We start from the raw sequence: 57,671 nt of genomic DNA, 5'->3' as shown, positions 1-57,671 counted from the left end.
ACACTGTCTCCACTAAAGTATCTCCACAATAATGCATGTTCAAAGTAAACGACATCGTAGAGCATAACACTACAAAAGCCATTGCAAAAGACATTATTTTATGGAAAGCTTGTTGCATACGTACTGCAAAGATAACAATTCAAAAAATCTTTTTAATAATTTATTGTTAATTTACGGATGGTAATTGTAATGTGGGATAATGTAAAAACGACATTTAATAAACGGACTTCTAATAATTTAAGTTTGGTTTTTATAATGTATTCTTCTGAACTTAAAATTCACATTCTAATTCCTATTTTTGTAAAAACACAACGGATCTCTAATGTTTAAATTCATTCAAAAACACTCCATTTTATCCTTTTCAATAGCCATCATTTTCACCTGCACTGTATTGGTATTTTTTGCTACTGAAGCAAGTTACAACGCCATAGATATTGCATCCTTATGGGTACGGAATTATTTTGGATATTTCTACCTCTACTTAGGTTTTGCTTGTGTTTTAGCTTTGTTAGCAATAGCCTGCTCGCGTTACGGAAACCTAAAATTAGGTCAACCTACAGCCCAACCTGAATATTCGCTTTGGGCATGGACGGCCATGTTATACAGTGCGGGCATGGGGTCTGGTATTTTATTGCGAGCCGTACAAGAGCCTGTTTATATGCAACAAAACTCACCTTACAGTTCTAATTTACCCGCAGATACGTTAGCACTAGAGTTTACGTTTTACCAATGGGGATTAACTGCGTGGGCCTTTTATGGTCTTTTTGCCTTAATTATTGGTTACGGCTTGTATATTAAAAAAAGAAAAGTAAGCATCAGTGCCACAATAGAAGATCATGTTAAAAGTAATACTGTTAAACATACCGTCGATGTCATCACTATTATAACAACCGTTTTTGGCCTAATTGCCGCCATAGGCTTGGGAACAACGCAAATAAAAGGAGGTATTAATCATATAACTGATGCCAACTTTGGCTTAACAACAACTATTTTACTTTGTCTACTTATTTCTGCTGTGGCTTGTTATTCTGCTTGGCAAGGGGTTAACAAAGGGATTCAAATATTTTCTAAATTAAATATTATAATCACGCTTGCCATCCTCATATTTATTTTTGCTACCAGCGATATGAGCGCTATCTTAACGTCTTTTGCTACTGCTACTTTTTATTACATCATAGATTTTATCCCTATGAGTTTGGCGATCGGCGATTATAATCCCGGAACAGAGTTTTTAACAAGTTGGACGTTCTATTATTGGGCATTCTGGTTATCTTGGGCACCTTTTACAGGTATTTTTATTGCTCGCATTTCTAAAGGACGCACCATACGGCAGTTGCTATTAGGGGTTTTAATTATCCCTTGTTTAGGCACCTTTTTCTGGTTTTCTGTTTTTGGGACTGCTGCTTTTAATTTAATTGAAGGATGGGGAGCCTATAACAATGAATTCGGTAACGTATTTTCTTCCATATTTGTCTTTTTTGAACACTACCCGTATGCGACCTTTTTAAACATAACATCGGTTTTCTTATTAATCAGTTTTTTAATCACCTCAGTAGATTCTGCCGTATTTGTATTAAGTATGTTTACGGATAAGGGAGCTAAAAACCCGAGTAAAACACATCGTGTCATTTGGTCTATTTTCATTTTATTAGCTACCATAGCTTTAGTATTATTAGGAAATGTAAAAGCTAATATTAATGTTTTAGAAGCTGTACAGCGCCTCTTAATTATAACCTCATTACCTTTTGCCTTTTTTATCATTATTATGTTTGCCTTTTTTATTAAAGATCTTAGGACACATAACGTTCAAGAAAGAAAATAACACCTCTTTTCTGTTAGGTTTTGACTTTTTATGCGATTAACAGACCAACTATTTGGAGGGTATTAACATGGATCTATTGCATCAAACCGATTTATTTTCTACTGATGAAATTCGTAAAACAACATTTGATTTACCAGGTGCTGATGTAACGTTATTTGAAAACTTTTTCACTAAAGCAGAAAGCAATGCGCTATATACAGCTCTCTTAAACCAAACCGCTTGGGAGCAAGATGCCATGACCATTTATGGCAAACAAGTCAATTTACCAAGACTTACGGCATGGTATGGCGATACGGATTTAGAAGTCGCTTATGTTGGAAAAAAAGCAAAGCTACGTCCTTGGACTGCGGAGTTAATAAAAATTAAGGAACGCATAGAGCAGGAGGTCGATGTTAAATTTACACGCTGCTTACTTAATTACTACAGAGACGGAAAGGATAGTGTCGATTGGCATCAAGATTATGAAGAAAGTCAACGGAAAAATACCGTTATTGGTTCGGTGACTTTTGGAGCCACAAGACCGTTTCAATTAAAACACGCCACACGTCATGATTTAAAACGGATTTCTATTCCGTTAGCGCATGGAAGCCTACTACTTATGCAAGGTGCAACGCAAGATAATTGGAAACACAAAATACCAAAAACCTCAAAACAAATTCAGCCTAGAATTAATCTCACTTTTAGATGGATAAAGTAAATTTATAATTGTAATAATAAAGATTCACATGATTTTAAATCGTATACATAAGGATGACTTCACTTAAATTAAGAGAATTTCATACTTAAAAAAGCATCAAAACCTTCTCTTGTACTTAAAGAAAGAAGAAGGATACCTCTAAATTTGTATCACATTAATCAACCACTTTATAAAACCATATAATATGACAGTACCAAACATCGCTAAAGCAGACATCTTAAACGCTTTTAATTTCAGACTTGCGACTAATTTCAAATCAATTATAGCAGCATTAGGCATAGCAACATTGTTTGTTAGCCATACTGCAAATGCACAAATAACAACTAAAGATTCTATAGCAACCTCAAAAGTGCAACATTTCAATTTTGATGACATGGAATCTGAAACAATTGGCGAAGGAATCAAACGTAAATGGTTTCATGGCGAAAAAGGACAAATGACCATTTTTAATTTAGAAAAAGGAGCTCATATTCCTTGGCACCAGCACCCAAACGAACAGATTACATACATTATGTCTGGAAAAGTTAAAATCAAAACAATGATTGATGGTATAGAAACGTTTGTCGAAGTTAAAGCAGGAGAAGTCATTGTGTTTCCAGAAAATGTACCACACGAGTTTTGGGCTTTAGAAGAAACCGTAGATTTAGATGTGCATGTTCCTGTACGTGAAGATTGGTTAAGTAAAGAGTTACCTGAGTATTTAAAAAAAAGCAAGTAAAAAAATGAATTGAGCCTTCGCTTTATAACCTCAATAGTGTGTTAGATTAATTATTCTTCTTCCATTTGAGAGGCTATAAAGGGACGTCTTGGTGCTAAAAAATAGCCTGTTAAACTCGCAAATAATATAGGGATAAGGTGTCCGAATCCTGTTAAAGTAGCTAATAAAATAGTGGTACTCATTGGGGTACGTGTAACACAAGCATTAATTGCAGCCATACAACTTACTATGGCCAAAGTAACATTGACCGAAGGAAATAGGTGATTTATAATTAAACCTAAAACAGAACCTACAAAAAATAAGGGAATAATAAATCCACCGCGCCAGCCTGATGTCACTGTTATTGAAATGGCAACAATCTTAAAGAACAAAATGGAAAATAATAAGGTCAAAGAAAACTCTCCCTTAAGTAAAGTATTAATTTCATGATGCCCAAAGTACCTCGTTATTGGAAAATAAAAGGCTATAACGCCTAGTAAAACCCCACCTATAAGTGTTTTAATGTAAATAGGAATAGGACGTTTCTCAAAAAGTGTTTTAAAAAACTTAGTGCAAAAAATAAAGGCCCATCCAAAAGCAGCGCCTACACTACCAAAAAGAACAGCATAACCAAAATCAAAAAGGCCCGAATATTCATAGGCAGACAAATCCCATATGGGCCCAAGTCCTAAATGAACAATTAAAGCAAAGACCAAATAACTAAAAGAACTGGCAACAAATGCAGGCATAATAGCCTTATAATATTCTACAGCGTGCTTATGATGAAGTATTTCTAAAGAAAATAAACTCCCCCCTAAAGGCGCGCCAAATAATGCCGTAAAACCTGAGGCCATACCAGCAATACTTAAAGATCGTAAAGCCTCTCCTTTAAGTCGAAACAGTTTTCCTATCCACGTACCTGTAGAACCTGTAACTTGTATTAGTGGGGCTTCTGGACCTAAACTACCTCCGGAAGCAATACATAGTAACGATGATAGCACCATCGACGGATTATTCTTGGGATCTAATTTTCCTTTATTAAATTTAATATTGTTGACGATTAAATGTATTTCTCCTGGATCACCAATAAAGTGAATGATTAAACCTGCCATAAGGCCACAAGTAGCCATTAATGGAATGACCTGCCAACCCGTAAAAAAAGTTAATTGATGGGTTAAAAATTCAATTCCAATCCAATATACTCCTGCTATAACACCTCCTAATAAGCCCGTTAAAGCCCATAATAAAAACGTTCTACTAAAAACAAAAGGATTAAAACGGACTGGTTGGTCTAAAATATTTAAATAAGTGACTAATTTTCTACGTTGTTTTAACTTCATTTTCCCATCTTGCTTTAATAACAATAGTTCTAAATTACAGTTCTATTTAAAATAGCGTTTCGTCTATTAATCTATCGATTGGTTAGAGCTACTATTTTAAAAAATTAGCGCTATTTTTTAGATCGGCAAAACTAGTTTATTCTATAGTGTTAGAGTAGCGATTCAAATTATTTAACTCTTTTTTCAGTAAATATGACATACGCTCTAAAACAATGAAATTGTTTACAAAACAAAGCGTTTAAACGAGTACACGCATAAAACGTCCAATAGTACTTCCAAAATTCCCAAAACCAACTAATATCATTTTTTGTGATTTAGCGATGTGATCCATGGGCGTAAAAGAGAGTCTAAAACGAATTATAATCCACAACGAAAAGATGATTATATTTTTAAGGCGAAGAAAGAATTAGAACAACAAGAAAGATTCTTAAACGAAGATTTTAAACGTGGTATTGTAGACTTTGATAACCATTGGGATAGTGAACACATTAGAAAGACCTTAGAGAACACTAATACCTAAGAATAGGACAGACACCAGAGTAGGGATTACATCAAAAAACAGATCACTTATATATCGTTGTGATCTAAATCACATAAATTAAGACGACATATCGGTTGCCACAAGACTCTCTAAAGCATAAAACAAACGGTTCTTAGCATTGTCTTGAGACCCAAATACAGAACGAAACAATTCACCTTTCTCAGAAATCAAAACCCATTGTGGTGTGCCTTCAGACGCCAACTGATCATAAACTTGGTGATTAGGATCAATATAAATAGGAAACGGAAGCTCACCACTTGTAAAAATGGCTTTAATATTAGCTTTATTTCCTGTTCTACCTACAAAATCCGCATGAATCCCAACCACCTGTATACTAGGAAAATCCTGCTGAAACTCATAGGCCAAAGGAATCGCGCGGCCCGTACAACCTAAGCAATCATTGTTATAGATAATAAGTAATAACGTCTTGTTACTATAGAGTTGCATTAAATCTACTGCAACACCATCTAAATCTAAAACGGTAATGGAGGGTATAAGAGGATTCATAATTAGGGTAATAGCGTCGTGATGGTTAATTTTAATACAAATCTAAATATTAAATACTAATTAAATAATTTTTTTGAAATACCGTATCATAAACCTCTTTGCTAAACATATAAAGTTGCGCCGGTTTTTTAGAAACACCAACTTGTTTTTCATCTAGTGCAATAATGTATTTTTTGTTAATTAGCTTTCGTCTAAAATTTCTATTATCGATTTCTATGCCTAAAATAGATTGATATAAATCTTGCACCTCATTAATCGTAAACTTATAAGGAAGTAGTTTAAAGATAATGGGTTCAGATAAGCATTTCACTTTCAAATCCTCGTATGCTTCTACTATTATTTGTTTATGATCAAACCCTAACTCTGGTAAAGCGTTTACAGGAAACCACTGTGCTTTGTTTTTATTGTTTTTTAAATCTACATCCTCAGTTTTTAGTAAAAAATAATAAGCTATCGTAGTGGTTCTTTTATGAAATTCTGCATTTTTTATCCAAATAAGATCTTTCGGATTCATTAATCGATCTGGATCACCAAAGGCTTTAAATTGTTTTTTGTATTGCCCTGTTAAACCGGTTAACTCTTTTAAGACTCTTGTCGCTGTTTCATCTAAGGTCTCTGTTTTATAAACATGATATCCTGTTAGTACATAATCGTCAACCAATATGTCTTTAGTTGTTTCAGATTCTAAATAGCGTTTTATTAATAAAACATTTAAAGATTTAGTACTTGTGTCATATCCAAAAACAACACAATCTACAGATATATTTAATATTTTTTCGGGCTCCATAACTTCATTCTATGACAAAAATAAGGCTTTGTTTTGTTTGTAACCAATATATTAAAAAAAATATTAAACGTCATATACGGTTTAATAATTGAAGATTAAGGCATGGTTAAAAAAGACTTTAAGTATCAATATAGCACACATAATAAATAATATAACACACATTTTATTTAAAATAGTTGGATTGTATTGTTTTTTTATAATACATTTGAATAGCAAACGTATTTTTGACGTTTATAAATAGAGCCCTATTTTGGATTATTAAGATTTAAAAGTTGATCATTTTATAAAAGTTGATTTAAAATATAATAAAACAAAAAACTTTTATTGTAATAAAAGCTAATTTCAAAAAAAAACCATGGGAGCAAGCAATGAATTCCAGCAGTTCGAAAACTTAGACGAAGAACAATTACCAATTGCAAAACAGCGATTACACAATTGGACACATTTTGCAGGGATATATGCCGCTGAGCATGTTGCTGCAACCGAGTTTGTTATCGGAGCAACCTTTGTTGCTTTGGGAGCCACAACTAAAGATATCTTACTCGGATTATTAATTGGTAACATACTTGCTGTTTTAAGCTGGACGTTGATTACATCACCTATTGCAGTAGAGACAAGATTAAGTCTATATACCTACCTTAATAAAATAGCAGGTGACACCATGACTAAACTTTATAATTGGGCTAATGTCATTATTTTCACAGTCATTTCTGCGGCTATGATAACCGTTTCTGCAACTGCGGTTCGGTTTGCCTTTAACATCCCTCCACAACTTAATTGGTACCCTACCAATTCATGGTTTGTACTCATTGTATTAATTGTAGGCTCTGTTGTTGTATCTATTGCTATTTACGGTTTTAAAGCCGTCTCAGAGTTTGCTGGTATTTGTGCACCATGGTTATTTGTGATGTTTACTTGTGGGGCCTTTGTTATGCTACCGGCATTATCTTTAGAGGTCTTAGACAAAACCATACCTAGCAGTTGGAACGATTTCATTGCCTTAGGTAACCAATCGATATGGACAGGCGTAAACAGTGATGGACAGCCTGGTATTGGTTTAACAGAAGTGATTGGCTTTGCTTGGGCTGCTAATACCATTACGCATTTTGGACTTATTGACATGGCGCTATTGCGTTTTGCTAAAAAGAAATCTTACGGACTAGCAACAAGTACCGGAATGATGTTTGGGCATTATGTTGCTTGGATTTCTGCAGGAATTATGGGCGCTGGTGCTGCGGTTATTATCGGTAAAACTATCGTAGAACTAGATCCAGGTGATGTGGCTTTTTATGCCCTAGGTTGGTCTGGTTTTGTGATTGTAATTGTTGCCGGGTGGACCACTGCGGTAGCGAACCTCTACAGAGCGGGTTTAGCAGCACAGGCGATATTTAAAAACCATTCGCGTAAAAAAACAACAATAATTGTAGGCTTAATAACAATGATAGTGGCTTGTTTTCCTTTTGTGTTTTCGCAAATATTACCTTTATTAACCTATGCGGGTTTATTAGTGGTTCCTGTAGGCGCTATTGTATTTGCAGAACATCAAATATTTCCTAAAATTGGCTACACAAGATATTGGTTGCATTACCGCCAATTAACCTTTAGTACACCTGCAATTGCTGCTTGGGCACTTGGGCTTGTGTTTGGTTTTGGGCTCAATGCCTTAAATGTGATGTCTTTCTTTTACTTATTTATACCCACTTGGATATTCACTATAATAATTTATACCCTTATAGCTGGACGGTATGGCGCTAAAAACAAATACCCCGAAGCTGAAGAAAAAGAAAGATTACGTAACATAAACATCTCTAAATTTCAAGAACAAAAAGCAGAAGGGCAGCATATACATGTTAAAGACACAACGCTTTTCACAAAAATATTAAGAACTATTTCGTTATTCGTTTTACTTATCACTGTAATCTTAGCTTGTAATGTTTTATTTGGAAGCTCAGATGAAAACATGTACATACAAAATCGTGAATTATTTTATCAATACGCATTTATTTGTACGCTACTTTATTTTGTAACTGCCTATTGGGCACTTAAACGAGGGAAAATTAAAAACATCTAAATATCATGAAAAATACAATCAAACTTAATCAAAAGAATTTGGCTGAAATTGCAAACCAAATTCCTTGCCCAACATACAACAGAAGTCTCCTTAAAACAGGGATTGTACACGTGGGGATTGGTGGTTTTCACAGAGCACATGAAGCGTTTTATACCGATCAATTATTGCAGGACCAATCTGTAACAGAATGGGGCATTTGTGGTGTGGCTTTATTAGATTATGATACCAAAATCTATAACACCTTAAAAGCACAAGATGGTTTATACACGTTAATTATTAAAGAACTCGATGGTACACACACCAAACGTGTTATTGGGGCTATTACAGAGTTTTTGTTTGCGCCAGAAAACCCCAATAAGGTGATCGAAAAAATGGCAAGTCCTGATGTTAAAATTATATCATTAACCATAACTGAAGGCGGTTATAATTACAACGAAGCGACTAAAGCATTTGATTTTGAAAACCCCTTAATTCAACATGATTTAGAGCATCCTAATACACCAAAAACCATTTTTGGTTATTTAACACAAGCCCTAAAACTCCGACAAGAACGCGGATTAAAAGGCCTTACCATTCAATCTTGCGATAACATCCAAGGTAACGGACACATGGCTAAACGTATGTTAGAGAGTTATGTTGCTAAAGCTGCACCAGAATTATTAGCTTGGATAGAAACCAACGTATCGTTTCCTAATGCTATGGTAGACCGTATAACACCGGCAACATCTGCATTAGATATAGAAACTTTAAAAACCACTTCGAATATTGATGATGCATGGCCTGTGGTATGCGAACCTTTTAAACAATGGGTCATTGAAGACCATTTTATAGCGGGAAGACCTGCTTGGGAAACCGTAGGCGCACAATTTGTAGACGATGTTGTTCCGTATGAAAAAATGAAATTAAGTTTACTTAATGCCGGACATTCTGTATTAGGAATTCTTGGTGCATTATACGGCTATTCTACTATAGATGAAGCGGCTAGTAATGCCGATATCAGTTCTTTTTTAAGAATCTATATGGGTAATGAAGTAACACCAACTTTAGGGCATTTAGAAGGCATTAACTTAAAAAATTATAAATTCTCCTTAATACAACGTTTTGGAAACACCTATATCAAAGACCAAATAGACAGAATCTGTTCACAGAGTTCTGCTAAAATTCCCATCTTTATTTTACCAACGGTGTATGCACAATTAGAGCAAAAAGGAGCCATAGACCATGCGGCTTTTATCATTGCTGCTTTTGCAATTTATAGTTTAGGACAAAACGAATTTGGTACGCAACTTATTGTTAAAGATGCGATGGAAACCGAATTAAACGAAAAAGCGATTATAGCCAGAAATACTCCTGAAGCATTTTTAGAAATAGAATCTATTTTTGGTACCCTTAAAAACAATAAAACCTTTGTAGATACCTACATTAGTGCTTATCAGAACATTGTTAAAAATGGTATTGAAAAAGCAGTGAAGGATATTAACAGTAACGTTTTAAACGAGATTTAAATGAAAAATATAGTTTGTTTTGGCGAAGTATTATGGGATGTTTTCCCTACACACAAAAAAATAGGAGGGGCGCCTTTAAATGTAGCATTACGCTTGCAATCTTTAGGTAATAACGTGTCTATAATTAGCCGTATAGGCAAGGATAAAAAAGGAAATAAAATTAAAAACCATATTATAGATCAGGGCGTCAACCTCGACAACCTACAAGTTGACGAAACCTTAAAAACAGGAAAAGTAAAAGTAACGCTTAACGAAAAAGGATCGGCGTCATACAGCATTAAATTTCCTCGTGCTTGGGATAACATACAATTAAACCCAAGCATAAAAAAAGGAGTTGAAGAGGCAGATGCTTTTATATACGGAAGTTTAATAACTAGAGGAAGAACCTCTAGACAAACGTTATATGCACTTTTAAAATTAGCCCAATATAAAATATTTGATATCAATTTAAGAGCTCCATATTATAGCTTAAAGATCTTAAATCATTTAATGATAGAAGCCGACTTTATTAAATTTAATGATGATGAAATTTTAGAAATAGGCAAACAATTAAATACAAACACAAATAGCTTAGAACAAAATATAAAAGTTATTGCTACGCAAACCCATACTAAAACGATTTGTGTTACCAAAGGACAACATGGAGCTATTTTATATTATAACGATGCGTTTTATTACAATAGCGGTTACCATATTGATGTTGTAGATACCGTTGGTGCTGGCGATTCCTTTTTAGCATCTTTAATTAATAAGCTTCTTAAAAAAGATAATCCACAAGAAGCCTTAGATTTTGCTTGTGCTATGGGTGCTTTAGTAGCAGGTTGTGAAGGGGCAAACCCAGAAATTAAATCTGAAGACGTGTATAAGTTTATGGAAGTGAGTTAAATAATTCACCTATCGGATGACGCATTTTTTTCTTAATAAAATATTACGTCATCCGATTCAACTAAAGTTAGACTCCCTTCTATAAATTTACGAGTAAAAACATATGTTTTATAAAATCACTTAAACCGTACTATTTAAGGATTGTAAATGAAAACTCAGCACCTTCATTTGGTTTAGATTTTACATAAATATCACCACCCAAACGGGTCACTAATTTTTTCACAATAGCTAAACCTAAGCCAGACCCTTCATTTCCATGTTTGTCTATTTTAGATAATTTTACAAATATGACAAAAATCTTGTCTTGGTAGGCTTCATCAATTCCTGGGCCATTATCACTAACGCTAAATTTATAGTGCGTTGGTGTTTCCGTTACAGCGACATCAACTTTTACAATGGCTTTATCACTATATTTTTCAGCATTATTTATGAGATTGGTTAATATCTGACTCACAATAATAGGATTCATTTGCAAACATTCTAATGCCGTTGTATATGTCAATTTTAATGTGGTATTACTCCCATAATAAACATTTAGACTGTCTTTGAATTCTGCTATGGTGATGTTTTTTTTAGAATGCTCTAATTGATCTAGTTTTGTACTATATTCCATTAGGCGATCTAAAAAAAGATATAAATACTCCGTTGATTTTAAGATCAGCTCAATAAGTCCCACACCTTCCTTGTCTAACTTACTTCTGTAATCCGCTAAAAACATACCTGCGAGATTTGAAATATTTGAAAGCGGGGATTTAATATCGTGTGAGGCAACATATGCAAATTGCTCTAAATCTAAATTTTTTTCCTCTAATTTTCCAACCAAGTCATTTAACTCAAGGTTACGTTTTCTAAGGGTTAATAAATTTATGACTTGTCGCGATAACGCATCAAGAGCCTCTTTCTGGCTAGCACTTAAAACTCTAGGTTTAGAATCTATAACGCAAAGTGTACCTAGCGGTAAACCACTATCTGTTTTTAGAGTGACACCTCCGTAAAATATAACATTTGGTGCATTAACAACTAAAGGATTATCAAAAAAGCGTTTGTCTTTTCTTGCATCTTCAACCATCAGCGCATTATGCTCTTCATTTATAGCATGTCCACAAAAAGATACATCACGTGGAGTTTCTTGCGCATCAAGTCCATAACTCGACTTAAACCATTGTCGATCTTTATCTACAAGACTTATCAGAGCTATAGGTGCATCACATATTTGTGCTGCAATTTTAGTGATACCGTCATAATCTGCGTGAGGCAAGGTATCTAATATATTGTAAGATTGTAAAGCGGCTAAGCGTTCGTTTTCTTTAATATGTTTTGTTGGGGCAATCATATTATTCTAATATTTAAGTCTGTAATATACTGATTTTTTTTAATTTACAGGTTTACCCACAAGAATCTCCGAGCCTCTGTGATTTTTGAGCCTTTGATTTTTTTAAAACTCCAAAACTCTGACATCAAAGCCCTTATTCTGCCACAATTTTTTTCATAATAAAATGTTATTTATGGGTGGCGGCTAATTTTAAGCTCCTATTATTACAGCATTAAACCCCTTGTTCATCAACTAATCATCAATCATGAAATCAAAACCGCTATTACTTTTGTTATGTCTTATAATGTCATTTGCAAAAGCACAGAACAATCAAACAAACACTATTACCTCACAAGAAACCATTAAAGGAACCATCGTTGATCAAACCGATGGTATTCCCTTACCATACGCCTATCTCAAAATAGATAAAACAGCTTTGGGAACTGTAACCGAGGGCGATGGTAAATTTCAAATCACCATCCCTAAAAAATACGATACTTATACCATTACCATCAGTTACTTAGGGTTTGAGGATCTTATCCTCAATATAGCCGAATTCAGAGCACTGAACGGCACTACCATTAAAATGACCTCCGAATCTGTCTCTTTAGATGAAGTCCTAGTCGAAGAAACAAAAGAAAAACTCCCAAGCGCCAAGTCGGTACTAAGAAAAGTAATCAAAAACATACCCTCAAATTACTCCAATGCGCCAAGCCTAATTACAGGTTACTATCGTGAAACTATAACCGAAAATGGCGAATACACTAAGTATACCGATGCAGCTTGCGAGTATTACGAAGCGCCGTACAGTAAAAAGAAATACAAATGGAGAGACTATCAAAGTCCTTACGATTTTTCTATGAGTAGTGGCACATTTAATTTCGAAGCCAGTTCGTTGCATCGCATTCATTTTCACCATCAAACTTTAAAAGAAGAACAGGTAAACGTTATCAATTCCAGATCTAGCGCTAGTTTAAGCAAGCGCGAATTTCATGGTAATATAGAAGGCGGACCTTTAGGTCTATTCTCTAGAAATAGAGTCAAATACCAACAGAGTTTTCTGGGTAATAAAGCCACGCGCGATTTTGATTATATCATCTCAGAAGAACTAGACGACTCAGGTAATTGGGTTTATGTTTTAGCCTTTCATACCAAAACCACCAAAAAAGATCTCGATGCCGTAGCCTCTCCTAATTCTAGAAATAGAAAACAATGGCGTAAAGCTAACAACCGCAAATTACTAAAAGGTAAAATCTACATTAACCCAGATAATTATGCGGTATTACGTTACGAATGTAGTGTACCTAACCAACTTAAAGAATATTTTTGCGGTTACAAATACAACCAAGTCAAACATTTTGATTATAAACTAGATGTCCGCTTTAAGAAAAACGGTGAGCACTATGTTATAGATAACATGCGCCACGAAGACGAATTTATCTATAAAGACAGTATAACGCAAACCACGACCTATTATTCGGCTATTTCAGAATTTAAAACTTCCAAAATCAACACCACCAACGTCAAGAAATTCCCTAAAGAAGATAATTTTGCTAATACCATGTCTAATCATTTATACGAGTATCCGCTCGACTATGATAGCAAATTCTGGCAAAACTACACCCTCAAAAACCCGATAGCCACCATAGACCCGACTATTAGAAAGGATATGGAATTCAAAAAAACACTAGAGCAGCAATTTAAAGACAAACACATTCGTAACGATTCTATGCCGCAACCCAAAGCGCCAATCATAGCTTCTAGTTTTAAAATTCATGGTGAAACTTATACGGACAATTACGCTTGGCTTAAAGATACCAAAGCGCCAAAAAACAATCAACCTGTAATGGCGTATCTACGCCAAGAAAATAAATACACCGATAATTACAATATTCCTCTAAAAAAAGCACAGCGTAGCATTTATAAACAATTGGTAAAAACAGTCGAAAAAAACACCAGCTCATTACCAATCCAAAAGAATGGCTACAGCTATTACAGCAGCTACACCGAAGATGATGAACACCCTATCTATTACAGAAAAGGCATCACCAAAGATACCCTTACAGAAGTCTTACTAGACGTTAACCAATTAGCAAAAGAAAAAGACTACTACACCGCAAGCCCTGGTGCTGTTAGTCCTAACAACCAATTCATCATGGTTTACGAAAACACCACAGGCACTGATGCTTATACATTAAAAATTAAAGACCTCACCAACCGTACTTTTTTAACCGATTCTATCCATAGCGTCGGTGGAACGGTTTGGTTAGACAACAACACTTTTTTATATGTTAATGTTGAAAAAGGGACCTATAGAGCTTCTAAAGTGATGCGTCATATTATAGGGACAGATGCCCATACGGATGCCACTATCTACGAAGAAAAAGAGCCTAGTTTTAGCGTTTCCATTCATAAGTCAAAATCTAAAGACTATATTTTTTTAACGGCATCGAGCAGTACTACATCAGAACATTGGTATCTAAAGACCAACAACCCAACGGGCGACTTTAAAATCATCAAACCACGCGAAAAAGATCATATCTACGACGTGGCACATCATAAAGACCTGTTCTATATCCTCACCAATAAAAACGCCATCAACTATAAAGTAGCAACCGTACCAGTGAATAGCATAGACACCGAAACATGGACGGATATCATTCCGCATCAAAAAGGCGTATTGATTCAAGACTTTCAGGTGTTCGATAACTATTTCGTGATTAATGAAAAAGAAAATGCACAGTCAAGACTTAAAATTATCGATCAAACCACACAAGAAAGCCACATCTTAAAATTAAAAGAAGACTTTTACAATATTGGTATCGGTTACAATCCAGAATTTGCTACAGACAGTTTACAGTTCAGTTACAGTTCGTTTGAGACACCATCGACCACGTATAACTACAACATGGCAACCCAAAAAAAGCGCCTAGTTAAACAACACAGCAAACCCATTACGCATCCCTTTTACAAATATGTCGTAGAGCGCAAATGGGTTACTGCTAAAGACGGAAAATTAATTCCCTTAACCCTTATTAGTCACAAATGGCGTGCGAAACAAAAAAACAACCATAAAGTCTACCTAACATCTTATGGCTCTTATGGGGCTGGCCAAGGCATTCCTGGTGGCGCCACCGTGCATCATTTGGTCAACTCGGGCTACGTTTATGCCATTGCGCATATTAGAGGTGGTAACGATAAGGGTAACGAATGGTACGAAGATGGTAAACTTTTTAACAAGAAAAATACCTTTACCGATTTTATAGCGTGTGCAGAATACCTCATTTCAGAAAACTACGCCAAAGAAGGCAGTATTGTAGCTGAAGGCGGAAGCGCAGGTGGTTTACTTATGGGGGCCGTAATTAATGAGCGACCAGAACTATTCAATACCGTTATCTTAGACGTGCCTTTTGTAGATGTTATTAATACCATGTTAGATGAAAACCTACCGTTAACCGTGGGAGAATTTGACGAATGGGGAAACCCAAAAAACAGAAAAGATTACCAATACATTAAGTCTTACAGTCCTTACGATAACGTCAAAGCGCAAGACTATCCCAATCTGCTGTTCTTTACAGGTCTTAATGATACTAGGGTAGGGTACTGGGAACCCGCTAAAATGGTAGCCAAACTAAGAGCAACTAAAACCGACGCTAACGTTTTGTTACTAAAAACCGACTTTTCAAATGGCCATGGTGGCGGATCCGGACGCTTTGCAGGCTTTAGAGATAGTGCTTATAAACTAGCCTTGATTTTTGAATTGGATCGCTTACGAAAAGTTGAGGAATTAAAGACACTTAAGCCTTAAGACCATATAAACACCAAACATCAGTTCGAGTATCCCGACTTTTGTGTGTAGGTATGTATCGAGAACCTTCACGTCAGTTCGAGTGTCCCTACTTTTTTGTCAGGATGTATCGAGAACCTTCACGTCAGTTCGAGTGTCCCTACTTTTTTGTCGGGATGTATCGAGAACCTTCGCGTCAGTTCGAGTATCCCGACCTTTTTGTCGGGATGTATCGAGAACCTTCGCGTCAGTTCGAGTGTCCCTACTTTTTTGTCAGGATGTATCGAGAACCTTCACGTCAGTTCGAGTGTCCCGACTTTTTTGTCGGGATGTATCGAGAACCTTCGCGTCAGTTCGAGTGTCCCGACTTTTTTGTCGGGATGTATCGTGAAACACAGCAATTTAAGCCTCTAAACCGATCTTCGAGCAGTCCTCTAGAGTAGCGTAAAAAGTAGCGTTTAAAAAGCATTTTAAGCACTAAAAAAACAAGAACACATTTACAGGACATTTATAGACAAAGCAGCTCTTTTTTAGCGGTGTTATAAGGGATAGTGTATTGGAAAATATAAAGACATTAATTACCATTCTCACAAAATTAAAAATCTTTAGTTTTGTTATTCCTGCGAAGGCAAAAACCCATGATAAAAAAACCAAAGTTAAGAGATACAAAACACCAACTTAAATACTTAAATACTTAAATACTTAAAACTACAAATTCATTAACTTTATTAAAGGAAAAACAAACACAATCAATGGAGAAAATATATTATGATAATTAAAACAAAATCACCTCTAGGTGTTATTAAAAAGAGCCTAGAGATCGCTGTATTACAAAATAAACCTCAAGTTTTTTTAGATTATTTATTGTCAAATACTATTAAAACGTCTTTCCCTAATAAATTAAGCTTTTATAATTTCTTTAAAGAAGAACTTGTTGCAGCTTATAAAACGTCAACAGGTCATTTGCATTTAAAAATTGAAACGCCTAAGTATGAGAATCAAGGCTATTCTCATTATTGTTTTTATGATAAGGTTCACAAAAACAGCCGCATATACATAAAAGTGAAGGTCTTAGAACAGATTCTTTATTTAGATATGTTACCATTCTAAAAAAAGACGAGACATCAGTCGCAATGAGAATCTATAAAACGATGCTATTTTTTAGATATATGTTGTGCTTTGTATTTATCTATATCATTGTCAGTTTTCTTGAGTTTGTCAAAAGTCCATTCTCCAATTCGGTGCTGTTTTAAGATTAATTGAGAATCCTTGTCTTTAATTTCTAATTTTAAGTAAGGGTTGTTTTTTCCACTTGGAACTATTTCTGTGGTAATTTGCGCATTATTAAATTTCTGGTATTTATATTTTCCGTTTTTTTGCCATTTTAGTTCTGTTGTTGTTTCTGATATTCTTATTGAATACAGATATATTGTTGGACTAAAAATAAATTGCGTTACTAAAATTAGGATAAATAAAACTCCAATAATCTTTAAAGGCAGAGTGTAATTGCCATTTAAATTTGGGGTTATAATCGCAAAGAGTATAAATGCTAAAAAGAGAATCAATAAAATTGATAAAATTGATTTTAGAATAAATGTGCTAAAATTTTGAGGCTTAATTTCTAATTTTAATTCTTTTGGCATAATCCTTTAGTGCGCTTTGAAATGTAATAAAAGCATAATTTTAAGTCGTAAAATTGTTCTTAAATCGTGGTTTTTATATCATGCACAACGTATTTCTATATGGTTTGTTCTGTGGTTAAAGCACCTAATTTAGAAAATAAAACACAGATAGAAAATCTGCAAGTATTTTTGTAAGTAGGCGAGTACTAGCAATAAATTAGATATGGTATTGTAAATAGTACTTTATTCCGTTTTAGTTAGCCTTAACTTAATCTCTGTATTCATGTCCTAAGCATTAGCAAGCTACTACATTAACCCCCCAAAAAAGGCATGACAACTGATAAAAGCGATGACTGATAAAATAATACCAATCAGAAAGATATGAAACGATTTACGTAATAATTTAAATTTACGGTCTATCGTTTTTCCTAAATGATAGGTGTCTTTTGCTATGGTTTTATAAAGTTCATCACCTTCATTCATTAAGTTAGTAATGCTGTCTACATAATCAGCTTCTTCCATCTCCTGAAAGTTGCCATAAAACATTAAGTTTTTAGCGTCACTTTTTCCATGTACCAATTCTGGACGTGTAGCAAAAATAGCATAGGTAATAGAGGCCAAATTGGTAAATAAGATCATGATTATCGGATAAATAAGATGCGGGTCGTTATGCAATTGCCCCATAACGGTTCCTAATATCAACGATAATATTAAGGCATTAATAGATATCAAAATATTAGATTTTGTATCGATCATCGTATTCAACGTATACTGGTTTTTAGACAACAATTTAAATAAGGTTTCTACACCTCTTTCAGACCTTGGTGCTACTTTAGCCAATTTCTTTTTTAATTGCTTTAAGGCGTCTTTATCAATATTTAATTCTTCCATTAAATATTTGTCTTCTGCTTTTTCTTTTAATTTATTGCTCATTGTAACGTTTTATAAATTTGATGTTGCGAAGATTCACCTAAGGCATCTTTAGCAACATAATAGTTGTTTTGATTAGCATCTATAACTCTTGATTTTACGTTATCGTTGAGTTGTAATTCTAATATTTCTTTTAATTTTAAATGAATATCCCGATCTAAAATAGGGGTTATAACTTCTATTCTATGGTCTAGATTACGAGTCATCCAATCTGCTGAGCCAAGATACATTTTTTCCTTTCCATTATTTCCAAAAACATAAAGTCTGCCGTGTTCTAAAAACCGATCTACAATACTGGTTACAATAATGTTTTCACTTTGATTTTTAATGCCCGGAACCAAACAGCAAATCCCACGGATCAGCAACCTTATTTTTACACCTGCACAACTTGCTTTATAGAGGTGCTTAATCATTTTGGCATCTTGAAGGCTATTTAACTTTAAAATGATATAGGCCGTTTTCCCTGCTAAGGCATTTTCAATTTCTAAATCTATGAGTGCTGTAAATTGACGTCGTGTTGTAAATGGAGATATTAAAAGTTGCTTAGATTTTGGAATTATAATTTGTCGTTCTAGGATCTGAAATACTTGACAGAGTTCTTCTGTTATTTTGGGGTTTGCTGTCATTAACCCAAAATCAGTATAGATTCTTGACGTTTTTTCATTAAAGTTACCCGTACTGATATAACCATAAGCACGCGGTGCGTTTGCTTCAATGCGTTCTATATATAAAATTTTAGAATGCACTTTTATACCAGGGTAGCTGTAAATAACATGGGCGCCGTTTGCTTCTAAAACTTTACCCCATTTCATATTATTTTCTTCATCAAAACGTGCTTTGGTTTCAATAAATACAAATACGTCTTTTCCGTTTTTAGCTGCATTAATAAGCGCTTTGGCCACCTGAGAATCGTTTGATATGCGATATAAAGTAATTTTAATTTTTAAAACATTAGCAGCATTAGAGGCTTCTTCTAACAATTGTAGCACCGGACGGTAAGATTGGTACGGAAAATACAAAAGCCGATCTTTAGATTTAATAGCTTCAAAAGTATTTGAATACCCCACAAATTCGTTATCTAATAAAGGCGGTAAATCTAAAAACGACAAGTTTTTAGAGGTCGGATTAGGGAAGCCAAATAGGTCTTTAAAATTATGATAAGTCCCTCCATTGACAATATCTGTTTCATTAATATCTAAGACCTTATTTATTTTTTGTTGTAACTTTTTTGGTGTTAATTCATCAATTAAAGCTCTTGTAACTTGTCCATAAACTCTATTTGGGAGGGCTTTTTTTATTTTATCTAACAAATTACCAGAATATTCATTGTCGATATACAATTCAGCATCTCTAGATATTTTTACACTGTAAAAGTCTTGCTTATAAATCGCTTTTAGATTGTGTTTTAAAATATCATCAACAAAGGTGATACAATGCTTGTCATCTGATGAGGGAAGCGTTACAAATCGAGGAGTGGCTTCATTAATTTTTACCCAAATAAGCGCTTCATTTTCCATTTGAGCAACTAAATATAAGGCCTCGTTTTCTAAAAATGGTTGGTCTTCTCTTATGCTTAATGATTGTGTAAGCGCAAGGGTGTCTTTGTAATATTTTTTACTAAAAGCCTGCTGCGCTTCATTAAATGCTTTATAAGATAACAACTGAATACCTTCATTTGCTAACGCAGGAATAATTTCAGTAAAAAAGAGGCGTCCAAATTCTTTTTGTTGCAACTCAACTTGTTTCTTAATTTTCCGTAATAATTTATTAGGCTTTGTTATTAAGCGTTTTCTAAGCGGCTTATCTAATTGTTTTATTTGCCTAATATCTGAAACTCTAACTTTAAAAAACTCATCTAAATTTGAAGAAAATATAGCTAAAAACTTAATACGCTCATACAATGGATTTCTTTCATCTGCCGCTTCTTGAAGCACCCGATGATTAAACCTTAGCCAAGATAAATCTCTATTATAATAGTCCTTTGTATTCAGCATTGTTCTTAAATTTTAAATCTAATTCCTGTTCTTAAGTATAAGGCATTAGAGCTATCTAGTTTTAAAATATCATCTTTGTTTTTGGCTCTTAAATTTACAGAATTATTTAAAAGATACGAGCCTCTTGCATAAAACTGTATGTGTTTAGAAATATGATATTCATATTGCAATCCACCTAAAACTGTAGACATATTAATACTTTCGGCCTCTAAAGTATTATTTATAGTAACACCTTGTTGTAGATTCGCTGTAAAACCATCAAGTTCCGCATACAATTTAAACCGATGCTGACTCGAGGCATGGTACTGTAAATTGGTTTTTGGAATCCCAATATTATAGGACCATTTGGAATGAAACTTCCTGTAATAACTAATAAAAGGCAAGGGGAAAGGGTAACCACGATTTCCAGAGTAGGAAGCTCCCAAAATAAGTCTCCAAGGTTTTTTAATAGTCTTATCCTTGGTCTTATCTTTAATAAAAACAACATCTCCAGAAATGATAACATCTTCCAAACTTAAATCATCAGCCGTTAAATTAGAACTAAAACCAGGGGTTAATCGCACACCTAAACGCCAATCATTTTTTAAAGGTGCGGTATATCCAATATTAAGATCTAGCAATTGAAAATCACTAAGCGCTTCTTTATTAAATGATGGATGCACATCCATAACAAGTTTAATGTTAGAATAATCGAGTCCTAATAATAAATAAGAGCCTTCTTTTTTGAGTTGAATGGGGTAGTTAAATAAGCCGCGTATGCGACTATATTCAATTTCCGAGTTTCCTCTTGGAAGTATGGTGTAATCTATTTTTACCAAATCGCTTAATTGGGCAAAACTAAAATTTGTAATAAATACAGCGCTTATAAAGCTTATTATTGTTCTAATTTTCATTCTTTTTCCCTGCTGAATTTATGAGGTGATTTTGGTGCAAAATGTTCCATACGAAGTTTTTGTATTATAATAAAAACACCGTACAATGTTTGCAATAAGTAATTTTATACACCTATACACTCTTAAAAAACAGGGTTTTGCAGCGTTAATTGAGGGATTCTAATTTAAAACTGAGATTGAAGAACAATAACCTTTCCTTTTCTTAAAACTTCAATAAGAACTTGATCACCTGGACTAAGCAAGTCCAGCTGCTTTTTTATATTTCCTAAATCGTGAGGTGCATTACAACTTAACCCCTGAATACTTAAAATAATATCACCACCTAACCATAGATTCTGACCTAATATTTCAGCTTGAAAAAGTCCAGGTTGTAATCCAATTTTATCTGCAAATGATTTAGGGGTGACCCGTTGAATTAGAACACCTGATTTTTGAGGTGTATTAAAAACACCTGCTAAGGCTTCGTTTAAAAAAACACCATCAAAGCCGGTCCAAAAATTATTAACATCAAATAAAACCTTTTTTGCAGTGTCAATATCCACAGCAAAGCCAAGGCCTTCAAAACCTCCACTATGCGACAAAATAAAGCTTACAATACCAATTACTTCCCCCTTTAAATTAAACATGGGACCGCCTGAATTCCCTTGATTAATAGAAGCATCTGTTTGTATAAAACCTGCCATCTCTCCATTAGAAATCATGTTTCTATCCATTTTACGACTCACATGTCCTACGGATAAAGAATGTTCTAAACCCCGTGGCGCACCAATAATAAGTATTTGCTCGCCTATTTTTGAGTCATTAGAACGTCCTAATGTTGCTGGTTGTAATCCTGGCGGTACAATTCTTAATTTAAGAAGCGCCACATCGGCAGCTGTAGAACTAGATATAACATCTGCCGGAAATGTAGTTCCGTTTTGAAGCTTTACATTGATTTCATTTGCAGACTCAACCACATGTGCTGCAGTAAGTATTAATCCTTCCTGGTCTATAATAACACCAGATCCTAAACCTCCAGAACTTGTTAATTGTTGGTTTTTCACTTTATATTCTACCACTTCTATAGTTACCACGGAAGCATCTAACTGTTCAAACAATAGAGAGAGATCTTGAGCATTTACACTTGTAGTAAGGCAGAGCAATAGGAAATACCCAATACATCTTATTTTATTTATCATCATTTTTATAGGGCTTTAAAGGGCTTTAAAAGCCCTTTTTATTTAGGTATTAACAAGCATTTCTAAAATGCACCATCAAAACAACAGTAGAGTGGTATAGAGGTGCATTTTAGAGGCTCCAATTACTTTTTTAATAATAGCTTCAGTTTATATATCGAAAATCCAAAAAGTACGAGGGCAATAATCACAAGTGGCACCTCTGGCTTTGGTCTTGCAAAGAATTCCATAATTAAACTATCAATCATAAAAGACAACAATAAAAAATAAGCCAACTTTCCTAAATTATTAATGTTTCTAATGGCATAGGCTAAAATAAGAAGCGCAATTATAAGCTCTACAGTACCTGTAACGATTCTAAAGACAGTCGGGTTGAGTGGTAATAGCGTTCTAAACTCTTCAAATCCTTGTACACTTTTTTCAACGCCTACTAACTTTGAAATTCCAAAGAAAAACATAAGTCCAGAAGCAACTAAATTGCTTATTTTATTAAATAAAGTCATTTTTATTGGGTTTTTATTTTTAAGTATTTTTTATTTAAAATACTGTCTTATACCATAACTCGCTAAAACACCCTCACCAGTTGCAGCTGCAACTTGTGCAATAGCACCTTCTCTACAATCACCTGCAGCAAAAATACCTTTAATATTTGTTTCTCCTAATACCGTGGTTGTAATAAAGCCTTGTGAATTCAATGCAATCAAATCTTTAACATTATCCGTATTAGGAATTAACCCTATAAAAATAAAGCTGCCATCGGCGTACAACTCTTCTTCTTTATTGGTGGTTTTATCTTTAACTTTCAAGCCCTTAAACTGGCCTTTATCATCTTTAAGAAACGCTAAGGATTCTTTATTCATGTGGGTTTCAATATTGGTCATAGAGGGTAACTTTTCAATGTAAGTTTCTGAAGCTGAAAACTCAGAACCACGATTTACAATAGTGACCTTTTTACAAAAAGAAGCTAGAAAAATACCTTCTTCTAAAGCACTGTTTCCTCCACCGATAACAATAATCTCTTTGTCTCTATAAAAAGCACCATCACAAGTGGCACAAAAGTGAATGCCTGCACCAATTAAATCGACTTCATTTGGTATTCCTAATTTTCGGTAGGTAGATCCTAATGCCAATACCACTGTTTTAGATTGGTATGCTCCCATATTAGACGTCACAGAAAAAAAGGCGCCCTTTTTCTCAATAGACTGTACCTCAACACCCGTTTCAATTTTAGCACCGTAAGTCTTGGCTTGTTCCGACATGCGTTGCATTAGTTTTGGTCCTGAAATATTAGTAAAACCTGGGTAATTCTCAATCTTTTCAGTTAAAAAGGCATTACCGCCAATGTTCTTTTTCTCAAGAATGATAGAACTAAATCGGTCGCGTTGTATGTATATCGAAGCGGTTAAACCTGCCGCTCCTGCGCCCACTATAATAGTATCATAAATGTGCTTTTCGGCTTCATGACCGATATTTAAAACCGTTTTTAAAACCGAGTTGTCGGGATTGGTATAAGATTTATCATTAACAAATATGGTAGGGATAATGCGTTTGCCGTTATTGGTTGCTTCTACAAGTTCTGCTGCCCATGGGTATTTATCAACTTCTATATATTGAAAATTGATACCGTTATCTTGAAGATAAGATTTAGCACGTTGACAATCCGGACACCAATCAGCGCCATAGAGTTTAACAAGTCCTTGTTCGTTAATCCCAAAAACGTTGGCTAATGTGGCATTATCGGGGTTGGTATAAGGTTTATCATTAACTATAACCGTAGGGATAATACGCTTTCCATTATTAATTTCTTCAACTTTAGCGGTCGCACTTTTGTCAATATCAACATCTATAAAATTAAAATCTATATTGTTGTCTTTTAAATAAGCTTTTGCTCTTTGACAGTCCGGACACCAATCGGCGCCATAAAGATCTATTGTATTCATTATAAGTTGTTTTTTAATTGCTTTATGGTCGCTTCAAAAAAGGCAACACCTTCTTGTACGGTTAACGCCTCTGCATTTAATACGGCGCCTACAAAATCACCAGATTTCCACGTCCCCAATGCTAATGCAGGAAATGCAGACGTTGCTATTTTTTCTCCATTTTTGTAACCTGCGCTGTATAAATAATATTTGTCACATACCGTATCAGGAATGGCTAAACCTAAGCCAACAGTAACATCGGAATCGGGTAGTGCACTATAAATCCCAGAATCAAAGTGATGTGGCCAAACTCTAATCGATGCTTTAAGGTTATAGTGTTCATCTATGTTTTGAAGCACCAATTGCGCCATAACTCGTAACGCTTTTAACGCGCCTAATTGGTCAGAATCAGACAAACTAAACGTAAAGTTGTCATCTATAGCGTAAGGTAAATCGTAGTGAAACTCATAGTGATACGTTTTGTTTAATTGCGCTTTAGAAGTCTCTGTTAACCAGCTTAATACTTCAGAATGCATAGCGCCATCCAATTCAAAAGTGGTCGTCCCTTTGTTCGATGTCCATTCTAAAGCAAACCGTTCGTAACTTAAACACAATTGATCGCCTTGATCTGAAAGTACATGAGTACTCAGACAGCCGTTTTTAATATCGAAGCCTAAATTTGTATGACTATCGTCTGCTTTTTTATCTAAAAAACTAATTCCCGCTGCAGCTAAATACTGAGCCGCTAAATGCATTTGTTTTATCATGGTCTATTGTTTTATCTTAATCCTGCGTAATTGATTCCTGTTAAATAATGCATATCTCTATCGTATGTAGATAAATCTTCTTGGTTAAATTTTGTCACATCATCATAACCACAAGCACGTGCCACAACGCGAATTAAGTCGTTAGTGGCTTCAAAGTAATTTTGTAATTGTTTTGCTGAAGCCTCTATAATTAGTCGGCTACGTAACGATTCTTTTTGTGTTGCAATCCCCACCGGACAGTTGTTAGAACCACAAGCACGCATCCCTAAACAACCAATCGCTTGCAATGCCGAGTTAGATACCGCAATAGCATCGGCGCCCAACATCAGGGCTTTTGCAAAGTCTTCGGCAACACGTAATCCTCCTGTTATAACAAGCGTAACGTCTGTAGCACCCACCTTATCCATATAAGCTCTTGCTCTTGCCAATGCCGGAATTGTGGGCACGTTAATATGATCTCTTAAAATAGTAGGAGCAGAACCTGTTCCGCCACCACGACCATCTAGAATAATATAATCGACACCAACATCGAGGGCAAACTGAATGTCTTTTTCTATATGACTGGCAGCAATTTTAAAGCCTATAGGAATACCTCCTGTACGTGCTCTTACTTTATCGGCAAAAACTTTAAAGTCTTCTACCGTATGAAAGTTTGGATTTGCTGCTGGCGAAATAGCCGTTTCGCCTTCTTTTAGTCCTCTAACCTCAGCAATTTCTTTACTGACTTTGCTGCCTGGTAAATGCCCACCAGTTCCTGTTTTTGCACCTTGACCGCCTTTAAAATGAAAGGCTTGTACGTGGTCTAATTTATCCCAAGAAAATCCAAACTGTGCAGAGGCTAATTCGTAAAAATATTTTGAATTACTCGCTTGTTCCTCGGGTAACATACCACCTTCACCAGAGCATATACCTGTTCCTGCTAATTCAGCGCCTTTAGATAAGGCTATTTTAGCTTCACGAGATAAGGCTCCGAAGCTCATATCACTGACAAAAAGCGGCATATCTAATGTTAATGGCTTTTTGGCTTTAGGGCCTATAATCACCTTAGTGGCAACGGCCTCTTCATCTAACAAAGGTCTTGAGGCCAATTGTGCGGGTAAAAACTGAATGTCGTTCCACTTAGGAAGCGTATCTCTATCGACTCCCATAGAGGCCGAAAACCCATGATGCCCAATATTTTTTAACCCATTTGTAGCCAGTTCTTTAATATAACCGGTGTAAGGTTCTGTTTCTTCAGGATGTGTGTCTGCATAAGCGCCTAAATACGCATCACGATTAAAAGGTTGTGGGTAGTTTTGTAAATAAGCATCTATTTCAAAAGCATCTACAAACAAATCATCACCTTCTACTTTAGTCGAAAATTTATGAAGGACTTCCTTATTGTTATATTCTGATACGCCTGAATCTACACGGTAATCCCATCCGTGAACACCACATATTAAATTCTCGCCATCAACATGACCGTCAGACATTAAAGCACCTCTATGCAAACATCGTCCATAAAGTACAGAGATGTCTTCATCAAATTTTACAATGACCAAATCTAAGCCGTTAACGAGAGCATGTTTGGGTTCCTTGTTTTCTAACGTACTGACTTGAGCAATAATTACTGGTTTTTTCATAGGATTATAGTATTTGTTAATATCTCATTTAAAAGGCAAAGCCTAACACAAAAGCAATTCTGCCACCATCACTACTGCCATAATAGCCTACGTTAGCGGTAAAAGATTCTAAGCCACTGACCCAAAAAGAACCTCCAACACTATTATGCCATTTATCTGAAGCATCATCTTCTATCCAAACACGCCCATAATCAAAGCCTCCTGTAATTCCGTACTTCAATGGGATAAAGCTGGTTTTAAACTTTCCTAATAGTAATCTTAAATCGGTATTGTGGTACATGCTATACTGCCCAGAAAAGCGTTCTTTTCTAAAACCACGTAAATTATCACCACCACCTAATTGTGCGGCGTGGTACAGTTCAAAATCATCACCGAGAATTGCTTCACCTCCTAATTTTGTGGCTAAAACTAAGCTTGCGCTCTTATTTAAGCGGTGATTGATTGCTAAATGCGGTTTAAGATACCCAAATTTATTTTCTGTTGCACCACCATCGACATTGGCTTTATACCCTGCGGTAAGTCCCACATCTAATCCCATGGTAGGAAAAGAAGCATCATCTCTATTTTTAAAACTGTAGTTAACTTCTGCACCCGCGTAGGTTTGTCTATCAAATAGGGTAGCGCTTGCAGGTAAACTATTAATAAACCTATCGGCAACATTTTTAACTTCAAAAGATTCTATTAACGGTTTAAAGTAGAAAGACCCACCGTCTCTACCATACCATAATAATGCGATAGCCGCATGCCATTCTTTAATACTTACACGGTTAAAATCAATATCCACATCATCTTTATCATAAGTGGTTTCATTACCAAAGCCAAAAAAGTTTTGTGCAAAGTTAGGACTGGTATGTTTGGCTTCTACGGCAAAATTCCAATCGTGAAAAATATTAGAAAACTCGCCTCTATAAGACACATCATAACCCGAGTTCCCCGTGTAATACGACGCGCTTAAACTGTGTTTTGTAGTAAACGGATTGCGTTGTAAACCGTAAGTTGTAAAATTATCTACAAACCCAATACGGAACCCATCATCTGGATTGGCACCTAAGATGGGTAAAAACTGGTTCATGCTATACTTACGTTTTTTATAATCGTAATTATTTATACCATAATCATTTACTAACCACTTCTTAGAGCGTTTGTTTACAATGGTATTGTTCTTATCTTTATAATCGTAAAGCTTTACTTTTTTGGTATTCTCAAAATTATAGGTATCATTTTTCTTTCCTCCAATAATTTTAAGTGTAATAAAATCATCGCCTTCTCCAGTGACATTAAACGTATCATTTCCATCCAATCCATAAATCCATATTTCTTTGGTTTCGGCTTTGGTAAATGTTCTTTTAAAGATGTCTAGATCTTTTCGTTGCACTTCTACAGTGGTCTTTCCATTAGGATGTCTTATAATTTCAAAGCGATCATCTTTTTGAGTTCCTGTAATGACTTCGTGTTTATTAACATAGTTGTAATACGTACGGGCTATAGACACAATGTTTCCACGTCGGCCTTTTAGCTTTTGCTTAATCTCTTCTATGGTAGCCCCTTTAACTTCTTCTGGTAAATGCTTAAAGGCGTCTTCTATGACTTGGTCTGTAATACCTGTTTGTAGTGCTTTAGCTTCTCTTTCCCAATCGGCCCAATTCGATTGATTAATAAAGGTCATATCTAAGGGGTAAGGCTCAAAACTGAACCATTTAGGACTTGGTAATTCGGCATCAAACGATTGCATCATACGGATGCTTGGTATTGCACAGCGTAGAAAAGTGAGTAGACTTCCATCAAAAACAGAAAAGGCTTGGTCGCGATCCCTAGGGATAGGTTTACAGATTTCGGAACCGTCTTCTTTTTCAAAAAGGGCCCATCGCCATTGGTCTTCATGACGATCCCAATCGCCAATAAGCATATCAAAAAGTCGGGCTCTAATGTAAGACGGTTCATCTACAATAGATTTCCCCGATTTATTAATTTCTTGCAACACATCAGTGGTGCTTAAAATGGCTTTAGGTTTTCCGAAACTCTCTAAATCCCGATGTCCAGATTCTACACGTTCTTCAATAATATAAAGTTCATCACCATATTCATCATTATAAGCCCCTAAAGTGCTTTGTTTAGGGATGTAGTACAACTCAGGATTGGTATGAAAAATAGACACTGCATCGGCAAGTGTTCCTATCGTTGTTGGGGTGTAGGGGTGTGCTGTGGTATAAAAGTCGAGTAGAAAACGATCTGCAAAACTACCTTCTAAGTCTTCCTCTACATACTTGTCTTGAAAAGCGGTAGATTGCAAAAACTTAATGGCACTTTTACGTAAAGCACGCATTACGTATTGTTTACCGTCTTTATCCTCTAAGCGTAACGATTTAGATTGATGACCTCCACCACGTCTAATAGGGGTTAAGCCCCCTTTTAAGGTATCTATAAAAGCCACTGGTGCATTTACGGCTTTACTGTAAAATGTTCTGTAATGTTGTCCCCAAAGCCCTTTGTAAGTCTTGCTTTTTTCAGTTTCTTCTGAGGTATATACCGAAGCACTATACGTCTTATCAAAACTTGTTTTAGGTTTAAAAGTATAAGTCGCTTCATTATTTAAGGGCGCAATAACGGTGGTGGTATACGGTGTGGTAATCCCTTGAAACGTTACACTAACAGCACCGTCTTTAAAAAGATCGATACGGGCATACCCATTTTCGTTAGCACTAAAATCGTTTTCATGTCTTGGACTTGCTTTCTCTATTTTCCCTGCGGCTCCACTTATAATTTGAGGCACACCATAGGTGTTAATGTACTGTAGATTTTTATCGTGACCTGAAACAAAGAAGATATTTTCCGTTTGCCTAGCCAGGGTTATTAATCGGTTTCTAAATTTTGTGTTTTGCTTATTCTGAAAATCATGTAAAGCCGTACCACCTGTTCTTGCTAATAAGTCTTCTTTAGTATTCGAAAAAAGCGCGTGGTGCATAGCGACCATTATGGTTTTGCCTTGCGATTTTTTTAGCATACTCTCAAACTCTAAGAAAAACTGAGTACGGTTTTTAATATCACAATCTTCGTTCAGATAGGTGTGTGTATTCCAATCTTCTAAATACCATTGCGAATCAATAGTGATTAAAACCACAGCATCCGTCAATTCTGTTTTTTTAATAGGGCAACCTTCATCGGGATAGAATTTTGCCTTACTGTTTTTTTGAATAAAGTCTTCTATAGCCTTTACATCTCTATGACCATTCTTAGCCCATTCATGATGCCCAGGTGTAAAAATCACCTTACCATCAAAAGCTTCTAAAACCGCTAATGGCGAAGTGATATGTGCTTTTGAAGCTTTGTTATAACCTGTTTTAGGTACCACATTACCTAAGATGAGTAATTTTGAATCGTCTAAGGTTTTGGCTTCTTCAGTGATTTGTTTTAGCACCGAAGTATCGGTGGTGGTCCCCGTATTTCCTGTCACAAAAACAGAGGTCTCTAATTCTTGTGCTCCTGAAAAATAACTGACGAACAACAGCATTAAAAGCATGCTGATTTTGATGGGTAAATTTGTTTTCATATTATTTTAGATTGTTGTTTTTTAAATGATAAATTTTTAGAAGTATTAAACTGCTAAAAAGCACTAACGAATAGTAGCACATAGGGGTTCCAGATGCTGTTTTGGGACATTCTGCATGTCCCATAAATTGCATAACGGAAGCCACAAGTGCAATGCTACCTGCTAAGCCTGTAAATATAAAATACAGCGCATTTCCTTTTTTTAATAGGTGTGCTGCAAGCGGAACACTAAAACAGATGAAGACCACTAAACATATAGGGATATGTAACAGTTTAGGGCAACCTTCACCCGTTTTAAATTCTTCAACAACTAATGCTCCAGCACCAAATACTCCAATAATGAGGAGTATGAGAATGCTGAAATAGGGGGTTTTTTTTAACATTAGTTTATAATTCTGTTGCTGGGGGTAGAAACATTCTGTTCCATTTACAGCAGTGACATTTTTAAGCGCCCTTACAATTTAGGCAAAATAAGGTAAGCATCACCATTTAAATTTAAGGTTGTGATTTCATTATCAGTCGTTTACCAAACCAACTACGGTCTTATAAATTGGTAGGAGACTTTAGTTATAAATAGGGTTTACTGGTCTTCAGTAGTGAGCTGACTAACGGTTTCTGTAGCGCCTTCTAAAGTTGCTTCTTCTGTTGCTTCTGTAGTGGCTTCATCAATTAAAGCCTTTTCAACTTCCGCTTTTAAATCTAAAATGCTATTAATTTCAGGATGGTCTATAGAAATCTCTTTAGCATCAGCCAACAGTACTTTTACATTTAAAACGCGCGCTGTAGTTCCTAATCCAAATTGAAGCAATGCGGTTTGGTCACTGGCTAAACCTTCACCTGTTACTAACCATTCCGTAAGTGTTTTATTTGGGGTCGTTACCGTTACTTTGGCACCTTGAACATTAATAGACTCGCCTAAATCGACTTGTAGGTAATTGTTAGTACCGCCTTGGTTGATATACGCTAAGGCTGGGGTATCTATATTCACCCAAATCATATCTAAGTAGCCATCGTTATTAAAGTCGCTTACTAACGAGGTAATTGCAAAATAAGGATTGCTAAGACCGCTTTCTGCTTCGGTAGGCGCAAAGGTGCCATCTTCTTTTTGGATCAGCACACGACTTGGTAATTTAAACAACTTGCTAGGAGGGAAGTCCACATAATTTTCGCCCACCATTAAATCTTGTAAGCCGTCGTTATTAAGATCTGCAAAGGTACAGCCCCAAGCAAATTCGTAATCGGCTATTTTAGCCGTTTCAGCTACATCAGTAAATTTAAAATCCCCTTGGTTTTCAAACAACATCCATTTGTCTGTAAATAAAGACGTGTCTTTTATATCGCCATGCGCTATTTTGTTTGGCAATGTGCTCCCGGTGTTAGAGAACATAAAGTCTGGTAAACCATCATTATTATAATCTCCAACAGCAAGTCCCATTGGGTAAGCAAATCGCTTGGTCATTGGGTTGGCAATCATTGTAAAGGTTAAGTCGCCATTATTTTTATAGGTACGCACTTCGCCGGTATCATGCACCACCACTAAATCTTGCCAAGTATCATTATCCATATCCACAAAAACACCTTGAAATGTATTGTGTACATAATCTAACCCAGCAGCTTTGGTGATACTCTTAAAGGTATTATCGCCATTATTAAGCAACAATTCGCTTGTTGCACCATAGTCGTAATCTTCAAAAATATTCTGTCCTTCCATCAATTCCTTTTTAAGGTAAGTGGCTAAAAAGATATCTAAATCGCCATCTTTATCAATATCGGCTACCGTAATTCCGGCAGGATTTGATTTGGCATTCACAGGGGTATCTATAAGCACGTCTGTAAACGTACCGTTGGTATTGTAATACAAATGAAGTCCGTCTTCACGACTCAATATAAGATCTGTAAAGCCGTTGTTATCAAAATCAGCTGATACCGCACCAACCGTTGTGGTAGTGTTTCCTTTTTTAGGCAAATTAACCTCTTTAGAAATGTCTACAAATTCATTATTACGATACGCAAAAATAGCATCCTCTTGTAGCATACCGCCACCAAAAAAGACTTCATCAACGTTGTCATTATTAATATCTATTAAAGCCGAAGGGGCAATAGGCAATGATTTTTCACCATGATATTGATGTACAAAATCTAAAGTAATAGGCGAAAATTTAGGAATGTCTTTATCGGCAATACTAATATCGTATTTATCGGAAACCGAGTCGCGCCAGAAAAAGCCCATTATAAATAAAAGGAACAAGACTACGGCAATGCCGACAAGTTTTAAAAGGTTTTTAACGAATTTCATAAGATTTGGTTTTTAGTTGGTATAATGATAATGCGAATACTATAAAGTGAGTGACATTCATAAGTATGGGTAGCATATGCTTCCCTATAGAAGGGATGAGCTGGCCTATAACGACCAATAGAATAAGAATAACAATAGGGTTAAAAAAGGCCATCCATTTTTTATAATACGTGCCGCCTTTTAAAATAGCAACAGCAAAGACTACCGAAAGGGTGGCGATAATAACCCGTAGGGCTTGTACCAATATTTCCATATGATTGGTGTAATGGTCTAATAGATCTTGGTAAACAGTGGGGTTCATAGCTTCCTTTAAGTGCACAATGTAACCAATTGAGGCTCTAGACCCTATCCAAACACCGCCCACCGTAAAAGCCATAAAGCCAATAGCCAAAACAAGTTGCGCTAAGGTTTTATTCCCAGGTTTTAACATGCGGTAGATATGAATATAGCCCGCAAAATAAAAAGGGATCCCAATCACCGCTAAAAAATGACCTATAGTCAGATGCTCTAAGGGCACCTCTTTAAAAAAGGCATAAGCTTCAGAATGTTCTAAAATAGAAGGGGAGTAGTGTAAAAAGTATTCGCCTAATCCTACAAGGATAGAAGCAAAAAGACCGAGATAGCCTAAAATTTTGGTACGTTTCATTAATTTTTTAAAAGGTTGGTTTTGAGTCTGTCGATAACTATTTAAATTCCTTTCAAGAAAAACAAAAATGCCTTATCTTATTGTAATATTGAGGGTTATAAACATGAGCGTTATCTTTACATGAAGCTTATGTTATAAGGGGTGTAGGGGTATTTTAACCATTACGCCCCCAACAAATACACCAGGTCTAAAATGTCGCAAAAACGAATGAGGTATAAAGGTTTTAAATGGATTGTTTATAACATTACAACCTGCTTAAAAAACAAACCGTACTAATTTATGACTAAAAGTTAAGGGAGAGTCCGTTGTTTTTTATACCTTATTAAAAGTTTACTAGGGCCTTGCTTTATACACGCACAAAACAGCACAAAACAGGAGTTCTAGGGCTAAAACCTTTATTTATAAAACGCAAACACCATCTATTACATGAACATTATCACCTTAACCATAAACCCCGCACTCGATAAAAGTGCCACTATTAATCACCTCGTCCCAGAGCAAAAACTAAAATGCCACGCCATTGAATTTCAAGCCGGTGGCGGTGGGGTTAACATCTCTAGAGTGCTACACACTTTAGGCGTTAAAAACAACTGTATGTTTACTTATGGTGGTGATACTGGCAAAACCTTAAAAGGCTTATTAGAAGCCGAACACCTAGAGTGCACTCCCATATCTGTAGCAGCATGGACCCGCGAAAACCTAGCCGTTGTAGATGCTAAAACCGAATTACAATACCGTTTTGGTATGCCAGGAAAAGGGTTAAGTCCTACAGAAATAGAAACCCTCAAATCTACTATAAACCAAAGTGTTACCGAAGACACCATCTTTGTAATGAGTGGTAGTATACCAGACGCTATGGCCGCCGATTTTTACATTCAACTTAGAGACAGCCTGACGGCTAAAAACGTTAAAATTATTATAGATACTTCTGGCGAAGCCTTAAAAGCGAGCCTTAAAAAACCGGTGTTTTTAATGAAACCCAACCAAGGAGAACTTGCCCAATTAGCAGGCAAGGACTTTTTAACCAAACCCGAGCAAGAGGACTTTGCCATGCAACTCATCCATAACCAGCAAGCCGAATATGTGGTGGTTTCCTTAGGCGCTCGTGGTGCCTTTTTAGCCTCGGCAGACGGTATATACTACCAAAATACGCCTTCGGTAAAAGTAAAGAGTACCATTGGCGCAGGCGACAGTATGGTAGCAGGCTTAATTTATGCCATTGCTCAAGGTTTACCCTCTAAAGCCATTTTAAAATGGGGCGTTATCTGCGGCGTGGCAACGACCATGACAGGCGGTACCAATTTAGCATCCAAAGAAAATATACAAAAGGTGATAGACTTGTTAGAGGATTGATATAAGATATAGATCTCATCTGCATGCCTTAGAACTCTAACCGTCAATTGACGCGTCTTAACTTTTCCGTCGGGATGTATGGCGAACCTTATCATCCGTTGAGGTTTTTAATTTGAAGCACTAACCTTAAATATAACTGGGATCATGCACCATTTAAAACCCTACGTTTAACCCATCGCATTTTTTTAATAGATACTTAATGAGTATATTAGACCACGGTAAGTGTTAACTAAAAGTGTTTAAACCTCATAAACTGCATGATTAAAAAAGACCCTAAACCCAGTACGTGCTCTGATACAGAAAAGCAAACGCAATTAGAAAAAGATAAAATTATTGAAAGGCAGCTGCGCTTTCAAGACTTACTTATAAGCATTTCTACCACCTATATTAATGCCGATTTATCAGATATTGATACACTTATTAACACCTCATTGCAACAAATTGGAGAATTTGTAGCCTCGGATAGAAGCTATATTTTTTCATATAATTTTAAAGACAACACCACCTCTAATACCTACGAATGGTGCCCTACAGGTATAGCGCCCGAAATTGAGAACCTTCAAAACGTTCCTATCGATTATATACCGCAATGGATTGAAGCCCACCAAAAAGGCGAAGCTTTTTATGTTGAAGATGTCAGTCAGTTACCCAAGGATGGCAAACAAGGTTTAAGAGCCGTACTAGAGCCACAAGGCATTAAAAGCCTTATTACCATTCCTAAAATTAAAAACGGAGAACTTATTGGTTTTATTGGTTTTGATGCCGTAAAAAAACTAAACAAGTACACCGAAAACGAAAAAGACATTCTTTTTGTATATGCCAATATGCTTGTTAATATTATAAAGCGTAAAGAGAATGAAGAGCGCATAAAAGCACAGAAAAAGAAAAAGGAAGAGCTTCTACAAAGCTTATCCTTACAAAACGAAGAGCTTAGCGAATACGCCCATGTGGTGTCTCACGATCTTAAAGCGCCACTTATCAATATCCATACTCTAATCAGCTGGTTTATGGACGATCATAAAGCCACCTTTACTGAAAACGACCTTAAGCCCTTGCACCAAGTGTTGTTTAATGTCGAGAAAATGGACTTCCTTATTAAAGGGATTTTAGATTACTCTACCATTGATAAATTAGAACAACAAGACAAGCTGGTTAACCTTAATACCCTTATTGCAGAGATTTTACAAACCTTTCTTATTCCTAAACACATCAGCATTACCGTACAAGACAACCTTCCAAACCTCTATGGCAATACCTGGAGATTCAAACAAGTCTTTCAAAACCTTATTCAAAATGCCATTAAGTATAGTGATAAAGACAAAGCTCAAGGCACTATAGAACTAGGCTATACAGAACAAGATGGCCTGTTTCAGTTTTATGTAAAAGATAACGGAGTGGGCATTAAACCTGAGTATTTCGAAAAAATCTTTAAGGTCTTTACCAAATTAGAAAGTAGCAGCTCATCTTCAGGCATTGGACTCTCCATCGTAAAAAAAATCATCACCTTTTACAAAGGTACCCTATGGCTAGAAAGCGAAGAGGGCAGTGGTACCACCTTTTATTTTACCTTACCTAAATCCGGATCTCATTAAAATTGTTGAGGTCAGTACGCCTGTCCCGACTTTTTTGTTGGGATGTCGCGTAGAACCTAATTCACTATTAAATTACAAAAGCCCCTAAATACTTACTCGTAGCCGTAAGTGCTACGTTATTATTAGTAAAGGTAGCCCATAGGTGTACGGTTTCGCCATAAAAAGAATCTTGAAAATCGAGCAAACACGCTGTGGTTTCGCGTAGGCAGTCCGTTGTAAAATAATCGAAACGATGTAAAGCAGGGGCGTACACCACCACCAAAAGCGTATCGGTAGGGTAAGCCAATCCCTGTGTGCTGTTATCTTGCCAAGTGATATTTAGGGCATGTGGTGCCACAGGTTGCACTAAAGGCTGCTCTAAGCCACATAAACCACCCATACCCACCAGCACTTTATTATACGCCATTGTAAACCCTGTTTCGGTTTCTTTTACAGCCTCTTTCATGTGGTAAGACATGGCATTATTAAAGGGAGTTTTAGTCCCCACATTAGCTCCAAAAGTATCGGTAAGTAAGGCTTTTAGAGGCGTTAAAAACTGTAAAACACAACTAAACTTATCGCGTTGCCGCTGCTGTGCGGCACTTACGGGTTTGGTAGATTTACGCGGTGCAGACCGCAGTACATTTTTACCCCGCCAATTGCTGCCTACTACAGTGCCTACTTTACCTGAAAAACCGCCCAAAACACCTTCGTTAAATGTTGCCATAACCCTGATCTTTAATATGTTAATAGAATCTAAAGTAATAAAAAAACCATTAAAAATACATGAAGCCTTATTTTTTAAGTTTAAAAGAAGTTGATTTACAAGGGGTTGGTTCTAGTTTCCTTCGGGGATTCTTCGGGAATTCCCCCTAAAACAAGGGGTTTTATGGAGAATCCTCGAAACAATGTAGGAGGAGAGTGGGAGAAGGTTGGGTTGAATTTCTTGTTTTTTTAGCTGGTGGGGTTTTATGGGGATTGCTGTAAATAGTGCGTGTGGTTCTTAATGTAAAGCATAGCAAAGCCTAAAGAAATGTATTGAGACCCCATTAAAACAATAGGTCTAACACAATGCCAGCAAAACCTTTAAGCGTTAGCCATTTTAAACCGCCATTATAGCGGCCATTTTAGACCTACGGAGTCCTGAGCTAGCTATAGTAAAACACCCCAATTCGGTGTTACACCACAACATCTCCTTTGTCTTTAACAACAGACACTCCCCAATTTGCAATAGATTGAATAACCGGAATGAGCGTTTTCCCTAAATCGGTTAACGAATACTCTACTTTTAAAGGGGGTTTAGAAGTATATACTTTTCGTTTTACAATACCATCTTCCTCCAAAGTCTTTAATTGTAAACTTAAGGTGCGCTCTGTAACCTTAGGCATTTCTTTTCTTAATTCATTATACCGAAGTGTTCTATCCATTAAATGATATAAAATAACCGTCTTCCATTTACCTCCAATAATGCCCATAGTTAAACTTGCGCAACACGGGTAGTCTTTTCCTTTATAGTGATACATCATACCGTTAAAAAATTATAATAGTCTTAGGTTCTGTAAGCGCAAATATATTGTACTATATTAAGCAATACAACTATATTTTTTATAGTTCATTATTTTACAACTAAACTATTATAAATCAATTATTTAAAAAATAAATTTTATACTATACTTTTTGACCGTTATTGTAAAAAACTAAAACTACACCTACTTTTGTCACTATACTTTTAATAGTCTAAATTATAAAAACAATTAAACCGCTAATACTATAGAATTATGAATACACCAAACATTGCGAAAGCAGACATCTTAAACGCCTTTAATTTTAGACATGCGACAAAAGAATTTGATGCTACAAAAAAAGTATCAGATGAGGATATGAAATTCATCTTAGAAACCGCACATTTATCACCGAGTTCATTTGGGTTTGAACCTTGGCATTTTATTGTGGTTCAAGACAAAGAATTACGTGAACTCTTAAAACCTGTAGCATGGGGAGCGCCTTTAAAATTAGATACCGCAAGTCATTTTGTATTAGGTTTAAGTATGAAAGCACCAATGGTTAAACACGATTCAGAATATATTATGCACATGATGAAAGATGTTAAACAACTACCACAAGAGGTTATTGAGATGTACTCTACATTTTACAGAGAGTTTCAAGAGCGTGATTTTGATTTAGATACCGACAAAAAGTTATTCGATTGGTCGTCTAAACAAACCTATATTGCTTTGGGTAATATGATGACTGCTGCTGCATTAATAGGTATAGACTCTTGTCCTATTGAAGGCTTTCACCAAGAAAAAGCAGAAGCCCTATTAAAAGACAAGTTTGGCGTAGATACCGATAAATATGGTTTATCATTTATGACAGCTTTTGGATACAGAAAAGCAGATCCTGAATTTGGAAAATCTAGACGAAACTTTGAGGATATTGTAACCTTTAAGTAAACCATACTTAATGATTATGGCTTTTTTAGTCATTCTGAATATTATTAATACCCCAACTAACCGTAAGCCTTTTAAATAAAGGGTTTACGGTTATTTTTTTGTTATAAAACGGTTGTGTTGTATAAAACCTTAAAACTTTATAAGTTCTGAACCCTAACTTTTAAGCACTTCATAAACCAACAAGTAATCTAACAAACACCTCAAAACCGTTGACGTCAGTTCGAGTGTCCCGACATTTTCGTCGGGATGTATCGAGAACTCCAACCGTCAGTAGGTGTATGCATGAAATGGTTAGAGATTATAACTTTAAATCATTTACGGTTTTCCGTAACTTTCTTATTATTATATTTTGTAAATTTAGATACTCCCTTAATTATAATTCTGGTATATAAAATATACGATTATCTAAACAGGAAAAATACATGAATGATAGTAATACCGGTGAAGTTCCTGCAATTGCAGGATATTTTAAACAATATGAAATATTTGCTACTAATATATATGACAACTTATTAAATAATAAAATTGAATGGGTTGAATTAGCAAGTAGCGAAGCTGGTAAGTTAGATGATGTTTTAATAGGATTGGATGATAAAATAATAGCTTATCAAGTCAAAAATATTTCTTCTTCAAAATTTTCATATTCATCATTCACTTCCTCAGAAACAGAAAGCATTTTAAAAGGTGCGTTTAAAGGTTGGTTAAAAATAAAAAATGAATATCCTAATCATATTATTGATGCTAAAATTGTGACAAATCAAAGTCCCTCTGATAATGATAGGATAGCTGCATACAAAGGAATACAAAAACCTTCCTTTAAAAAGTTTAATTCAAATTTTTGGAATAAAATAAAATCCGAAGTTTATACATTAAAAAACATCCCTTCAGTTTGGCATCCTGTTTTTGAAGAGTTAAAAAAAATAGCCAAAACAGATGACCATAATTTAATACAATTTATAAAGGATTTTGAGTTCGTTTTTGAATACGAAAGTGATAACAATCAAATTTTTGATAGTTATATATGGAATAAAAGGAGATTAGATATAGATAAGATTGCTAAATCAATATTCGAAATTATAGGAAGAAATGGTAATGTGAAATTTGCAAAAGAGAAGTTGCTTACTGAGTTTGGGCTTGGTTATAGATATGAAACTCATTTTAGGCATTCGTTTTTTATTGATGAATTACATTATCAGCCTATTATTGAAACTATTAATTATTTAGAAGACTTGACCAATGCGAACGATAGAGGTTACATTGCCTTAATTGGGAATGCTGGTTCAGGTAAATCAACCTTGTTAACTAAATGGTTAAATGAATGTGACCATAAAGTTTTGAAATATTATGCTTATGTAAATAAAGACATGAATTATAGTTCAGGTTTTAGAGGTGAAGCAAAATTATTTTTAAAGGATTTATTAGTTCAAATAAGAGAGAAAGGGGTCTCCTTACAAGATAGACTTCCAACGAATGATATTGAAGACCTCCAAAAACATTTTACCGAAGAACTTATTAAAATTTCTAGGAAAGGTGTTAAAACATTTATTTTAATTGATGGACTAGATCATATAGAAAGGGAGCAAAACATAAACAAAAGTTTAATATCTATTCTTCCATTACCAGACCAAATTCCTGAAAATATTTATTTTATACTTGGAACAAGGACAATAGAAAGGTTAGATGATCTTCCCCAACGAATAAAACTTGACCTAATAGATAGTGATAGGCTAATTACAATAAGTCCATTATCTCGAACACAGGTCGATAATCTTGTAAAATCATATGAAATTCCTCTTGACCAAAATCAATTAGAAAAAATCTATAATAACTCTAAAGGCCATCCTTTATTTTTAAGATATACAATAGAAGAAATTTTAAGCAAAGGGGTTGATGAATTCGATAATATCATAGATGCTAATGTTTTTAGTGGTGACATTTATGATGAATATCGAATATTTTGGAGTAAAGTCAAAAACAATGCTAAATTTATTGAATTACTTGGTGTTTTAGCACGTTTCAGATATTCTTATATAGATATAAAGCTTTTATCTAACTTCTCTTTTACAAGAGAGGAATCAGAAGAAGCAAAGAAAATGTCAGAGAACTATTTTTACAAAAACGGCAAATTATGGCAATTCTTTCATAACAGTTTTAAAGAGTTTCTGATTGAAGAAACTTCAAAAGATATATTCACAGATGAATATGACAGAAAACAAAATATTGATTTTCATTTAAAAATATATGAGGGCATAAAGGATATTAATGATGAGTATAAATGGAATATTATTTACCATCTGTTCCAAGCTGAGCAATATACTTTAATTACAGAATTAATTTCACAAGAATATTTTAGGGAACAATGGTTTGCTTACAGAAATACAAACTATATAACAGATGATATTAAACTTGTAGCACAGGCTGGAGGTTTTACAAAAAACATTAAGTCTCTACTTGTTTGCGCTTTGTCAGAATATGAACTTAGACAGAGAGTTAACAACTTTACTCCAAGAATATATTATGAGAGCTATCATCAATTATCTATGATAGATTTAGCTAACTCTTTTATATATAATAATGTAGAGTTGTTTGTTGAAAAAGACATTGCATTAGAGTATTCATTGTTATTATATCAAAAGGGCTATAAAAAATTAGCAAAGGAAATTTTCTTAAAAGCTGAGCCTACGTTTTTATTAAATAACATTAGAGAGATTTCTCCAAGAAGAGTTCCTAAAAATTCTATATATCAATTAGATGAAATTGAGTTAATAAAAACATGGGCTAAAACATCAAGTTTGTTTAATCCATTAAACGAAATTATTAAAAAATTAGAACTTTTTGATGTTGTTAAAGAGTATCCAGCCGATGAGGGTAGAGATGTTCTTTCTAAATCTTTAAACGAAATATTACATCTAAGAATCGATAAAAATGACTGGGAAGGCCTTGAAGAACTTTTTCTAAAAACCAAGGGCATAGTATCAAAAGAGGATTTGTTTTCTTACTCCTTTGAAGTGGTTTGGAATATGAAAAATGAGCATGATTTTTACAATCAATGCAAAATTGAACTATCTCAATGGCAAGTATCTGACAACAATTCTATAAATTATAGGCTGTCTTTATATGAAGTGATTATTAATAAGAATGTTGAAAAAGGTAAGTTGGCTTTTGAAAAAACAAAAACGCCAATAGAAAGAGGTGTTAGTAGTTCTTCAATGACTCATTCTAGTACTTTGAATTATGTGTTTAACTATTCAAGACTTTATTATTTAATTTATAATGAATACACAATTAGTACAACAAAGTTCGTACCTGAATTTAAGAATAATTATTTAAAATCATTTTGTAATGAGTATGCAGAACTTGGTATGTCATATGCTTATATAGAAATAAATAAAAAAGAAGCTTCAATAAATTTCGTTTATCGAATGAAGCAAATATTTAATTACTTCCATAATGATTTTACAAGTAAAGGTTATGAGTATTCAATCCATGAAAATAAAGCAGATATACTTACACTTATATTAAAAATGGCATTAAAAGTTTCTGAAGATTTATTTAATGATATACTATCTCAGATTTCAAAAGAATGGGATGAAAACATAAGATATTGGAGAGAAAATAAGCAACAAGAGGTTATTGAATGGGTTATAGAAAGTAACAAAAATAATGATTGGTGTATAGATAATTTGAAAAGACTTGACGATTCGATTTTTCATGATGGTTATAATACAGATAGAATAGAAAAGGGTGTTTTACAAATTAAGTTATGGTCTTTATTAGGTGAGATTGACAAGGGAAAAGAAATATTAAATAAGTTAATGGAAATCTCTCTTGATGTTAGAGGGGAAAAAGACTATCAAATTGATTACATAGTTGATTGGTTAGGGAAGTTTGAAGAGGTGGATTCGAATGAGTTAAAATACTATTTAGAAAGATTAGATTCGATTCATCAAAAGGTGAATTCTGCTTCACATACACCAGCTAAAGAGATTTTCATATACTCGCTTGAAAAAGGTAATGGGTTTGAAATATTCAAATATTTATTGATGGAAGGCCTTGTTGAATTGAATGATGGATTAGAAATTCTATTAGAGCACTTTCTTAAAAAATTTCCAGATAAAAGAACACTTATTGTCACATTATACATAAGGCTGGTTTTAGCCTTTGACAATAATCACTATAGTAGAGACAGCTTCTTTTATAAATTTTTAAAACTTGATTTATCACCCTCTGAAATTAGAAAAATAGTAAATGACATTAAGATTTATGCAATTCTTGAACACAGGAACTATTACTTGTTAAAACTTAAAAATTACTCTTTAGAAAATGGCTTCAATTTAGATGAGATAGATTTAAATGATGAAATAATAAAAGAAAAGAAAGACTCAAGTTCTTACCTGACTCTTAAAGATGGAACTTCATACTCTAAAAATGAAGTTATTGATGTCGTCAAAGATTATAATTTGTTGGTTGAATTTTTAAATAATGAAATTGACCATAGTTATTTCCCTTGGCTTGATCTAATTGAAAAATTATCACCAACTTTAAGTTTAGCTCAATTAAAATCAATATTGGAGATTAAAAAATTTGATCGCATCGATTTAGTTAAACTTGCTCAACTTTTTTATGACAAGGAAGATTTTATCACTACAAAACAGCTAATAGAAGATGCTTTTGATAAAGTCTCAACCGATAGTTGGTCTGAGGTTTTTGATGATGGATTAAAGCGAAAAGCATACTTATTATATCATAAAATTGAAGATAAAGATATAGTACAGAATATAGCATTTAAAGACTTTACTAAAAACTTTGTTATTGACAATGAAGCTATAATTAGTAAATATGATTTAATCTTTCAAGTTATGTCTGATGATCTAAATTTGGAAGAAATATATGCAGAAATCTACAACTATAAAACTCAATTGCTAAAATCTCATTATATCACTGATGGAACACCTGAGATAGAAGGTGATTTATCAAATGAAGAATTATTATATCAAACTATTGTTTTCTTAATTGAAATACCTTGCAGGTTTGATGATTTTATTAATGAAATTTTACTTAAAAACTTCAATGATAATAAAGACTTAATTAGAGTGTTATTAAAAAGGTTATATGATAAAAAATATTATTACACTTTTATTAAACTTATCGCTGGTATTAGCTTAATTGATGTTGATTTTTTGAAAAATTTTATTGATGAGATAGTTAATATGTACAATCATGATAGATTTGATTTTCATATTACAGCCATTAGGATTCTTGGCAGAATGGATATAAATACTGAAGGCTTATATAAATTGAAAATAAAAAAAGAACCTTTAATATATAATCTAAAATTAGATGGAAAAGGTAGTTTGATAATAAGTGAAAAAGATAGGATTGAAAGGATTGACAAAAGTGGATATTTACCAGAAACAGAAAATCCAATCGAATATGTTTGGATTTACAAAAGTGAACTTGAGTTAATGAGCGAAAAATCTGGTTATGAATTAATCAATTTGGCTACGAGATTAAAACATCATTCTAAAAACATGATGGTTCCAGAATGGTATGATGGATTATCTGAACAGGAATTAAGAAACCTTTTTGATAGTAGATTCGGAGTTAAGACTACATATATAAGACCAAGAACTCAGTCCGTTATTAATGGAATGATGATTGTCTTAAAAGAATTAGTAGAGCTCCGAAAAATTGATATCGGATTTGCTAAATATATATCAAATATTTTTGATGAGTCAATGTATTTTATATTTCCTCAAGAAAAACCAAAATTTATATCAACAATTTTAAAAAATGATAATTATGCGCCTTCGTCAGATGAAAAATGGGCACATGAGATTACAGAAGAATATTTAGATAAAACCCTCAATTATAATGTCTCTGAAGAATTTATTATACTTGCAGAGACGACTATGATTAAAGGTCATGGTGATGGAACTACAAGTGAGAATAGACAATCTTTCATTGATTGTTTTGATTCTACTGTTGATTCTAATCTAATATTTTCAAGTATTAATAAATGTTACTTTGAAGATTATGAATTTGGAGAGACTACAAATAATATTTGTTATTATAATTGGCTCAGGACTTTTAATCATAAAAGAAATTGGTTGGCTTTTAATGCAAGTTTAGCTCGATTTATGGGATTAAATCTGAGTAACGAAGGTTATTTTAGATGGCTTGATGAAAATGATGAATTGGTTGTTGAATCAGTTCATTGGCAATCTGGAGAAGAATATAACAACAGTCGAAACTTACATTCAGAAAGTGGAAATGGTTGGTTAGTTTTAATTACAAAAAAAGGATTTGAAAGGCTTAAAAAAGCTTTAGGGGAAACAACATTATATCAACATCAAAGAATTGAACGAGAGTTAAAATTTATACAAAGTAATTATGATACCTATATACATGAAAAGGATTATAAATACAATGTTATTAAATTGAAACAATAACTTATTAAATAAGCTACTAATTTTAAACCAATTACTAAGAAACAAAACAACTCTTTTTACTCTTTCACAAATACTAAAAAACTCACAAACAAACACATAGAGTTAGTAATCCCATCAGCTTCTGCAATTTGTTTTTTAAAAGCAAAAGGATCTTAGGCTCTTAAATTTGAGCTTTCTCTAAACGCGCTTCTTTTAGTAATTGGTTAACGATTTGTCCTAGTAAACGATTACCCCGAGAACAGCTTACAGAAATAGAATACTTTATTTATAGGGCTTAGAAGGGGGAGATAATACACATAGTTAGCACAGTAGGTCACTTTTTATAAATAACACAAAAATGAGTTTAAATCACTTTAAAGAATCATTAAAATAAATTAACGTCTTGCTTTAAACTCATTTTAAACTCATTTTAAAAGCTTGCTTTTTAAGATTCAAAAAGGCCTAACAATTTGTTTACTAGCGTTTCATCCTTTTTGTTTTGTTCGGTTCTTTTCTCTAATGCTTTAACGGCTAAAGATTTATAGTAGGTTAGGTCCTCATCAGGATTGTCTTTTATCAGTGTTTTAAAAGATGTAATTGCTTTTTCTAAGTCGTTATTCAGTATATAAGCAGTTGCTAAGTACTCCCTATAACGTTTATTGAAACTGGCGTATAAAAACGATGCTGAATTACGGTAAGGAAAAGAAGGCGTGTGTTATAAAATTTCACACCAAACCCCTAAAAAGATTAAAAGCATTGTTTTAATTTTGTGCCTTATAAACGCTGCCTAAATTAAGACGCTTGCTAGAAAAAAGACCACAATTACCCCAAGAACAGCTTACAGAAACCGATTACTTTATTTATTGCTTAGAAGGCGTTGATGATGTAGATACAAACCAAGTTACCGAAACACAAAACAACTTAGCGCAATTGGCCTTAAACTACGGCATAGCCAGTATTTATAAAACCTGCGACACTATTGAAGGGCTAGAGGAGAGCTTAAACGCCTTGGTATTAGACGATCATTATTTTAAGGACTATGAGATTATCTATTTAGTGATTAGGGGAGAAGCCAACAACATTTGTTTAAATGACTACTACTATAGTTTACAAGAAATTGCAGAATGTTTTGAAGGCCGGTTAAGCGGAAAGGTTTTACATTTTTCTAATGCCAAAATTCTGGATTTAGATGAGGAAGAGGCACAATATTTTTTAGATATTACGGGGGCTAAAGCGGTTTCGGGCTATGGTAATGCCTATAATGGCATTGCGAGTACAAAACTAGATGACGTCTTTTTTAATTTATTTAAAGACGATGATGATCTGTTAGCCGTTGTAGAAGAATTGCACCAAAGGCATTATAACGTTTGCCAATTACTAGATTTTAGATTGTATTATTAAGGGCTGTGTTTTATGGCATGTTTGAATAGGGTATTTAAACCAAAGTTAGCTGTAATTAAAAATTGAAAATAATTGAGAAAAAGGAAAAAGATTTTATTGGGAATTGTTACAGTTTTAATTATTGGTTTTTTAATTCCTCAAAATTTAGAAATGCCTGTAAAAGAAGCAACTAAATCTGACTACAATTCTAAATCCTTTTGGTTTTACCCTTGGGGAAAATCAGTTACTCACAAAGGGGTAGACATCTTTGCTAAAAAAGGCACTGAAATTAATTCATCTACTTCTGGATTAGTATTATATGCTGGAGAAATAAATGTTGGAGGAAAAGTTGTTGTTGTTGTTGGACCTAAATGGAGAATTCATTATTACGCACATCTAAATGAGCTGAATACTTCTTTATTTTCATTTGTGAGTAAAGAATCAAAAATTGGAACCGTTGGGGCAAGTGGAAATGCCGTAGGAAAATCACCACATTTACATTATTCTATTTTAACAATAATTCCTTACCTATGGAGAATGGACTCTGATAAACAAGGTTGGAAAAAAATGTTTTATTTAAATCCAATTGAATATTTTGAAAAAAATAAGAAGTAAAAAAACTACAGCTAACGGTTTTGTGTATGCTTTGTAGCTGGCTTCTTGCTTACTTGCTAAAGTCCTCACGGACTTTCTTTGTCCGTAATTATTAACTAAGTTAGTTGCTTAAAACACGTAACACCCGAGCGCAGCGAACAGACGAAGTAAACCATATACAACAATGTTGGCTATACCTAATATTATTTTATATATTGGCGTACAAAATACGCATATATGAAACCATCCATAAAACTTTCAGTAGACGCCGTTGTATTTGGGTATGAAGAAGGTAATATTTCAGTATTATTAATCAAAAGAAAGTACGCCCCTTTTAAAGGGCAGTGGGCAATTCCGGGAGGCTTTGTTTTAGACGACGAATCATTAGAAGACGCTGTAGAAAGAGAATTACACGAGGAAACAGGAATTAAGATTAATTACCTAGAACAGCTCTACACGTTTGGAAAACCAGATAGAGACCCTAGGGGTAGAGTTGTGTCTATTGCCTATTTTGGATTGGTACACCCCAATGCCTTTAAACTATTTGCTGCAACAGATGCCGAGCAAGCCCAATGGTTTAATATTAATGCATTGCCAGAATTATCTTTTGATCATAAAGAGATTCTGCAAACAGCAATTAAAAGACTACAAGGTAAAATAACTTACGAACCTATTGGTTTTGAGTTGCTTGATGATAAATTTCCGTTTTCGGATTTAGAAAAATTATATACCACCCTTTTAGGTCGAGGAATTGACAGGCGTAACTTCCGAAAGAAAATTATAAATCTAAATGTACTTGATGAACTTGATGAAAAAGTATCAAAAGGTTCAGGAAGACCCGCTAATTTATTCCAATTTAACCAAAAACGCTACTTCCAGTTAAAACAAGAGGGGATTATTTTCGAAATATAAAACACACAATTACAATAGATTACATGGTTTGTGTAAAATAAACACAAATTAAATTAGCTCACTATTAATTCTAAACATATATTTGTGTTATAATTACACAAAAACTATTATTATGAACGCACTATTATTAACAGACGGTTACAAAACAGGCCACCACCAACAATACCCAAAAGGGACAGAAGAAGTTTATTCTAACTGGACCCCAAGAAGCAATAGCTATGCCCCAAAAGGATGTGACAAAGTAGTTTCATTTGGTCAGCAATATGTATTTACATGGTTGCATAATTACTTTAAAGATCACTTTTTTTCTAAACCAAAAGCGCAAGTTTGTAATGAAATTAAGGAAGAGTTGTCTTTATATTTAGGTACCGCATATGATGTAACGCATTATGAAGAATTACATGATTTACAATATTTACCCATAAAAATAAAATCATTGCCAGAAGGCGTAGAGGTGCCTATTAGAGTGCCTATGCTTACGGTGGTAAATACCAATCCAAAATTCTATTGGATTACTAATTTTTTAGAAACGATTTTATCTACCATGTTATGGCAACCGATGACATCTGCTTCAATAGCCTTATTATACAAAAGGATTTTTAAGAAATGGACTTTAGCAACGGATAAAGAAAACATCGCTTTTATTGATTTTCAAGGTCATGATTTCTCAATGCGTGGTATGTCTGGTTTACAAAGTGCTATTATTTCAGGAATGGGACACGGCGCTGTATTTTTAGGTTCAGATTCACTTCCTGTAATTAGCAGTTTAAGAAAATACTATAAAGCAGAAGGCTTTGTATTAGGTTCTGTTAATGCTACAGAACACTCTGTAATGTGTGCCGGTACAAAAGATGATGAAATAGGAACTTTTAGAACATTAATGACCACTTACCCAAGCGGTATCTTATCTGTTGTGAGTGATACTTGGGATTTATGGAAAGTACTTACCGATTATTTACCGCAATTAAAAGAAGACGTTTTGGCAAGAGATGGTAAGTTAGTTATAAGACCAGATAGTGGAGATCCTGTAGCTATTATTTGTGGAGAATCAAAAACTCTGGGCGGTAATACCCCTAAAGATAAAGGCGTTGTAGAGTTGCTTTGGGATATTTTTGGAGGCACCGTAAATGCACAGGGTTTTAAGGTTTTAGATCCCCATATTGGAGCTATTTATGGCGATAGTATTACCACAGAACGTGCCGAAAATATTTGTCAACGTTTAAGTGATAAAGGTTTTGCAACCACCAATGTTGTTTTAGGTATTGGTTCATTTACCTACCAATTTAATACCAGAGATACTTTTGGTTTTGCAATGAAAGCAACTGCTGTTGTTGTCAATGGCGAACGAAGAGCAATATTTAAAGACCCTATTACAGATGATGGTATTAAGAAATCTGCAAAAGGATTGATTAAAGTAGATGTACTAGATGGTGAATATGTTTTAATTGATGAAGTTACACCAGAAGAAGAAAATGAAGGTGAGTTACAGGTGATTTATGAAGATGGTAAGTTTTTAAATTCAACTACGTTACAAGAGGTTAGAGATCGAATTAATGCTACTGTGTAATTGTAAATGTTACCCCATATCTTAAAACGCTTTTTTTATAAAAGCGTAAAATAAGATTACTAAGACCATAGGGGGAGAGCTGGTTTAAAAAAATACCCTAACCATTTAAAAAGATTGACAGATGAAATACGAAATAAATAAATTTAATGACGGACAAGTGACCGCTAAAATCATTGAAAAAGGAGATATTCATATCAAAATTCGTGGGAATAGTTATGAAGATTTGTTTAAAGCCGCGGCTATAAAAGAAGCTTGGGATGCAGAGAACACTGAAAATAAAACTGCGATAGCAAAATTAACGTTGTTTTGTTTGCTGGGGCAGCGTTCGGATAGACGCTTTCATAAAGGAGAATCTTTTGATTTAAAAATTATAAGCAAGTTTATTAATGCTATGCAATTTGATAAAGTTTCTATTTTACACCCGCATAGTCCAATTTCGTTAGCATTAATAGAGCATTCAGAAAAAATATCGCATTTTAAATTTGTAGAACAGGTGTATAACACGCTCGACAATCCGGTATTAGTGAGTCCAGATGCAGGAGCCTACAAAACAACACATGAAATTGCCGAGAAACTAAATGCAGATTTAGTTCCATCTAATAAAGTTAGAGTAGACGGTATGCCTATAATTAGCATTCAAGGAGATGTAAGAGGTAAAGAATGTTTAATTGTAGATGATTTAGCAGATGGCGGTAGAACCTTTAAGTTTTTAGCTAAAGCCTTAAAAGAACAAGGTGCTACAAAAGTTTTTCTGTATGTTACACACGGACAATTTAATTATGGTTTTGATGAATTAAAAGAAACAATTGACCATATATACTGTACCAATAGTTTTAAAAATATAGAAGATAAATTTGTTACACAATACAAATTAGAGGGGATTATGTAAAATAGAACAGAAAAGTGCTTTGGGCTTTTTTGATAGGAATTGATGTTTTAATGACCAAGCCATATGGATTAACCTTAGATTAAAATTATTAAATATGTTGTATCTTTAAACAGATAATACGTCTATAAATTAAAATATATGTTTGGAATTTTTAAAAAGAAATCAGAAAAAGAAAAATTGCAGTCGCAATACGAAACGCTTTTAAAAGAAGCCCACACGTTATCTACAACCAATAGAAAAATGAGTGACCAAAAGACTTTTGAAGCTGATGAAATTATGAAAAAGCTTGAAAAATTGAATTAATATTATAAACCTTCTGTTAGTGTTTCTGTTGGTGTGGTTACGTCGGTTAAGAATCAATCGCTTTTTGGTAGCTTACAGTCCAGTAAATGGTTTGTCTTTCCTGCAAAAGCAAGATTCCACAATATAAACACCGATAAGAAAATCGGCTGTCATTTCTGCAAAAGCAGGAGTTCACAAAAGATACGTTGTTTTAATTCGGTTAAGAGTTGATCGCTTTTTGGTAGCTTATCTACAATTTGCTTGTACCTAATTATTAACGGTCTATAACAGCCCTAGCTGTCATAGATCTAGAATTCAGAAATCAATACAAAACCCAATAGTTGTATCAATCGGGCATTTCAAAATAAAAAGCCCATAGCGCAGCATAAGAACCTGATTAGAAAGCTAAAGCCATTACAAATACAGCAATAAGAAACCAACCACTACATATAAAGCGCACATACTATTAAAATACCACATAATAGCGAATCGCTATAAAATACCAAACACTATTTAATGTTCTGTAATGTACATGCGTTACGTAAATATGGACTTTATTTATAAGATTTATATTTTAAATTATTGAGTTCATGAATCTTCGATGTTGGTAAAAGCACATCTTAAATATTACTTTTCTTTTTCTTTCTTCTCTCATATTTATCTACTCAGTTAATGAAATCGAACTATTTTGTGAGATTCACGATTTCTTAAACAATAAGAATGTTATAAGTAAATGTGTGTGTGGAATGTATGGATAAAAAAACACACTAATAGCTTATGGCTTTTTAGTTGTATTGCTAAAGTATTGTTAAATTAAATAACAAATACCGTTTAGGCATAGTGTGTACTGTATTTGTAAAGGTGAAATTTTACGTAATGTGGTTTATGATTATTAAATTTATAATTCACAATTAACAAGTTCTTATGAGGTATAATTTTAGTCAATCGTTCAGAGTATTTCTTTTTTTTCTAATATGTAATTCCTTTTTTATAACTGCTCAAGTTACAGTTGGAAGCGGAAGTTATGCTACAAATTTTCCTGGAACAGATTCTGCAGGAAGGAATGGCTACCCTTCAGGATCTCCACAATTAAGCGGAAATGCAATAGGTAAACCCGCACCAACTAACGATTGGTGGTCTAAATTGATTAAAGAAAACCACGCTGATAATTTATTTAATTATCCGATGACCATGAAAACTACAAATCAAGGTCTTATTGTAACTTATATTCCTTGGGGTGTTATTGGTGATTCGGCACCTATTGAAGTTGGACTTACCGGATTAAATACTTCAATGACTACAGTTTCTGATTATTCAGATTGGACCGTTACAATGGATTGGTCAGATAGTTCACATCAACTACAAGCGACTTCTGGCATAGGGATGCCATTTATCTACTTTACTAAAGATAATGACGATATTGTTGAAATCACAGTCAACTCCGGAACGGCATCTATAGCTAATGAACTATTAATTATTGAGAACGCTACTAGTGGAGCAGATTTTGTTTTTTATGCGCCTGTTGGGAGTACTTGGACGCAATCTGGTGCTGTATATACATCAACATTAAACGGAAACGATTACTGGTCTATGGCCATGCTACCACAAAGTACTTCTAATGTAAGCACAGTGGCACAAGCGTATAAAAAATATGCCTACGTTTTTCCAAGTAACACCACGTCTAACTATACTTACAACGAAACAAATTCAAAAATAACGACAACATTTACGGTTACTACAGATGTAAAAGAAGGTACAGATACTAACGTATTATTAGGTCTATTACCACATCAATGGAACAATTTAACAGCGGGCTCTCCAACGCCTAATGAATATAGTTATGATGTTGTAAGAGGAGAACTTAAAACTATGGATGGAAATAGTTTTACAGTAGAAAACACATTTAAAGGTATTCTACCAACCTTACCATATTTAGATAATTATAGTCCTGGATTTAGTCCTGCGGAATTGGATAGTAAAATAGCACAGATTGAAAATGATGGTTTAGCAACTTGGACAGATTCTTATAATGAAGGTCAGGTAATGAATAGGTTAATTCAAACCGCAAGAATTGCAGACCAAATGGGTAATACAGAGGCAAGAGATAAAATGGTTGCTACCATTAAAGAACGATTAGAAGATTGGTTAAAAGCAGATGATGGTGAAGTGGCATTCTTGTTTTATTACAATAACACATGGTCTTCCTTACTTGGTTATCCTGCTGGACATGGACAAGATACCAACATCAATGATCACCATTTTCATTGGGGCTATTTTATTCATGCCGCTGCTTTTATGGAGCAAATGGAACCTGGTTGGTCTAATCAATGGGGTGAAATGATCAACTTATTAATACGTGATGCAGCTTCAGATAATAGAAATGATGATACGTTTCCTTTTTTAAGAAATTTCAGTCCTTATGCTGGTCATAGTTGGGCTAATGGTTTTGCTTCATTCCCTCAAGGAAATGACCAAGAATCAACCTCAGAGAGTATGCAGTTTGCGTCTTCTTTAATTCATTGGGGAAGTATTACCGAAAATGATGCCATTAGAGATTTAGGAATTTACATTTATACCACAGAACAAACCGCAATAGAAGAGTATTGGTTTGATATGTACAACCGTAATTTTTCTGCATCGCAACAATATGGTTTAGTTTCTAGAGTATGGGGAAATTCTTATGACAACGGTACTTTCTGGACATCAGATATTGCGGCATCATACGGTATTGAGTTGTATCCAATTCATGGTGGTTCTTTATATTTAGGGCATAACACATCATATGTACAATCCCTATGGACCGAAATTTCTGCAAACACAGGCATTTTGAGCAATGAAGAAAATGCTAATTTATGGCACGATACGTATTATAAATACTTGTCCTTTATAGACCCTCAGGCTGCTATAGATTTATACGATTCTAATCCAGATCGTTCCTTAAAATTTGGGATGTCAGATGCCTTTACCTACCATTGGCTACATGCTATGAATACTTTAGGAACGGTTAACACTTCTATAACTGCAGATTACCCTGTGGCAGCCTCTTTTTCAAATAATGGTGTTATTACTTATGTCGCACATAACTATTCAGATGCGCCTATTACCGTAACGTTTTCAGATGGATATACATTAGCGGTTCCTGCTAACCAAATGGCAACGAGTAGAGATATTGATGCTTCTGGTGTTTTAGTCGCCGATTTTTACCAAGCCTATCCTGGCGGAAGTGTTAATCTTACAGCTACTGTTACAGGATCTGGAATTACGAAAGTAGAATTTTTTGATGGCAGCACGTCCATTGGCGAAGACACAACAGCACCATATCAAATAGAAGCAACAGACTTAACCTTAGGTGTTCATGGTATGTATGCTAAAGTGTTTATTAATGATCAATTTAACACTACTAATAGCATCACTATACAAGTTGGTGAGCAAGTTCCGTATGCTGGAACACCTTTTATTATTCCTGGCAGTATTGAAGCTGGTAATTATGATAAATTTGAAGGTGGTATTGGACAAAATATTTCTTACGTCGATACCTCACAAAACAACGAAGGCGATTACAGAACCAATGAATATGTAGATGCCGTTTTAGATGCAACAGAAGGACCAATTATTGGTTGGATTGCGGCTGGCGAATGGTTAGAATATACTATAGATGTGCAAACCGCAGGTAACTATGATGTTACTTTACGTTATGCTTCTGGAAATTCTAATGGTGGTGGTCCTTTTCATTTCGAAATTGACGGTAATATTATCAGTCCAGATGTGACATTGGCAACAACTGGCGCGTGGGATTCTTGGACAAACGCTATAGTTAATAATGTAGAATTAAACCAAGGCGAAAATATATTGAGACTCGTTTTTACCAATGGCGAAATGAATCTTGGTGAAATGAATTTTACTTATGCTAGTCCGTTAAGCTATGCGCCACCAATTGCAGATGCTGGAGACAACGTCGTGGTAGTATTACCTACAACGACTGCCACCTTAGACGGATCGTTAAGTAACGATCCAGAAGGACAGTCCATAACTTATAATTGGGAACAAATTTATGGGCCATCTTTAATAGCTTTTAACGATCATACATTACAATCGCCTGCTATTTCAAATCTTGAAGAAGGCGTTTATAAATGTCATTTAACGGTTAGCGATGGCACGTATACTGCAACAGACCAAGTCTTAGTTATTGTTTCAGCTACAGGGAATTCTAGCCCTTCTATTTCTATAACATCTCCTGCGGAAGCGGATGCATTTACAGAGACTTCAGATATAACCATATCAGTAACTGCAACAGATTTAGATGGTACTATTACGTTAGTAGAGTTTTATGATGGTGCCACTAAAATTGGAGAATCACTTACAGCACCTTTTACTTTTGTTTGGTCTGGTGCAACAGTCGGAGCGCATCAAATTTCTGCAGTAGCAACCGATAATGGTGGTGCGCAAAATACATCGCAAAGTGTTAATATAACAGTTAACGAAGTCATGGCTTGTACAGAAACGTCAAACGAAGCGCAACAAGGAAGCTTTTCTACGGGTTATATTGCAACTTTCGAAACTGTTGGCTCTACCGTTACCTTTACCTTTGAGTTGTTAGACACCGATAGAGTAGGTGTGGTAGCCTATTTATGGAATGAATCACCGTTTACAGAAACGGCGATGGATCAGGTTTCCGGACTCACATTTACAAAAACATTGAGTGGTTTCACCGATGGAGAAACTATAAACTATGCCTGTAAATTTGCTTTTGCAGGTGGTTCAGCTGTAACTAAATACATCTCTTATGTAGTGGGTAGCAATTGTGCCTTAGGTGTAGAAGATAATGAACTTGTCAATGCTATAAAAATATATCCAAATCCTACAAGCGGAAAAATAAACATAACTTCGAATCCTAATGTTGAGATTGAAAGTTTGGCGTTGTACACCATTACAGGCAAATTAATATTTGAAGCTAATAATCCAAGTAATACCATACATTTAAACTATTATCAAAACGGTGTTTATTTTCTTAAAATAGTGTCTAATAAAGGTCTAGTGGTTAAAAAGATTATTATTAAATAATTAAAATTGTGGGTTAGTGAGTCTAAATGCTAGAGCTTATTAACCCACATTAAATTGCAAAAAAACTACACACCATACTAGACGAAAACTTACCCTTAACCGTGGGGTGAATTTGAAGAATGGGGTAATCCTAAAATTAAAAAAGACTATAACTATATTAAGTCGTATAGTCCTTATGATAACATTAAAGCACAAAACTATCCTAACCTGTTATTTTTCAAGGGGCTCAACGATACTAGAGTAGGGTAATGGGAACCTGCTAAAATGGTCGCCAAATTAAGAGCCGCTAAAACCGATGGTAACGTATTGTTACTTAAAACCGACTTTTCTAACGGCCATTCTGGTGGTTCGGGTAGATTTGCTGACTTTAGAGATAGTGCTTATAAATTGGCTTTAATTTTTGAGTTGGAGCAACTAAGTAAACGTGCAGAATAAGAGGCTCATAGTTATAATTATACTAGATCTAAAAGAGTTCGTATTTTTACTTTAAATAAATTAAACCTTAATGAGATATTTTTTTGCACTAATATTAGCCCTTGGTTACACTTCGAAAACCATAAGTCAGGAAGAACAAATCTTAGTCCAATGCGACCCGATCACTGGTCTTTGTGAAATACCAGATTTTGAAGCTACTGAAAAGGACATTGTATGGAACGATGACGAAGAGCTCTTTTATATTGGTGACCCTATGTGCAGTTGGTGTTGGGGAATTTCTCCACAGATAAACGCTTTAGAACGTTATGCGACACAAGAGCAAATAAAATTTAATCTCCTTATGGGAGGATTAAGGCCCGGTGGAGGTCAAGACTGGAGTAAATCTTTTAAGCGTTTTTTAGAACACCACTGGCATCAGGTTAATAAAACATCTGGTCAACCTTTTGATTTTTCCATATTTAAAAAAGACGAATTTAATTACGATACCGAACCCGCTTGTAGAGCCGTAATTACCGTTAGAACAATAGCACCAGATAAAACTTTGACGTTTTATGAATTGGTACAGTATTATTTTTATGTAGAATCTAAGGATCCTAAGCAATTAGACTTCTATAAAGTGATTTGCGAAAAACTAGACATCGATTATCAGACCTTTAGTGATACATTTAATTCTGAGAGCATGAAGCTGGCTACCCAAAACGATTTTATAAAAAGTAGAGAGTTGGGAGTCCGTGGATTTCCATCTATTATCTATAGGCATAAAGATCAATTGTATACTATAGCTAGTGGTTATACCGAATTTGAAGACTTAAAAGCGGTGATTCAAAAATTGAAAAGCAAAAACGATTAATAATTATTATTAACTAACAAGCCCTCCATATCCTTTTTAAATTCTAAAATTACCACTTTTAATAGTTAAAAGAGAACGTCTTTAGAACAAACTTAATATTCATTTAGAATCCAATTATTTTTTATATAACAGATTCGTATCATAAAAAAACGTTTTACAACAGCCGTGTATAATTAATTGCTTGGGCAAGTGCTTAATGAAGCAATTATGTCAAATTTCATACAAAAACATTATTATACTAACAAGAAGACACAACAATTAGCTTGTACATAATCATTAACGTTATAGAACACTGCGTGTCACTAGAACTATGATTATGTGAAATTTCACACAAAAACATTATTAGGCTAACAAGAAGATACAACAATTAGCTTGTACATAATCATTAACGTTATAGAACACTGCGTGTCATTAGAACTATGATTATGTCAAATTTCACACAAAAACATTATTACGCTAACAAGAAGATACAACAATTAGCTTGTACATAATCATTAACGTTATAGAACACTGCGTGTCATTAGAACTATGA

Annotated in this window: 42 protein-coding genes and 1 pseudogene (1 of these 43 running past the window's edge); 23 read left to right on the top strand and 20 right to left on the bottom strand. The window is 34.5% G+C overall.

Translation table 11 applies throughout. The features are described from left to right. A protein-coding gene (locus HSX10_RS16625; protein ID WP_254453261.1) for an HYC_CC_PP family protein crosses the window boundary here: on the bottom strand, nt 1-118 show its 5' end (the start). 296 nt of this gene lie to the left of the window's left edge; 118 of the gene's 414 nt are visible here — the first part of the coding sequence; the start codon lies at nt 116-118; the stop codon falls past the left edge of the window. 204 nt (nt 119-322) lie between these two features. On the opposite strand from HSX10_RS16625, the gene HSX10_RS16620 reads away from it, so the two are divergent. The 3 genes from HSX10_RS16620 to HSX10_RS16610 all read left to right on the top strand — a co-directional run bounded on the left by HSX10_RS16620 (nt 323) and on the right by HSX10_RS16610 (nt 3,237). Then, nucleotides 323-1,822 (top strand): BCCT family transporter, encoded by a 1,500-nt coding sequence (locus HSX10_RS16620; RefSeq protein ID WP_173589379.1) that lies wholly within the window; start codon nt 323-325, stop codon nt 1,820-1,822. 52 nt (nt 1,823-1,874) lie between these two features. Continuing rightward, nucleotides 1,875-2,519, top strand: a complete 645-nt coding sequence (locus HSX10_RS16615; protein ID WP_254453260.1) for an alpha-ketoglutarate-dependent dioxygenase AlkB family protein — start codon at nt 1,875-1,877, stop codon at nt 2,517-2,519. Nucleotides 2,520-2,703: 184 nt separating this feature from the next. Further along, nucleotides 2,704-3,237 (top strand): cupin domain-containing protein, encoded by a 534-nt coding sequence (locus HSX10_RS16610; protein ID WP_173589378.1) that lies wholly within the window; start codon nt 2,704-2,706, stop codon nt 3,235-3,237. A gap of 50 nt (nt 3,238-3,287) precedes the next feature. On the opposite strand, the gene HSX10_RS16605 is transcribed toward HSX10_RS16610, so the two are convergent. Continuing rightward, on the bottom strand, nt 3,288-4,556 hold the full coding sequence (locus HSX10_RS16605; protein WP_173589377.1) for a chloride channel protein: 1,269 nt from the start codon (nt 4,554-4,556) through the stop codon (nt 3,288-3,290). 322 nt (nt 4,557-4,878) lie between these two features. Here HSX10_RS16605 and HSX10_RS16600 point away from each other — a divergent pair, with 322 nt between their 5' ends. Continuing rightward, on the top strand, nt 4,879-5,076 hold the full coding sequence (locus HSX10_RS16600; protein WP_173589342.1) for a hypothetical protein: 198 nt from the start codon (nt 4,879-4,881) through the stop codon (nt 5,074-5,076). A gap of 78 nt (nt 5,077-5,154) precedes the next feature. Here the strand turns inward: HSX10_RS16600 and HSX10_RS16595 are convergent, their stop codons facing one another. Together HSX10_RS16595 and HSX10_RS16590 are read right to left on the bottom strand one after the other, a co-directional pair. Next, nucleotides 5,155-5,604, bottom strand: a complete 450-nt coding sequence (locus tag HSX10_RS16595) for a TlpA family protein disulfide reductase (RefSeq protein WP_173589376.1) — start codon at nt 5,602-5,604, stop codon at nt 5,155-5,157. A gap of 49 nt (nt 5,605-5,653) precedes the next feature. Further along, nucleotides 5,654-6,391: an NUDIX hydrolase gene (locus HSX10_RS16590; RefSeq protein WP_173589375.1), complete on the bottom strand. Its 738-nt coding sequence runs from the start codon at nt 6,389-6,391 to the stop codon at nt 5,654-5,656. Nucleotides 6,392-6,746: 355 nt separating this feature from the next. On the opposite strand from HSX10_RS16590, the gene HSX10_RS16585 reads away from it, so the two are divergent. Genes HSX10_RS16585 through HSX10_RS16575 form a run of 3 tightly spaced genes read left to right on the top strand, consistent with a single transcriptional unit; the run spans nt 6,747 to nt 10,852 of the window. Next, on the top strand, nt 6,747-8,462 hold the full coding sequence (locus HSX10_RS16585) for a purine-cytosine permease family protein (RefSeq protein ID WP_173589374.1): 1,716 nt from the start codon (nt 6,747-6,749) through the stop codon (nt 8,460-8,462). A gap of 5 nt (nt 8,463-8,467) precedes the next feature. Continuing rightward, a complete protein-coding gene (locus HSX10_RS16580; RefSeq protein WP_173589373.1) occupies nt 8,468-9,967 on the top strand; it encodes a mannitol dehydrogenase family protein in 1,500 nt (499 codons plus the stop codon). Continuing rightward, complete coding sequence (locus HSX10_RS16575) at nt 9,968-10,852, top strand: carbohydrate kinase family protein (RefSeq protein ID WP_173589372.1); 885 nt, start codon at nt 9,968-9,970, stop codon at nt 10,850-10,852. It abuts the gene before it with no gap. Between the two features lie 130 nt (nt 10,853-10,982). On the opposite strand, the gene HSX10_RS16570 is transcribed toward HSX10_RS16575, so the two are convergent. Continuing rightward, nucleotides 10,983-12,185, bottom strand: a complete 1,203-nt coding sequence (locus HSX10_RS16570; protein ID WP_173589371.1) for a sensor histidine kinase — start codon at nt 12,183-12,185, stop codon at nt 10,983-10,985. A gap of 244 nt (nt 12,186-12,429) precedes the next feature. On the opposite strand from HSX10_RS16570, the gene HSX10_RS16565 reads away from it, so the two are divergent. Together HSX10_RS16565 and HSX10_RS16560 are read left to right on the top strand one after the other, a co-directional pair. After that, on the top strand, nt 12,430-15,972 hold the full coding sequence (locus HSX10_RS16565) for a prolyl oligopeptidase family serine peptidase (RefSeq protein WP_173589370.1): 3,543 nt from the start codon (nt 12,430-12,432) through the stop codon (nt 15,970-15,972). A 747-nt stretch (nt 15,973-16,719) separates the two neighbouring features. Beyond that, nucleotides 16,720-17,061 (top strand): hypothetical protein, encoded by a 342-nt coding sequence (locus HSX10_RS16560; protein ID WP_173589369.1) that lies wholly within the window; start codon nt 16,720-16,722, stop codon nt 17,059-17,061. A gap of 44 nt (nt 17,062-17,105) precedes the next feature. Here HSX10_RS16560 and HSX10_RS16555 read toward each other — a convergent pair whose 3' ends face one another. The 13 genes from HSX10_RS16555 to HSX10_RS16495 form a co-directional block, all read right to left on the bottom strand. Next, the gene (locus HSX10_RS16555) at nt 17,106-17,594 is read right to left on the bottom strand and encodes a hypothetical protein (protein ID WP_173589368.1); all 489 of its coding nucleotides are present in this window, start codon (nt 17,592-17,594) and stop codon (nt 17,106-17,108) included. Between the two features lie 285 nt (nt 17,595-17,879). After that, nucleotides 17,880-18,506: a Pycsar system effector family protein gene (locus HSX10_RS16550; RefSeq protein ID WP_173589367.1), complete on the bottom strand. Its 627-nt coding sequence runs from the start codon at nt 18,504-18,506 to the stop codon at nt 17,880-17,882. Beyond that, a complete protein-coding gene (ppk1, locus tag HSX10_RS16545) occupies nt 18,503-20,497 on the bottom strand; it encodes a polyphosphate kinase 1 (RefSeq protein WP_173589366.1) in 1,995 nt (664 codons plus the stop codon). Before ppk1 ends, HSX10_RS16550 begins: the two co-directional genes overlap by 4 nt. A 5-nt stretch (nt 20,498-20,502) precedes the next feature. Beyond that, nucleotides 20,503-21,390, bottom strand: a complete 888-nt coding sequence (locus tag HSX10_RS16540) for a DUF6268 family outer membrane beta-barrel protein (protein ID WP_173589365.1) — start codon at nt 21,388-21,390, stop codon at nt 20,503-20,505. Between the two features lie 164 nt (nt 21,391-21,554). After that, nucleotides 21,555-22,571, bottom strand: a complete 1,017-nt coding sequence (locus HSX10_RS16535; RefSeq protein ID WP_173589364.1) for a S1C family serine protease — start codon at nt 22,569-22,571, stop codon at nt 21,555-21,557. A gap of 119 nt (nt 22,572-22,690) precedes the next feature. Then, entirely contained in the window at nt 22,691-23,068 is a 378-nt protein-coding gene (locus HSX10_RS16530; protein ID WP_173589363.1) for a DoxX family protein, read from the bottom strand. 30 nt (nt 23,069-23,098) lie between these two features. Then, on the bottom strand, nt 23,099-24,505 hold the full coding sequence (locus HSX10_RS16525) for an FAD-dependent oxidoreductase (protein ID WP_173589362.1): 1,407 nt from the start codon (nt 24,503-24,505) through the stop codon (nt 23,099-23,101). Beyond that, nucleotides 24,505-25,251, bottom strand: coding sequence for a hypothetical protein (locus HSX10_RS16520; protein ID WP_173589361.1), 747 nt, complete (start codon nt 25,249-25,251; stop codon nt 24,505-24,507). The genes HSX10_RS16525 and HSX10_RS16520 overlap by 1 nt, the downstream gene beginning before the upstream one ends. A gap of 11 nt (nt 25,252-25,262) precedes the next feature. Next, nucleotides 25,263-26,873, bottom strand: a complete 1,611-nt coding sequence (locus HSX10_RS16515) for a glutamate synthase-related protein (protein ID WP_173589360.1) — start codon at nt 26,871-26,873, stop codon at nt 25,263-25,265. Nucleotides 26,874-26,901: 28 nt separating this feature from the next. Beyond that, nucleotides 26,902-30,420, bottom strand: coding sequence for a metallophosphatase (locus HSX10_RS16510; protein WP_173589359.1), 3,519 nt, complete (start codon nt 30,418-30,420; stop codon nt 26,902-26,904). Between the two features lies 1 nt (nt 30,421). After that, the gene (locus HSX10_RS16505; protein ID WP_173589358.1) at nt 30,422-30,802 is read right to left on the bottom strand and encodes a hypothetical protein; all 381 of its coding nucleotides are present in this window, start codon (nt 30,800-30,802) and stop codon (nt 30,422-30,424) included. A 197-nt stretch (nt 30,803-30,999) separates the two neighbouring features. Then, a complete protein-coding gene (locus HSX10_RS16500) occupies nt 31,000-32,715 on the bottom strand; it encodes a CRTAC1 family protein (RefSeq protein ID WP_173589357.1) in 1,716 nt (571 codons plus the stop codon). Beyond that, on the bottom strand, nt 32,702-33,361 hold the full coding sequence (locus HSX10_RS16495) for a DUF6796 family protein (protein ID WP_173589356.1): 660 nt from the start codon (nt 33,359-33,361) through the stop codon (nt 32,702-32,704). The genes HSX10_RS16500 and HSX10_RS16495 overlap by 14 nt, the downstream gene beginning before the upstream one ends. Nucleotides 33,362-33,787: 426 nt before the next feature. On the opposite strand from HSX10_RS16495, the gene HSX10_RS16490 reads away from it, so the two are divergent. Both HSX10_RS16490 and HSX10_RS16485 read left to right on the top strand, forming a co-directional pair. Then, nucleotides 33,788-34,714 carry a 1-phosphofructokinase family hexose kinase gene (locus HSX10_RS16490; RefSeq protein ID WP_173589355.1) on the top strand — a complete coding sequence of 309 codons (927 nt, stop codon included), beginning with the start codon at nt 33,788-33,790 and terminating at the stop codon, nt 34,712-34,714. Between the two features lie 257 nt (nt 34,715-34,971). Beyond that, nucleotides 34,972-36,306: a GAF domain-containing sensor histidine kinase gene (locus tag HSX10_RS16485; protein ID WP_173589354.1), complete on the top strand. Its 1,335-nt coding sequence runs from the start codon at nt 34,972-34,974 to the stop codon at nt 36,304-36,306. Between the two features lie 67 nt (nt 36,307-36,373). On the opposite strand, the gene HSX10_RS16480 is transcribed toward HSX10_RS16485, so the two are convergent. Further along, nucleotides 36,374-37,012 carry a DUF6266 family protein gene (locus HSX10_RS16480; protein ID WP_173589353.1) on the bottom strand — a complete coding sequence of 213 codons (639 nt, stop codon included), beginning with the start codon at nt 37,010-37,012 and terminating at the stop codon, nt 36,374-36,376. Between the two features lie 451 nt (nt 37,013-37,463). Further along, nucleotides 37,464-37,808, bottom strand: coding sequence for a winged helix-turn-helix transcriptional regulator (locus HSX10_RS16475; RefSeq protein ID WP_173589391.1), 345 nt, complete (start codon nt 37,806-37,808; stop codon nt 37,464-37,466). A gap of 255 nt (nt 37,809-38,063) precedes the next feature. Between HSX10_RS16475 and HSX10_RS16470 the strand changes: the two genes are divergently transcribed. The 12 genes and pseudogenes from HSX10_RS16470 to HSX10_RS16420 all read left to right on the top strand — a co-directional run bounded on the left by HSX10_RS16470 (nt 38,064) and on the right by HSX10_RS16420 (nt 57,139). Beyond that, on the top strand, nt 38,064-38,738 hold the full coding sequence (locus HSX10_RS16470; RefSeq protein WP_173589352.1) for an NAD(P)H-dependent oxidoreductase: 675 nt from the start codon (nt 38,064-38,066) through the stop codon (nt 38,736-38,738). A 422-nt stretch (nt 38,739-39,160) separates the two neighbouring features. Then, nucleotides 39,161-45,190, top strand: coding sequence for a P-loop domain-containing protein (locus HSX10_RS16465; protein WP_173589351.1), 6,030 nt, complete (start codon nt 39,161-39,163; stop codon nt 45,188-45,190). A 780-nt stretch (nt 45,191-45,970) separates the two neighbouring features. After that, the gene (locus HSX10_RS16460; protein ID WP_173589350.1) at nt 45,971-46,570 is read left to right on the top strand and encodes a DUF6642 family protein; all 600 of its coding nucleotides are present in this window, start codon (nt 45,971-45,973) and stop codon (nt 46,568-46,570) included. Nucleotides 46,571-46,642: 72 nt separating this feature from the next. Continuing rightward, nucleotides 46,643-47,164, top strand: a complete 522-nt coding sequence (locus HSX10_RS16455; RefSeq protein WP_173589349.1) for a M23 family metallopeptidase — start codon at nt 46,643-46,645, stop codon at nt 47,162-47,164. Between the two features lie 216 nt (nt 47,165-47,380). Continuing rightward, nucleotides 47,381-48,055 carry an NUDIX hydrolase gene (locus HSX10_RS16450; protein WP_173589348.1) on the top strand — a complete coding sequence of 225 codons (675 nt, stop codon included), beginning with the start codon at nt 47,381-47,383 and terminating at the stop codon, nt 48,053-48,055. Nucleotides 48,056-48,167: 112 nt separating this feature from the next. Next, the gene (locus HSX10_RS16445) at nt 48,168-49,622 is read left to right on the top strand and encodes a nicotinate phosphoribosyltransferase (RefSeq protein WP_173589347.1); all 1,455 of its coding nucleotides are present in this window, start codon (nt 48,168-48,170) and stop codon (nt 49,620-49,622) included. A gap of 121 nt (nt 49,623-49,743) precedes the next feature. Further along, a complete protein-coding gene (locus HSX10_RS16440) occupies nt 49,744-50,511 on the top strand; it encodes a phosphoribosyltransferase family protein (RefSeq protein WP_173589346.1) in 768 nt (255 codons plus the stop codon). 138 nt (nt 50,512-50,649) lie between these two features. Further along, nucleotides 50,650-50,814 (top strand): Lacal_2735 family protein, encoded by a 165-nt coding sequence (locus HSX10_RS16435; RefSeq protein ID WP_173589345.1) that lies wholly within the window; start codon nt 50,650-50,652, stop codon nt 50,812-50,814. A 903-nt stretch (nt 50,815-51,717) separates the two neighbouring features. Continuing rightward, nucleotides 51,718-55,854 carry a glycosyl hydrolase gene (locus HSX10_RS16430; RefSeq protein WP_173589344.1) on the top strand — a complete coding sequence of 1,379 codons (4,137 nt, stop codon included), beginning with the start codon at nt 51,718-51,720 and terminating at the stop codon, nt 55,852-55,854. A 120-nt stretch (nt 55,855-55,974) separates the two neighbouring features. Beyond that, a pseudogene (locus tag HSX10_RS18785) lies at nt 55,975-56,103 on the top strand (prolyl oligopeptidase family serine peptidase); the annotation flags it as partial. A 15-nt stretch (nt 56,104-56,118) separates the two neighbouring features. Next, the gene (locus HSX10_RS18675; protein ID WP_217363307.1) at nt 56,119-56,289 is read left to right on the top strand and encodes a hypothetical protein; all 171 of its coding nucleotides are present in this window, start codon (nt 56,119-56,121) and stop codon (nt 56,287-56,289) included. 70 nt (nt 56,290-56,359) lie between these two features. After that, the gene (locus tag HSX10_RS16420; protein WP_173589343.1) at nt 56,360-57,139 is read left to right on the top strand and encodes a DsbA family protein; all 780 of its coding nucleotides are present in this window, start codon (nt 56,360-56,362) and stop codon (nt 57,137-57,139) included. The last annotated feature ends 532 nt before the right edge of the window (nt 57,140-57,671 follow it).

The sequence above is a fragment of the Winogradskyella undariae genome (genome assembly GCF_013285155.1).
In the GTDB taxonomy this organism is placed as follows: Bacteria; Bacteroidota; Bacteroidia; order Flavobacteriales; family Flavobacteriaceae; genus Winogradskyella; species Winogradskyella undariae.
Note: the sequence above shows the minus strand (reverse complement) of the source record. Positions and strands in the feature narration are given on the sequence as shown.

What these genes read in the sequence shown, in the direction of transcription:
- HSX10_RS16420 (WP_173589343.1), top strand. Translation starts at nt 56,360, where the DNA reads ATGAGATATTTTTTTGCACTAATATTAGCCCTTGGTTACACTTCGAAA.
- HSX10_RS16430 (WP_173589344.1), top strand. Translation starts at nt 51,718, where the DNA reads ATGAGGTATAATTTTAGTCAATCGTTCAGAGTATTTCTTTTTTTTCTA.
- HSX10_RS16620 (WP_173589379.1), top strand. Translation starts at nt 323, where the DNA reads ATGTTTAAATTCATTCAAAAACACTCCATTTTATCCTTTTCAATAGCC.
- HSX10_RS16605 (WP_173589377.1), bottom strand. Translation starts at nt 4,556, where the DNA reads ATGAAGTTAAAACAACGTAGAAAATTAGTCACTTATTTAAATATTTTA.
- HSX10_RS16470 (WP_173589352.1), top strand. Translation starts at nt 38,064, where the DNA reads ATGAATACACCAAACATTGCGAAAGCAGACATCTTAAACGCCTTTAAT.
- HSX10_RS16490 (WP_173589355.1), top strand. Translation starts at nt 33,788, where the DNA reads ATGAACATTATCACCTTAACCATAAACCCCGCACTCGATAAAAGTGCC.
- HSX10_RS16485 (WP_173589354.1), top strand. Translation starts at nt 34,972, where the DNA reads ATGATTAAAAAAGACCCTAAACCCAGTACGTGCTCTGATACAGAAAAG.
- HSX10_RS16580 (WP_173589373.1), top strand. Translation starts at nt 8,468, where the DNA reads ATGAAAAATACAATCAAACTTAATCAAAAGAATTTGGCTGAAATTGCA.
- HSX10_RS16515 (WP_173589360.1), bottom strand. Translation starts at nt 26,873, where the DNA reads ATGAAAAAACCAGTAATTATTGCTCAAGTCAGTACGTTAGAAAACAAG.
- HSX10_RS16585 (WP_173589374.1), top strand. Translation starts at nt 6,747, where the DNA reads ATGGGAGCAAGCAATGAATTCCAGCAGTTCGAAAACTTAGACGAAGAA.
- HSX10_RS16550 (WP_173589367.1), bottom strand. Translation starts at nt 18,506, where the DNA reads ATGAGCAATAAATTAAAAGAAAAAGCAGAAGACAAATATTTAATGGAA.
- HSX10_RS16595 (WP_173589376.1), bottom strand. Translation starts at nt 5,604, where the DNA reads ATGAATCCTCTTATACCCTCCATTACCGTTTTAGATTTAGATGGTGTT.
- ppk1 (WP_173589366.1), bottom strand. Translation starts at nt 20,497, where the DNA reads ATGCTGAATACAAAGGACTATTATAATAGAGATTTATCTTGGCTAAGG.
- HSX10_RS16520 (WP_173589361.1), bottom strand. Translation starts at nt 25,251, where the DNA reads ATGATAAAACAAATGCATTTAGCGGCTCAGTATTTAGCTGCAGCGGGA.
- HSX10_RS16530 (WP_173589363.1), bottom strand. Translation starts at nt 23,068, where the DNA reads ATGACTTTATTTAATAAAATAAGCAATTTAGTTGCTTCTGGACTTATG.
- HSX10_RS16575 (WP_173589372.1), top strand. Translation starts at nt 9,968, where the DNA reads ATGAAAAATATAGTTTGTTTTGGCGAAGTATTATGGGATGTTTTCCCT.
- HSX10_RS18675 (WP_217363307.1), top strand. Translation starts at nt 56,119, where the DNA reads ATGGTCGCCAAATTAAGAGCCGCTAAAACCGATGGTAACGTATTGTTA.
- HSX10_RS16495 (WP_173589356.1), bottom strand. Translation starts at nt 33,361, where the DNA reads ATGAAACGTACCAAAATTTTAGGCTATCTCGGTCTTTTTGCTTCTATC.
- HSX10_RS16435 (WP_173589345.1), top strand. Translation starts at nt 50,650, where the DNA reads ATGTTTGGAATTTTTAAAAAGAAATCAGAAAAAGAAAAATTGCAGTCG.
- HSX10_RS16480 (WP_173589353.1), bottom strand. Translation starts at nt 37,012, where the DNA reads ATGGCAACATTTAACGAAGGTGTTTTGGGCGGTTTTTCAGGTAAAGTA.
- HSX10_RS16450 (WP_173589348.1), top strand. Translation starts at nt 47,381, where the DNA reads ATGAAACCATCCATAAAACTTTCAGTAGACGCCGTTGTATTTGGGTAT.
- HSX10_RS16465 (WP_173589351.1), top strand. Translation starts at nt 39,161, where the DNA reads ATGAATGATAGTAATACCGGTGAAGTTCCTGCAATTGCAGGATATTTT.
- HSX10_RS16500 (WP_173589357.1), bottom strand. Translation starts at nt 32,715, where the DNA reads ATGAAATTCGTTAAAAACCTTTTAAAACTTGTCGGCATTGCCGTAGTC.
- HSX10_RS16535 (WP_173589364.1), bottom strand. Translation starts at nt 22,571, where the DNA reads ATGATGATAAATAAAATAAGATGTATTGGGTATTTCCTATTGCTCTGC.
- HSX10_RS16445 (WP_173589347.1), top strand. Translation starts at nt 48,168, where the DNA reads ATGAACGCACTATTATTAACAGACGGTTACAAAACAGGCCACCACCAA.
- HSX10_RS16610 (WP_173589378.1), top strand. Translation starts at nt 2,704, where the DNA reads ATGACAGTACCAAACATCGCTAAAGCAGACATCTTAAACGCTTTTAAT.
- HSX10_RS16440 (WP_173589346.1), top strand. Translation starts at nt 49,744, where the DNA reads ATGAAATACGAAATAAATAAATTTAATGACGGACAAGTGACCGCTAAA.
- HSX10_RS16565 (WP_173589370.1), top strand. Translation starts at nt 12,430, where the DNA reads ATGAAATCAAAACCGCTATTACTTTTGTTATGTCTTATAATGTCATTT.
- HSX10_RS16540 (WP_173589365.1), bottom strand. Translation starts at nt 21,390, where the DNA reads ATGAAAATTAGAACAATAATAAGCTTTATAAGCGCTGTATTTATTACA.
- HSX10_RS16560 (WP_173589369.1), top strand. Translation starts at nt 16,720, where the DNA reads ATGATAATTAAAACAAAATCACCTCTAGGTGTTATTAAAAAGAGCCTA.
- HSX10_RS16505 (WP_173589358.1), bottom strand. Translation starts at nt 30,802, where the DNA reads ATGTTAAAAAAAACCCCCTATTTCAGCATTCTCATACTCCTCATTATT.
- HSX10_RS16555 (WP_173589368.1), bottom strand. Translation starts at nt 17,594, where the DNA reads ATGCCAAAAGAATTAAAATTAGAAATTAAGCCTCAAAATTTTAGCACA.
- HSX10_RS16510 (WP_173589359.1), bottom strand. Translation starts at nt 30,420, where the DNA reads ATGAAAACAAATTTACCCATCAAAATCAGCATGCTTTTAATGCTGTTG.
- HSX10_RS16525 (WP_173589362.1), bottom strand. Translation starts at nt 24,505, where the DNA reads ATGAATACAATAGATCTTTATGGCGCCGATTGGTGTCCGGACTGTCAA.
- HSX10_RS16475 (WP_173589391.1), bottom strand. Translation starts at nt 37,808, where the DNA reads ATGTATCACTATAAAGGAAAAGACTACCCGTGTTGCGCAAGTTTAACT.
- HSX10_RS16590 (WP_173589375.1), bottom strand. Translation starts at nt 6,391, where the DNA reads ATGGAGCCCGAAAAAATATTAAATATATCTGTAGATTGTGTTGTTTTT.
- HSX10_RS16570 (WP_173589371.1), bottom strand. Translation starts at nt 12,185, where the DNA reads ATGATTGCCCCAACAAAACATATTAAAGAAAACGAACGCTTAGCCGCT.